Source organism: Streptomyces flaveolus, from assembly GCF_014648815.1.
In the GTDB taxonomy this organism is placed as follows: Bacteria; Actinomycetota; Actinomycetes; order Streptomycetales; family Streptomycetaceae; genus Streptomyces; species Streptomyces flaveolus.
In genome coordinates this window covers 57,056-114,726 of the sequence record NZ_BMRV01000009.1, presented here as the reverse complement: position 1 = coordinate 114,726, position 57,671 = coordinate 57,056, and the positions used below count along the sequence as shown (strand labels likewise).

Genomic DNA, 57,671 nt, shown 5'->3' with positions numbered 1-57,671 from the left:
GTCAGCATCGCCGTGAGGGAGGGACTGCCGACGGCCTGCGCGAGGGTCTCGTGGAACCAGCCGTCCAGCGCGCGCAGGTCCTCGCCGTGCCCCTGCCGGGAACGCTCCCGGCCCAGCCTGACCAGGCCGCGCAGCACCTTGAGGTGGGCCTCGGTGCGGCGCCGGGCCGCGCGGGAGGCGCCGAGGGGCTCCAGGAGCGTGCGGGTCTCGAGCAGGTCGGCAGCCTCCTGCTCGGTCGGTTCCGCGACGCACGCGCCCGCGTGCCGCCGGGTGACCACGAAGCCCTCGGCCTCCAGGGTGCGCAGCGCCTCGCGGACGGGGACGCGGGAGACGCCGTAGCGGCGGGCGAGCAGTTCCTCGGTGAGCCGGCTGCCGCGCCCGTGGACGCCGGCGACGATGTCGTCCCGGATCGCCGTGCACACCGAGTGCGCCGGAATGCGCATGTCCGACCTCCGCCTTGATCCCCGTGAAACGTCGACGATGGACGCGTGTTTCCGTGACTCTAGGCCAATGAGGCGCGCTTTCGGACGGGCACCGGGAATTCAGGGATATTTTTTGGACATTCACGGGCCGGAAAAGGGGCAGGAAACCGGACCCGGACCCGGGCCGGGAGAACCGGAAGGCCCCGGCTCGGGAGCCGGGGCCTTCGGGGTGCCGTACCGTCCGTCGTCAGACGTTCACGCCGTGGGAGCGGAGGTAGGCGACGGGGTCCATGTCCGAGCCGTACTCGGGGCTCGTGCGGGCCTCGAAGTGCAGGTGCGGGCCGGTGACGTTGCCGGTGGCGCCGGAGAGGCCGATCTGCTGGCCGGCGTCGACCGACTGGCCGACCGAGACGCCGATGGACGACAGGTGTCCGTACTGGGTGTACGTGCCGTCGTGCATCCTGATCACGACCTGGTTGCCGTACGCGCCGCCCCAGCCGGCCTCGACGACGGTGCCGACGCCGACCGCGTGCACCGAGGTGCCGGTGGAGGCGTGGAAGTCGATGCCGGTGTGGCTGCCGGACGACCACAGGGAGCTGCCGGCCTGGTAGGCCGTGGACACGTAGGAGCCGGTGATCGGCGTGACGAAGGTGTTGAGGCGCTTGCGCTCCGCCTCGCGCGCGGCGCGCTCCTTGGCCTCGCGGGCCTCCTGGGCAGCCTCGGCGGCCCGCTCGCGCGCGGCCTCCATCGCCGCCTCACGGGCGGCGGCGTCCAGGGCGGCCTGCTTCTGCGCGGCGGCCTGGGCATCGATCTCGTGGGCTATGGAGTCGCCGATGGTGACGACCGGGGTGAGTCCGCTCTGCTCGACCTCGGACTCGGCGGCGAGGGCCGGGGCCGCGAGGGTGCCGACGACGCCGGTGGTGGCGAGGGCCGCCACGCCCGCCGCGCGGGCGGTGGTGCGGTGCATGCGGCTGGGACGGCGATGCTTCCCGGTGGCGCGCGTGAACGCCATGTAGAGGCTGGTCCTTTCCTTCCCTCTCGCCTACCGGGTTAGCTGACGGGTTCGGAGCAGGAAGGTCTCCTACGGACCCCCTCGCCGGAGCGCGGGCGTCCGATTCACCCCAGGGACTGCGATGGGTCCCCGGCTCCCCTGGCTCGCGCCGTACGGGGACTCGGCGATGACTGTCCGGTGCCGCGGGTGCGGCGCACTGCCTGACGAACAGCCCGGATGACGCTAAACGCGGCTGTCTTCAATCCTCAAACGCAACGGGGTTTTTGTAGCGCACGCCACAGGGCAGACAGGCAGCCTCTCCCTCAATTCGGACATACGACGGCCCTGGTGACACTCCGGTCACCAGGGCCGTCACCCGCGCGTGCCGCTACTCGGCGGCCACGACGGTGACTTCGCCGATGCCGAGGGCCTCGACGGGCTCCTTGATCTGCGCCGCGTCGCCGACGAGGACCGTCACCAGACGGTCCACAGGGAAGGCGTTGACGACGGCCGCGGTGGCCTCCACGGTGCCGGTGGCGGCGAGTTGGCGGTACAGCGTGGCCTGGTAGTCGTCGGGCAGGTGCTGCTCGACCTGGTCGGCCAGCGTGCTCGCGACGGCCGCGGCCGTCTCGTACTTCAGCGGCGCCACGCCCACCAGGTTCTGCACGGCGACGTCGCGCTCGGCGTCCGTGAGTCCGCCCTCGGCGAGCGTGCGCAGCACCGTCCACAGGTCCTGCAGCGCCGGGCCGGTGTTGGGCGTGTCGACCGAGCCGCTGATGGCGAGCATCGCGGCGCCCGTGCCGTCGGGCGCGGAACGCAGGACCTGCCCGAACGCCCGGACGCCGTAGGTGTAGCCCTTCTCCTCGCGCAGGACGCGGTCCAGGCGCGAGGTGAGGGTGCCGCCGAGGCAGTACGTGCCGAGGACCTGCGCGGGCCACACGCGGTCGTGCCGGTCGGCTCCGGTGCGGCCGATCAGCAGCTGCGTCTGGACGGCGCCGGGGCGGTCCACGATGACGACCCGTCCGGTGTCGTCGGCGGTCACCGGCGGCACCGGGAGCGGCTCGGCGGCGGAGCCGGTCCACGCGCCGAGGGTGTCGCCGAGCAGCGCGTCGACGTCGACGTCGGTGAGGTCGCCGACGATCACGGCGGTGGCCGTGGCCGGGCGGACGTGCTTCTCGTAGAAAGTGCGGACGGCCGCCGCGTCGATGGCCGCGACCGTCTCCTCGGTGCCCTGGCGCGGGCGCGACATGCGCGAGTGGGCCGGGAACAGCTCCTTGGAGAGCTCCTTGGCCGCGCGGCGGGAGGGGTTGGCCAGCTCGTGCGGGATCTCGTCGAGCCGGTTGCGCACCAGCCGCTCGACCTCGCTGTCGGCGAACGCGGGCGCCCTGAGCGCGTCGGCGACCAGGCCGAGGGCCTTGGCGAGCCGCGAGACCGGCACCTCCAGGCTCAGCCGGACACCGGGGTGGTCCGCGTGCGCGTCGAGGGTGGCGCCGCAGCGCTCCAGCTCGGCGGCGAACTCCTCGGCGGAGTGCTTGTCGGTGCCCTCGGAGAACGCGCGCGCCATGATCGTGGCGACACCGTCCAGGCCGGCCGGCTCGGCGTCCAGCGGAGCGTTCAGCGAGACCTCGACGGCGACGACCTGCTGGCCGGGGCGGTGGCAGCGCAGCACGGTGAGGCCGTTGTCGAGGCTGCCGCGCTCGGGGGCCGGGAACGCCCACGGCTTGGGCTCGCCGGCCTGCGGCTGGGGGTGGAATTCCATGGTGGCGAGCTCGGTCACTTGGCCGCCTCCTCGTTCTCGTCGGTGGCGTCGTTCTCGTCGGCGGGGGCGGTGGGCTCGTAGACGAGCACCGCGCGGTTGTCGGGGCGCAGGCGGGCCTTGGCGACCTCCTGGACCTCCTCGGCCGTCACCTCGAGCACCCGCTGCACCGCGGTGAGGGCGAGCTGCGGGTCGCCGAACAGGACGGCGTACCGGCACAGTTCGTCGGCGCGGCCGGCGACCGTGCCGAGCCGGTCGAGCCACTCGCGCTCCAACTGGGCCTGGGCGCGCTCCATCTCCTCGGCCGTGGGGCCCTCCTCGGCGAACCGGGCGAGCTCCTCGTCGATGGCGGTCTCGATGACGGGCACCTCGACGTCGCCGGACGTCTTCACGTCCAGCCAGCCCAGGGAGGGCGCTCCGGCGAGCCGCAGCAGGCCGAAGCCGGCGGCCACGGCCGTGCGGTCGCGCCGTACGAGCCGGTTGTACAGGCGGGACGACTCGCCGCCGCCCAGGACGGTGAGGGCCAGGTCGGCCGCGTCGCACGCGCGCGTGCCGTCCTCCGGGAGGCGGTAGGCCGCCATGAGGGCGCGGGCCGGGACCTCCTCCTCGACGATCTCGCGCAGCTGCTCGCCCATGACGTCGGGCAGCGAGCCGTCCCGGGGTGCGGGCTTGCCGTCGTGCGAGGCGATGGAGCCGAAGTACTTCTCGATCCAGGCGAGCGTCTGCTCGGGGTCGATGTCGCCGACGACGGACAGCACCGCGTTGTTCGGCGCGTAGTAGGTGCGGAAGAACGCGCGCGCGTCCTCCAGCGTCGCCGCGTCCAGGTCCGCCATGGAGCCGATCGGTGTGTGGTGGTAGGGGTGGCCCTCCGGGTACGCGAGGGCGGTCAGCTTCTCGAACGCGGTGCCGTAGGGCACGTTGTCGTAGCGCTGGCGGCGCTCGTTCTTGACGACGTCCCGCTGGTTCTCCATGGACTCGTCGTCCAGGGCGGCGAGCAGGGAGCCCATGCGATCGGCCTCCAGCCAGAGGGCGAGCTCCAGCTGGTGGGCGGGCATCGTCTCGAAGTAGTTGGTGCGCTCGAAGCTGGTGGTGCCGTTGAGCGAGCCGCCGGCTCCCTGCACCAGCTCGAAGTGCCCGTTGCCCTTGACCTGGGCGGAGCCCTGGAACATCAGGTGCTCGAAAAGGTGAGCCAGGCCGGTACGCCCCTTGACTTCGTGGCGCGAGCCGACGTCGTACCAGAGGCACACCGCCGCGACCGGGGTCAGGTGGTCCTCGGAGAGCACCACGCGCAGGCCGTTGGCCAGGCGGTGCTCGGTCGCTGTCAGGCCGCCGGAGCCTGCCTGGGCTGTGGCCGTGTGACCCATGGGCATGTACGTCCCTTCGATCGCGAAATCTCGGTGGAGTCGTCGGACGGAACTGCGGAATTCCGCCGGTCCCGCCACTGTATGCAAGCGTGCGGGCCGCCGGTGGAGTTCCCGGGCCTCGTACGCCGAGAGCGAGAACGGCTCTGCGGGCCGCCGGGGACGAGGGCGCGGGGCGAGGGCGTACCCTGCGGGCAGCGCCGGGCCGGGCAGCCCGTGACGGGTCCTGGTCGGTCGCTGTCAGTGCCGCGGTCCACAATGGACCGCGTCAGATCACCGTTCACGCTTCAGCAAGGAGCCGGCAGCGATGGCCCGCCGTAGTACGAAGACCCCGCCGCCCGACGACTCGTACGAGGAGAAGATCCTCGACATCGACGTCGTCGACGAGATGCAGGGCTCCTTCCTCGAGTACGCGTACTCGGTCATCTACTCCCGTGCGCTGCCGGACGCCCGCGACGGCCTCAAGCCGGTGCACCGCCGCATCGTGTACCAGATGAACGAGATGGGCCTGCGGCCCGAGCGCGGCTATGTGAAGTGCGCCCGCGTCGTCGGCGAGGTTATGGGCAAGCTGCACCCGCACGGCGACGCGTCGATCTACGACGCCCTGGTGCGCATGGCCCAGCCCTTCTCCATGCGCGTGCCCCTGGTGGACGGCCACGGCAACTTCGGCTCGCTGGGCAACGACGACCCGCCGGCCGCCATGCGGTACACCGAGTGCCGGATGGCCGAGGCCACCAGCCTGATGACGGAGTCGATCGACGAGGACACCGTCGACTTCGGCCCCAACTACGACGGCCAGGAGCAGGAGCCGGTGGCCCTGCCCGCCGCCTTCCCGAACCTGCTGGTCAACGGCGCCTCCGGCATCGCGGTCGGCATGGCCACGAACATGCCGCCGCACAACCTGCGCGAGGTGATCGCGGCCGCCCGGCACCTGATCCGGCACCCGAACGCCGACCTCGAAGCCCTGATGAAGCACGTGCCGGGCCCCGACCTGCCCACCGGCGGCCGGATCGTCGGCCTGCCCGGCATCCGGGACGCCTACGAGACGGGCCGCGGCACGTTCAAGATCCGCGCGACGGTGTCCGTGGAGACCGTGACGGCCCGCCGCAAGGGCCTGGTCGTCACCGAGCTGCCCTTCGCGGTCGGCCCCGAGAAGGTCATCGCGAAGATCAAGGACCTGGTCGGCTCGAAGAAGCTCCAGGGCATCGCGGACGTCAAGGACCTCACCGACCGCGAGCACGGACTGCGCCTGGTCATCGAGATCAAGAACGGCTTCGTGCCCGAAGCCGTCCTGGAGCAGCTCTACAAGCTGACGCCGATGGAGGAGTCCTTCGGCATCAACAACGTCGCCCTGGTCGACGGCCAGCCCCTCACGCTGGGACTCAAGGAGCTGCTGGAGGTCTACCTCGACCACCGCTTCGACGTCGTACGGCGCCGCAGCGAGTTCCGGCGCACCAAGCGCCGCGACCGTCTCCACCTGGTCGAGGGCCTGCTCACCGCCCTGGTCGACATCGACGAGGTCATCCGCCTCATCCGCTCCAGCGACAACTCCGCGCAGGCCAAGCAGCGTCTGATGGACCGCTTCTCGCTGAGCGACGTCCAGACCCAGTACATCCTGGACACGCCGCTGCGCCGGCTGACCAAGTACGACCGCATCGAACTCGAGGCGGAGAAGGAGCGGCTCAACGCGGAGATCGAGGAGCTGACGCGGATCCTCGAGTCGGACGCGGAGCTGCGCAAGCTGGTCTCGGCCGAACTGGCGGCGGTGGCCAAGAAGTTCGGCACCGACCGGCGCACGCTTCTGCTGGAGTCGGCCGGGACCCCGGTGGCCGCCGTCCCGCTCCAGGTGGCGGACGACCCGTGCCGGGTGCTGCTGTCCTCGACGGGCCTGCTGGCCCGCACCGCGAACGACGAGCCCCTCGTCACGGAAGCCGGTGCCAAGCGCGTCAAGCACGACCTGATCGTGTCGTCGGTGCCGGCCACGGCCCGCGGCGAGATCGGCGTGGTGACGTCCGGCGGGCGACTGCTGCGGGTGAACGTGGTCGACCTGCCCCAGCTCCCGGAACCGCTGCCCACACCGAACCTGTCGGGCGGCGCACCGCTTGCCGAGTTCGTGTCCCTGGAGGACGACGAGACGGTCGTCTGCCTGACCACGCTGGACGAGTCCTCGCCGGGTCTGGCCCTCGGCACGGAGCAGGGCGTCGTCAAGCGGGTGGTGCCCGACTACCCGTCCAACAAGGGCGAGTTGGAGGTCATCACGCTCAAGGACGGTGACCGGATCGTCGGCGCTGCCGAACTGCGCACCGGCGACGAGGACCTGGTCTTCATCACGGACGACGCGCAGCTGCTGCGTTACCAGGCCTCGCAGGTGCGTCCCCAGGGGCGGCCGGCGGGAGGTGTGGCGGGCATCAAGCTCGCCGAGGGCGCGAAGGTCATCTCGTTCACGGCGGTGGACCCGGCGGCGGACGCGGTCGTCTTCACGGTCGCGGGTTCGCGCGGCACCCTGGACGACTCCGTCCAGACCACGGCCAAGCTGACCCCGTTCGACCAGTACCCGCGCAAGGGGCGCGCCACGGGTGGTGTGCGCTGCCAGCGGTTCCTGAAGGGCGAGGACTGCCTGGCCCTCGCCTGGGCGGGTCCGACCCCGGCGCGTGCCTCGCAGAAGAACGGCACCCCGGCCCAGCTCCCGGACATCGATCCGCGCCGCGACGGCTCGGGCGTGTCGCTGCCGAAGACGGTCGCGGTGGTGGCGGGCCCCGCCTAAGAGCCGGGCGGCGGTTCCTCACCGTCCGGCTCCGCCGGATCACCGTCCTCGGGGTCCGGCACGTAGCGCAGGACGCCCCACATGCCGTGTTCATCGGCGTGCGGGGCGTCGCTGCGGCACGCGTCGAGTTCCTTGCCGAGCGCGGCGGCGTCGATGCCCGCGCCGATCAGGACGAGCTGGGTGAGGCGCTTGCCGGCCGGTGGCCAGGGCTCCGGGTAGAAGCGCAGGAAACTGCCGACGGCGTGGACGGCGTACCGGTTGCGCCTGTCGTGCGGTCCGAAGTCGACGTAGCCCTTGATCCGGTACAGGCCCTCGGGCCGGCTGTCCAGGAAGCGCATCAGCCGGCGCGGGTCGAGGGGCACGTCGGAGACGAAGGACACGCTGTCGTAGGCGGTGTGCAGATGGCCGGGGTGCGCGTCGCCCGGGGAGTGGTCGTGCAGGTCGTCGAAGGACAGCTGCCCGATCCGCTCCTCGGTGGGCCGGCAGTCGAAGAGGAACTCGGGGTCGATGCGTCCGTAGGCCGCGGGGAGCACGGCCGCGCGGTCGGCGAGGGAGCGGACGAGGGCGAGGACCCGCTCGGCGTCCGGGGCCCGGTCGGTCTTGTTGACCACCACCAGGTCGGCCAGCGCCAGGTGCCGGTCGATCTCGGGGTGCTTGGCGCGCGTGTCGTCGAACTCGGCGGCGTCGACGACCTCGACGAGGCCGCCGTACACGATCTCCCGCTGTTCGCTGGCGAGCAGCATGCGCACCAGCTCCTGCGGCTCGGCGAGACCGCTGGCCTCGATGACGATGACGTCGATGCCGGCGTCGGGCCGGGCCAGCCGCTCCAGGTACCCGTCGAGTTCACTCGCGTCGACGGCACAGCACAGGCACCCGTTGCCGAGCGAGACGGTGGAGTCGCCGAGGGCACCGGCCACGGCCATGGCGTCGATCTCGATGGAGCCGAAGTCGTTGACGAGGGCACCGATCCGGCTGCCTCCGCTGCGGTGCAGGAGGTGGTTGAGCAGGGTGGTTTTTCCGGAGCCGAGGAATCCGGCGAGTACGACGACCGGGATCTGCCGGGAAGTCGAGCGCTGCCCCACCATGCGTCCTTTCTCTCACCTAGGCGTACGCCGGTCCGCGGCGGGGTTCACCCGCGGGAACGGAACTGCCTGCTCAGGATACGAGCAGGTGAGGTAGCCCCGGAGTGAACGATTGTTAGCAGCACTTGCGGGGCAGACGTTGGACATGGCGCCGGACTGTGCGACCTCGCTTCCCTCCGTGCGCCTCCTCTCCGCCTCCCCGCCGATCAGCGCCGCTCGGCACTCCGGAGGCGGCAAGCGCCGCCCATCGCTCGCCGGTCCCCGTCAGCCGACCCGCACTCGACGACCGGCGGGCGGTCGCCTGATTCGGGGGTTGACATGGCCACACAGAAGAAACGTCAGGGGGAGGTTCGGCTCCACAACAGCCGGTCTGCTGTTCGCCACGGCAGGGTTGACGCTGGCCGCGCGCCGGCGGTGGCTGGAGAAGACGCGTCTGCAGGAGCGACAGCTGGAACTGGAGGAACTGGCGATCCGGCGCCGGTCGCTGGCTCATCAGCAGCGCATGCACTGGGAACTGCTCACCAGGGCGATCGATGACCCGTCCCTGGCAGAGGTCATCGACACGTACGACAAGAGCATCCCGGCCGCGAGGCGACGCCAGTTCTTCTACGCCAACGCCTGGTACGTCAACCTGTTCCACATCCACCGGGCGGGACTGATCGGCCGCGAGGAGTTGCACGGGCACATCCGGGAGTTCCTCCAGAATCAGATCTTCCGCGAGTACTGGGAGGCTTCGAGGTACATGAGGGCGACCCTCGAGCAGTCGTCCGACGAGGCACGGATGAGCCACCTCGTCGACGGTCTCATCAGGGAACTCGATGATGCCGACACGGACGAGTGGTGGGTGGTCGGCACGCCTCCCACCGATTAGCGGGACGGCTTTCGGCGTGTATCAGCATGTGTCCCCGCGCCACCAGTAACGTACTGCCGACCTGTGTGCCCAGATTTTGTAAGGACCGGTACCCCTTGAAAATCGTGCGCCGTATCGGTGTGCCTCCCAGTGCCCGCGGCAGTGCGTCAGGCGCCAACTGCCCCGACGTGTTCGAACTGAGCGACGGCAACTTCGCCGTCATCGGCACCGAGGCCACCGAGGCGCTGGAGCGCGAGCTGCCCGCCGACGCCGCCCGCGCCGACTACGAACGCATCGTCGTCGTGAGCCGGGAAACGCTGATCCGCGCCAAGGCGGACATCCCCGACGCCTGACGTCGCCCCCATCTCTCCGGCCGCACCCACCGTCACCCGCGCCGGACACCCCACCCGGCGAGCAGCCCGGCACCCCGTCCTTGCTCGACGCCCCCCCGACCAGGCCTGGCGCCCGAACGGCACCAGGCCACTCGCGTCTCTCAGGCCACCGCGGGCACGTCGACCGGCGCCTGCGGCCCCACGTACCGGGCCGCCGGCCTGATGATCTTCGAGTCCCCCGCCTGTTCCAGGATGTTCGCGCTCCAGCCCACCACCCGTGCCGCCGCGAACGTCGGGGTGAACATCTCGCGCGGCAGACCGCACAGCTCCATGACCACGCCCGCGTAGAACTCGACGTTGGTGTGCAGTTCCCGCCCGGGCTTCAGTTCCGCGAGGATCGCCTCGACCTGCCGCTCCACCTCTACCGCGAACTCCACGCGCGGGCCGCCGAATCCCCGCGCCACCTCGCGGAGCAGCCGGGAGCGGGGGTCCTCCGTGCGGTAGACCGCGTGGCCGAAGCCCATGATGCGGTCGCCGGCGAGCACCCGTTCACGGATCCAGGGGTCGATGCGGTCGGGCGTGCCGATCGCGTCCAGGGTGTCCAGGGCCCGACTCGGCGCCCCGCCGTGCAGCGGCCCGGACAGCGCCGCCACCGCTCCGGCGAGGCAGGCCGCCACATCGGCGCCCGTCGAGGCGATGACCCGCGCGGTGAACGTGGACGCGTTGAAGCCGTGATCAATGGTGGAGATCAAGTACTGCTCGACCGCTCGCGTGCGCCGCTCGTCCGGTTCCGTGCCGGTCAACATGTACAGGTAGTTCGCCGCGTACGGGAGGTCCTCGCGCGGCTCCACGGGGTCGAGTCCCCGCCCGAGCCGGTGCAGCGCGGTGAGCAACGTCGGTACGGCCGCGGCGGCCACGAGGGTGTCCTGGCGGCGCCGGTCGGCGTCCAGGTCGTACACCGGCCGGAAGCCTTGGGCGGCGCCCAGCAGTGACAGTGCCGTGCGCATCCCGGCCAGCGGACCGGAGCGCCCGCCGGCCGCCGCGATGGCGGGCAGCGCGGTCCTCACCTCGTCGGGCAGCCGCCGCAGTGCCGCGGTCTCCGCGGCGAAGGCGGCAGCACGCCCCGCGTCCGGCAGTTCGCCGTTGACCAGGAGATACCAGACGTCCTCGAAGCCACGCGTCCGCGCCAGCTCGACGGCCGAGTACTGCCGGTAGTGGTAGAAGCCCTCGAGCCCCCTGACATCACCGACCTCGGTGTCGGTGACCACGACCCCCGCGAGTCCTCGCGGCACGTTGACAGACATGCTTACCTCCCTGCGCTCAACACAACTGTCTATACTTGACCATCTCCCTGTCAATATTGATTGAATCAATGTGTTCGCTGGATCCGGCCCCGAGGATCGATACGGTGACTCCCATGCGCGATCGAGAACCCGGCCACTCCTCCGCCGACACGGAGCGGCGCCTGACCACCCGGGAGGCAGCCGAGCTGCTGGGCGTGAAACCCGAGACCGTCTACGCGTACGTCAGCCGCGGCCAGCTCAGCAGCCGCCGCTCGCCCGGCGGCCGGGGCAGCACCTTCGACGCCGAGGAGGTGCGGTCGCTCGCCCGCCGCAACCGGCGCGCGAGCGGCACGACCCAGCCCTCCGGACAGGAACTGGCCGTACGCACCCGCATCACGCTCATCGACGAGGACCGGTACTACTACCGGGGCGTCGACGCGGTGGACCTCGCCACGCGCCACAGCTACGAGGAGGTCGCCGAGTGGCTGTGGACGGGGCGGCTGCGCCCCGGCATCTCGTTCACCGCGCCCGAGGCCTCGGTGGCGGTCGCCCGCCGGGCCGTCGACGCCCTGCCCGAACACGCCGGCCCCACCGACCGGCTGCGCGTCGCGGCCATCGCCGCCGCGGCCGCGGACCCGCTGCGCTTCGACCTGTCCGAGGACGCCGTGCTGGGCACCGCCCGGGTCCTCATCCCGACCCTGGTCGCCGCGCTGCCGCCCGTACTGCACGAGCACCACGACCGGGGCCCGCTGGCCCACCGTCTGTGGACACGGCTGAGCGGGCGGCCCGCCGACGAGGCGTCGCTGCACGTCCTCGACACCGCGCTCTCCCTGCTCGTCGACCACGACCTGGCCGCCTCCACGCTCGCCGTGCGGGTCGCCGCGTCGGCGCGGGCACACGCGTACGCGGCCGTGTCCGCCGGGCTCGGCGTGATCGAGGGCCCGTTGCACGGCGCGGCCGGCGGACTCGCCCACCGGATGCTGCTGGAGGTGCTCGACCAGGGCAGCGCGGTGCCGGTGATCGCGGAGGAGCTGCGGGCCGGCCGCCGGATCCCGGGGCTGGGCCACCGGCTCTACCCCGGCGAGGACCCACGCGCGCGTGCCCTGTTCTCCCTTCTGGAGGACATCCCCGGGGCCGCGCCCGCCCTCGCCGCGGCCCGCGACGTGGTGGCCACCACCGCCCGGCACACCCCCCTGCACGCCAACGTCGACCTGGCGCTCGCCGTGTTCACCGCCTCGTCCGGCATGGCCGTCACCGCCAGCGAGACCATCTTCGCGGTGGCCCGCACGGCGGGCTGGATCGCGCACGCGCTGGAGGAGTACGGGGAACGCCCGCTGCGCATGCGACCCAGCGGTCTGTACTCGGGTCCGAGGCCGCCGCAGCCCTTGCCGGAGTAGCTCCCGAGCGCGGCTGGAAGTCATTGCGAGCCAACTCAGGTTAGGCTCACCTCTGTGAGTACGTGCTCAACCGTCTCCCGAGACCTCGACGAGCCCGTTTCGGGGACGGCACCGGTCGCGAGGACCTGGCTGCTACTGGAGCAGCCGGGTCCCTGGGGCGCGAAGGCGCTCACCTCCAGCCACCTGGATCCCGCCCTGGGCCGCGCCCTGGAGGCGGCCGCGAAGGGGACCGGCGTGCGCATCGCGCTGATCCGCCGCCCCGGCCGCCACGCGGACCGCCACACCCCGGCGGACCGCCGGGTGTACGCGGCCCACACCACGCCGGGGAACGCGTGGGTGCACGGCGCCGTCCTCTCGGACCCCCGCCGGCTGCTCGACCTCGACTTCGCCGCGCTCGGCAGGGGCGACCGCGGCTCCTTCGACGCGGCGCTCACGGGCGGTCCCCACACCGGCGATCCGCTCGTCCTCGTCTGCACCAACGGAAAGCGCGACCGCTGCTGCGCCCTCCTCGGCCGTCCCCTGGCGGCCGAGCTCGCCGCCTCCGGGCTCGAGGGCGTCTGGGAGGTCACCCACCTCGGCGGACACCGCTTCTCACCGACCATGCTCGTCCTGCCGTACGGATACGCGTACGGCAGGGTCCGGGCCGACGACGTCCAGGACATCCTGTACGGCGTCCGGGACGGCCGGGTCGTGGTGGACAACTGCCGCGGGAACTCCGCGTGGGACCGTCCCGGCCAGGCGGCCGAACTGGCCGTGCGCTCGGCGCTGGGCGAGGACGCCGCGCAGGTGCTGAGCGTCGTCCGCACCGACGGCTGCGCCCCGCGCTGGGAGGTGACCGTGGCCCACGCCGACGGGCGGCACTGGCGGGTCACCGTCGCCCAGGGCACGTCGCTGCCGGCCCGCCCCGAGAGCTGTGCGACCTCGGTGCTCGGCTCGCCCGCCCGGATGGAGGTCACGGCGGTCCGTGAGCTGACGGTGACGGCGCTGGCGAGCTGAGGCCGCGGCCGGACGCCGAACCGTCCGGTCGTGCGCTCACCCGGGAAGCCTCGCCAGGCCCCGTGCGCGAGATCCGCACCACACCCGGCTTCGGCATGCCCCGGCCCCCACGTACCGTCATGGGTATGAGCTCCACTCCCCCCGTTCGCCGCCTGCGCCTCGGCCTGCCGCGGCGGGTGTTCTCCCAGGTGCTGCTGATGCAGCTGGCGATCGCCGCGGGAGTCGCGGTGCTCGCGACCGGGCTGTTCCTGGCACCGCTCGGTGACCAGCTGGACGACCAGGCGATGCGCCGGGCCCTCGCGATCGCGCAGACCACCGCGCAACAGCCGCAGATCGTCCGGGACCTGCGCGGCACCCCGCCGACGCCGGGCGGCCCGGTACAGCGGGAGACGGAGCGGATCCGCGAGGCGACCAAGGCGGAGTACGTCGTCGTGATGGACCGGCAGGGAGTGCGCTGGTCGCACACCGACCCGGCACGGATCGGCTCGGTCGTCTCCACCGACCCCGGGCAGGCCCTGGCCGGCCGTGAGGTCATGGAGATCGACGACGGCACCCTGGGCCGTTCCGCGCGCGGCAAGGTCCCCCTGCGCGACAGCGACGGCGAGATCGTCGGGGCGGTCTCGGTGGGCATCGCGTACGACAGCGTCCGGGCCCGGCTGATCCACGCCATTCCCGGGCTGCTCGCCTACGCCGGAGGCGCCCTGGCCGTCGGCGCGCTGGCCGCCTGGCTCATCGCGCGCCGGGTCCAGCGGCAGACCCGGGACCTGGCCTTCTCGGACATCGCGGGGCTGCTCGCCGAGCGCGAGGCCATGCTGCACGGCATCAGGGAGGGCGTCGTCGCCCTGGACCGGGGCGGCCGGGTCCGGCTCCTCAACGACGAGGCACAGCGTCTGCTGGGCATCGGCTCGGAGGCCGTCGGACGCTCCCCCGACGAGGCGCTCGGCGCCGGCCGGACCGCCGATGTCCTGGCCGGGCGGGTGACCGGCACCGACCTGCTGACCGTGCGAGGCCAGCGGGTCCTGGTCGCCAACCGGATGCCCACCGACGACGGTGGCGCCGTCGCCACCCTGCGCGACCGCACGGAGCTGGAGCAGCTCGGCCGGGAGCTGGACTCGACGCGCGGTCTGATCGACGCCCTGCGCGCCCAGGACCACGAGCACGCCAACCGCATGCACACGCTGCTGGGACTGCTCGAACTGGAGATGTACGACGACGCCGTGGACTTCGTCGGCGAGGTGGTCGGCGACCACCGGGCCACCGCGGAGCAGATCACCGAACGGATCGGGGACCCGCTGCTCGCCGCCCTGCTGGTCGGCAAGGCGACCGTCGCGGCCGAACGCCAGGTCGCCCTGTGGGTGTCGGACCGGACACGGCTGCCGGACCGCCTGGTCGACCCGAGGGGACTCGTCACGGTCGTCGGCAACCTGGTCGACAACGCGCTGGACGCCGTGGCGGGCGCACCGCACGCGCGCGTGGAGGTCGAACTGTGCGCGGAGGGCCGTGCCGTCACGCTCACCGTGCGCGACACGGGCCCGGGCGTCCCGCAGGAACACCGGGAGCTGGTGTTCACCGAGGGATGGTCCACCAAGGAACCGCCGGCGCACCGGCGGCGCGGCATCGGGCTGTCCCTGGTGCGCAGGCTCGCGGAGCGGCAGGGGGGCGGTGCCACCGTCCGCGCGGCGCACGGTGGGGGCGCGGAGTTCGTCGTCGTCCTGCCCGAGGCACTGACCGAGGCGGACCCGGAGCCCGCACTCACCGCCCCGGCGCGTCCGGGCCCCGACGGCACCGGTCCCGACAGCACCGCCGCCGTGAACACCACCCCCGTGAACACCGCTGCCGAGGAGGAGTCCCGATGATCGAGGTCCTGGTCGTGGACGACGACACGCGGGTCGCGCAGGTCAACGCCGCCTACGTCGAGAAGGTGCCGGGCTTCCACGTGGCCGGCGAGGCGCACACCGCGGCGGAGGCGCTGCACCGGGTGGAGTCCCTGTCCCGCCTGGACCTGATCCTGCTGGACCACTACCTGCCCGACCGGACCGGCCTGGAGGTCGTCCAGGAGATGCGGCGACGCGGTCACCAGACCGACGTCATCATGGTGACGGCGGCGCGGGACGTATCGACCGTCCAGGCGGCGATGCGCCAGGGCGCCCTGCAGTACCTCGTCAAGCCGTTCGCCTTCGCGGGCCTGCGCGCAAAGCTGGAGGCCTACGCGGAGCTGCGCCGCACCCTCGACGGCGGGGGTGAGGCCGAGCAGGCGGAGGTGGACCGCATCTTCGGCGCCCTGTCGGCGCCGTCGGAGCCGGGGCTGCCCAAGGGCCACTCCCCCACCACCGCAGAGCTGGTGCGCCAGTGCCTGATGAACGCCGGCGGGCCGCTGTCCGCCCAGGAGATCGCGGAGCGGACCGGGGTGAGCCGCCAGACCGCCCAGCGCTATCTGAAGCTCCTGGAGCGCACGGGACGGGCCCGGCTGACCCTCAAGTACGGCGACGCGGGCCGTCCGGAGCACCGTTACGAGTGGGCCACCCGCGCCTGAGGTGCCGGGCAGGCCGTGGGCGGACGTGGCCGTCTTCGGCCTACACGGCCCCCGCCCCGGTCAGCGACCGCACTTCGGTCTCGGCGTGCCGGGCCTCGTCGGGGATCTCCGTCGAGGTGACCGTGCCGAGCCAGCCCGCGACGAAGCCCAGCGGGATCGAGACGAGGCCGGGGTTCTGCAGCGGGAAGTACTGGAAGTCGGCGCCCGGGAACAGCGACTGTGGGCTGCCCGACACCACCGGCGACAGCAGCACCAGCACCACGGCTGGGATCAGCCCGCCGTAGACCGCCCACACGGCGCCGCGTGTGGTGAAGCGGCGCCAGAACAGTGCGTAGAGCAGCACCGGCAGATTGGCTGACGCGGCGACGGCGAAGGCGAGCCCCACCAGGAAGGCGACGTTGAGGTCGCGGGCGAGCAGGCCGAGAGCGATCGCGACCGCACCGATGCCGACGGCGGCGACGCGCGCCACGGCGACCTCACTGCGCGGCTCGGCACCACGGCGCCGCAGGGACGCGTACAGGTCGTGGGCCACGGAGGCCGAGGAGGCCAGGGTGATGCCGGCGACCACCGCGAGGATGGTGGCGAAGGCGACGGCAGCCACGATCGCGAACAGGACCGTGCCACCGGTGGAGTCCGCGCCGCCGCCGAGGTCGAGCGCCAGCAGCGGCACCGCGGTGTTCCCCGCCGCGTTCGACGCGCGTACGGCGTCCGGCCCGACGACGGCAGCGGCACCGAAGCCGAGCACGATCGTCATCAGGTAGAAGCCGCCGATGAGGCCGATCGACCAGACCACCGACCGCCGCGCCGCGCGGGCGGTGGGCACGGTGTAGAAGCGGGACAGGATGTGCGGCAGCCCGGCCGTGCCCAGTACCAGGGCGAGTCCGAGGCTGATGAAGTCGAGGCGGGAGGTCCAGTCACCGCCGTACGCCAGTCCGGGCGCCAGGAACGCGTCGCCGTGGCCGCTGCGCTCGGCCGCCGCGCGCAGCAGCCGGTCGACGTCGCCGTGGAAGCGCACCAGGACGAGCGCGGTCAGCGCCACGGTGCCGCCGAGCAGCAGCACCGCCTTCACGATCTGGATCCAGGTGGTGGCCCGCATCCCGCCCAACGACACGTAGATCACCATCAGGGCGCCGACGCCGATGACGGTCCAGGTCCGCGCCGCGTCGCCCGTGCCCCCGAGCAGCAGCGCGACCAGGCTGCCCGCGCCCACCATCTGCGCCACCAGGTACAGCACGGACACGGTGACCGAGGAGGTGCCCGCCGCGATCCGCACCGGCCGTTCCCTCATGCGCGCGGCCACGACGTCCGCGAGGGTGAACCTGCCGCAGTTGCGCACGAGTTCGGCGACCAGGAACAGCACGACGAGCCAGGCGACCAGAAAGCCCACGGAGTACAGCATGCCGTCGTACCCGTACAGCGCGATGAGGCCGGAGATGCCGAGGAACGAAGCGGCGGACATGTAGTCGCCCGCGATGGCAAAACCGTTCTCCATCGGGGAGAAGAGACGGCCCCCAGCGTAGAACTCCTCCGCCGATCCCTGCCGGTGACGGCTCACCCACGTCGTGATCCCCAGGGTGACGGCGACGAAGGTACTGAACAGCAGCAGGGCAAGCGTCTGGTGGTCGCCCGTCATGAGGTACCGCCTCGGACGCCTCGGGTCAGTTCCTGGGTGTCCCAGCGCAGTTCGAGCGCGGCGCGGTCCCTGCGCAGCCGAGCGTGCCGGGCGTACGCCCAGGTGAGCAGGAACGTCGTGAGGAACTGCCCGAGCCCCGCCAGCATCGCCACGTTCACGGCCCCGGCCACGGGACGGGCCATCAGCCCGGGCGCCGCCGTGGCGGTCACCACATAGGCGACGTACCACGCGAAGAAGGCGACGACCGCCGGCACCACGAACCGCCGGTACCGGCTGCGGACCTCCTGGAAGGCCGCGCTGCGCTGCACCTCCAGGTACACGTCGGCCGCGTCCCGGGGAGCCCGCCCCGCCGCTTCCGGGCGCATCGGGGGCACCGCAGCCACGGGAACTCCCGCGCCCTCCGACTCGCCCCACCCCGAGGCGAGGGCGTCGTACCAGGGGTCGTCGTACCTCGGGCTCGCGGACGCCTCGGGAAAGGCCCGGTCCCGGCCCTCGCGGTGGTCGACCGCGACCTCGGGACCGACCCCGGCACCGCGGGGGCGATCGTTGCTTGACTGCATGCCCAAGGATGGACAGAACGGGAAGATCCCCGACTCTTCTTCCCCACGCACTTCACCCCATCAGGTGACTCACCCCGCTGGTGGCCGCACGATCCCCTTCCCGTACGCGCAACGCACCGCCTGGGCGCGGTCCTTGATTCCCGTCTTGGCGAACAGGTTGTTGATGTGGCACCGGCCTCCACGCACGGGTAGAGGAACTCCAAGACCGCCTCTGCGGGCGGCGCCCCGCCCACCGCACAGCTCACGGCCCGGCCCCGGGCCCCGTCCAGGAGACGGGGCCCGGGGCCGGGCGGGTGGGGTTACCGCTAGGCGTCGATGCGCGACCGGTCCAGGGTCGCCGCCGAGTTGGAGATGAACTCCTTGCGGGGAGCGACGTCGTTGCCCATCAGCAGATCGAAGACCTGCTCGGCGGATTCCAGATCGGTGAGGTTGATCCGGCGCAGAGTACGGCGGCGCGGGTCCATGGTGGTCTCGGCCAGCTGGTCGGCGTCCATCTCGCCGAGGCCCTTGTACCGCTGGATGGAGTCCTTGTAGCGGATGCCCTTGGTCTGGAACTCCATGAGCTTGTCGCGCAGCTCGCGGTCCGAGTACGTGTAGACGTACTTGTCCTGGCCCTTCTTCGGCTGGGTGAGCTCGATGCGGTGCAGGGGCGGCACCGCGGCGAAGACCCGGCCGGCCTCGACCATGGGCCGCATGTAGCGGTGGAACAGGGTCAGGAGCAGCGTCCGGATGTGGGAGCCGTCCACATCGGCGTCGGTCATCATGATGATCTTGCCGTAACGGGCCGTGTCGATGTCGAAGGTACGGCCCGACCCGGCTCCTATGACCTGGATGATCGCGCCGCACTCGGCGTTCTTCAGCATGTCCGTCACGGACGACTTCTGGACGTTGAGGATCTTGCCGCGGATCGGCAGCAGCGCCTGGAACTCGGAGTTCCGGGCGAGCTTGGCCGTACCCAGCGCGGAGTCGCCCTCGACGATGAACAGCTCGCTGCGGTCGACGTCGTCGCTGCGGCAGTCGGCGAGCTTCGCGGGCAGCGAGGAGGACTCCAGGGCCGTCTTGCGGCGCTGGGCGTCCTTGTGCTGGCGGGCGGCGATGCGCGTGCGGGCCGCGGCGACGGCCTTCTCCATGACCACACGGGCCTGCTGGGCGGCGTCACGCTTGGTCGAGGTCAGGAACGCCTTGAGTTCCTTGCTGATCACGTTGTTCACGATGCGCCGGGCCGCCGAGGTGCCGAGGACCTCCTTGGTCTGGCCCTCGAACTGCGGCTCGGCGAGACGGACCGTGACGACCGCCGTCAGGCCTTCCAGGGCGTCGTCCTTGACGATGTCGTCCTCGGCGACGCGCAACATCTTCTTGGCGCGCAGCACCTCGTTCATCGTCTTGGCGACCGCCTGCTCGAAGCCGGCGACGTGGGTGCCGCCCTTGGGCGTGGCGATGATGTTGACGAACGACCTGAGCGTGGTGTCGTACCCGGTGCCCCAGCGCATCGCTACGTCGACGCCCAGCTCGCGGGTGACCTCGGTGGGCGTCATCTGCCCGTACTCGTCGAGGACCGGGACGGTCTCCTTGAAGCTGCCCTGCCCGCTGAAGCGGAGGACGTCACAGACGGGCCGGTCACTGGCCAGGAACTCGCAGAACTCGCTGATGCCGCCGTCGAAGCGGAAGGACTCCTCGCCCTTGCTGCCGCCGTCGCCGAGGCCGAACTCGTCACGGACGACGATGGTCAGTCCGGGCACCAGGAACGCGGTCTGGCGGGCGCGCTGGTGCAGCGTCTCCAGGGAGAGCTTGGCGTCCTTGAGGAAGATCTGCCGGTCGGCCCAGTACCGCACGCGCGTGCCGGTGCGGTTCTTGGGAATCTTCTTGGCCTTGCGCAGTCCGCTCTTGGCCTCGAACTTGGCGTCCGGGCCCGCGCCCGCGAAGGCACCCGGGACGCCGCGCCGGAAGCTGATGGCGTGGGTGTTCCCGCCGCGGTCCACCTCGATGTCGAGGCGGGCGGACAGGGCGTTCACCACGGACGCGCCGACGCCGTGCAGGCCGCCCGAGGCGGCGTACGAGCCGCCGCCGAACTTGCCGCCGGCGTGCAGCTTGGTCATGACGACCTCGACGCCGGACAGGCCGGTCTTGGGCTCGACGTCGACCGGGATGCCCCGGCCGTTGTCCCGGACCTCGACCGAGGCGTCGTCGTGGAGGATCACCTCGATGTGGTCGCAGTAACCTCCGAGGGCCTCGTCGACGGAGTTGTCGATGATCTCCCAGAGGCAGTGCATCAGGCCACGGCTGTCGGTCGATCCGATGTACATGCCCGGACGCTTGCGCACGGCCTCGAGCCCCTCGAGGACGAGCAGGTGCCGCGCGGTGTAGTTGGATCCGTCCCGGTCTGCTCCTGCCAGCAGCGCAGTGGACGGCACGGACGTATCGGCGGTCACGCGGTTCGCTCCTCGCTGAATTTCAGATGGGGCCTCGCTGGGTAAGGGCGCGGCTCGGTTCACCGGTCAGAGGGTACAGAGGCCTGGTAGAGCCGGTGTAACGCCACCCTCGCGGAAAACTCACCCTAGTCCACGGTCGTATACTTGTTCGATCCCTCGATGGGGTGAAGTACACATCACGTTCCCTTCGAGGCATGAACCATTTAGGCTCCGGGCACGTCCTCATGAACAAACCGGCAACCCAGCCGGCGGGACCGACCCACTGACCGACCGCGCGAACCCGTACGACACACAGACACGCAATACGGCACATTCGCCGCCAACCGGCAACAGCCGGCCACTCGGAAGAAATTTTTTCGAGGAAAAGCCACGAGCGGGAACGTTTTGGGGCTGGTTGGATGTTGACCCTGGTACGACAGCTCGTCGAGCTAGAGAAGAGGCGACGTGACTACTGTTCTGACTTCCGCGAGCCCGCTGACGGCCGCTGATCGCTGCGACCGCTGCGGCGCCCAGGCATACCTGCGCGTCGTCCTGCTGAGCGGCGGAGAACTGCTCTTCTGCGCCCACCACGGTCGCAAGTTCGAGCCGGAACTCAAGAAGATCGCCGCTGAGATACAGGACGAGACGGAGCGGCTGACGGCCGTTCCCGAGTCTTCCCCCGAGGAAGACCGCTGACGCTGCGCGCCCAACGACGAGCGAACCGGCACAAGCCGAGTGAACGGGCGGTCGCCTCCGACACGGAGGCGGCCGCCCGTACTCGTGTCCGGTGAGCCCTCAGAGCGCGTCAGGCGCCCTGTCGCTGGTGCGGGGCCCGGTCCCAGCCCAGTGCCCGCAGGGCGGCGGAGATGCGCGTGTACACCCCGGGATTGCCGGGGCGCCCGCAGCCGTTCCCCCAGGACACGAGCCCGATGAGTCTCCCCTGGGCGACGAGCGGTCCTCCGCTGTCCCCCTGGCAGGCGTCGCGCCCGCCGGCTTCCACCCCCGCGCACAGCATGGTGCTCCGCAGGTACCTTCCGTCACCACCCCCGGGATAGGCCCGTTCACACAGGGCGTCGGACAGGACGCGCACGCGTGAGGCCCGCAGACCGTTGGCGTAGGCTCCCGCGCCCGTGGTGTCCCCCCACCCGTAGACCAGCGCTTGGGTCCCGGGTCCGTAGGCGGGGTCTCCCTCGGCCGCCATTCCTATGACCGAGCCGGCGGGAAGGGCCTCGGAGAGGGTGAGGACGGCGAAGTCGCCGGCGTTGCTGACGTCGTCGTGCGCCGGGTTGACCCAGACGTCACGCACGGGGATCTCCTCTCCCTCGTCCGAGAGCAGGTCCGTGCGACCCGCGATGACCTTCAGGTCACGTACCTGTTCGGGCGGGGACCCCAGGACCTCCTCACCGAGGCAGTGGGCCGCCGTGAGCACGGTGCTCCGGCCGACGGCGACTCCGCCGCAGAACTGTCCCGCACGCGTACCTCCGAACCGGTCACGACTGGACAGGGCCACGGTCCACGGACTGTCGGACACGTCGACCGGAAACCCGCCGACGACGATGCTGTCGGTAGAAGCCGAGGCGGGGGCGGCGGACGCCAGCGGTATCGCGGTCGCCGCGGCCGCCAGGACGAGCGGCCGGGCCAGTGCCCGGGCAAAGAGGCGACGCATGCAGACTCCTCACGGAGGGGTGGACAGGGAACACCCAGAGTGATCCACCCCGTCGCACCTCGCACCCGCTGGTCAGCACGAAGGCCCGGTCCCCCACCAGGGGAACCGGGCCTTGCCGGTCCTACGCCCGCCTTCGCGGGACGTACGGCCGCTACTAGTCGAGGTAGTCGCGCAGCACCTGGGAGCGCGACGGGTGACGCAGCTTCGACATCGTCTTGGACTCGATCTGACGGATGCGCTCGCGCGTGACGCCGTACACCTTGCCGATCTCGTCGAGGGTCTTCGGCTGACCGTCGGTGAGACCGAACCGCATGGAGACGACACCCGCCTCGCGCTCGGACAGGGTGTCCAGGACGGAGTGCAGCTGCTCCTGGAGGAGCGTGAAGCTGACGGCGTCGGCCGGGACGACGGCCTCGGAGTCCTCGATGAGGTCACCGAACTCGCTGTCGCCGTCCTCGCCCAGCGGGGTGTGCAGGGAGATGGGCTCGCGGCCGTACTTCTGGACCTCGATGACCTTCTCCGGGGTCATGTCGAGTTCCTTGGCCAGCTCCTCCGGGGTGGGCTCGCGGCCCAGGTCCTGGAGCATCTGGCGCTGCACGCGCGCGAGCTTGTTGATGACCTCGACCATGTGCACCGGGATACGGATGGTGCGGGCCTGGTCGGCCATGGCGCGGGTGATCGCCTGACGGATCCACCAGGTGGCGTACGTGGAGAACTTGTAGCCCTTGGTGTAGTCGAACTTCTCGACCGCGCGGATCAGACCGAGGTTGCCCTCCTGGATCAGGTCCAGGAAGAGCATGCCGCGGCCGGTGTAGCGCTTGGCCAGGGAGACCACCAGACGGAGGTTGGCCTCCAGCAGGTGGTTCTTGGCGCGGCGGCCGTCCTCGGCGATGATCTCCAGCTCACGCTTGAGCTTGGGCGCGAGCTTGTCCGAGTTCGCCAGCTTGTCCTCGGCGAAGAGGCCCGCCTCGATGCGCTTGGCGAGCTCGACCTCCTGCTCGGCGTTGAGCAGGGGGACCTTGCCGATCTGCTTGAGGTAGTCCTTGACCGGGTCGGCGGTGGCGCCGGCCGCGGCGACCTGCTGGGCGGGAGCGTCGTCCTCGTCCTCGTCGGACAGCACGAAGCCCGCGTTCTCGGTGCCCTCGGGCTCCTCGGTCGCGGCCTTCGGCTCCTCGATCGCCTCGTCCTCGAGAAGCTCGCCGTCGTCCTTCTTGGCGGTGGTCTTCTTGGCCGCCGTCTTCTTGGCGGTCGTCTTCTTCGTCGCCGCCTTCTTGGCGGTGGTCTTCTTGGCCGCCGCCTTCTTGGCCGACGCCTCTTCCTCGGATGCGGGGTCGGTGGCGGGCGCCGCCGGGGTGGCGGGGGCGGTGGCCTTCCTGCTGGTCACCGTCTTCGCCGCGACCGTCTTGGTGGCGGTGCGCTTGGCGGGACTCTTCGCTGCGACGCTCTTTCGGGTGCGCTTGGGCTCTGCGGCACTGACCATCAGCGTCACACCCTCTTCCTCGAGGATCTGGTTGAGGCTGCGCAGTACGTTCTTCCACTGAGTGGCCGGAATCTGGTCAGCTTCGAAGGCCCGACGCACGTCATCGCCGGCGATCTGCCCCTCAGCCTTTCCCCGCTCGATGAGCGCCATGACAGAGACGGATTCGGCGATCTCCGGCGGGAGCGTACGGGATGTGCTGGCCGACACGAACAACCTCTCGGAACGTTGGAAAACGGCTTCCGGCCCCGTCCAGGACGGACAGGAGCCGACCGCCGGCTTGGGGGTGGGCCGACGGCGCGGGCGGGGGCCGGGGAGATGCACAGCGCCGTGAACGGCGTCCGTATTCCCTCCGCGGCTGTCACCTCTTAGGTCATCGCGTTGTTCCCGCGAGCGTTACGCCCAATCCGCGTGGCCCGAGTCACACCCCGTAAGCACTTAAAACCGGTCACACGCGAACAAAGAGGGACGTCAATCGTTCCGGTTCGACCATGCCTGGCGCCTCAGGCGGTTCATCACACCGTCGGAGCACCGCGGGGCGCCGGGAGGACGCCGTCGGTGCACCGCCAGGACACCGACGGGGACCGCCAGGACACGGGCGGACCCCGCGGGATCCCGAAGATCCCGCGAGGTCCGCGGTGACGGCGAACCGACCGGCCACTGCCAGAGGAGGGGGCTGGTGCGGCCGGCGCGCGCCGTGTCGGCGGAGCGCGGTCAGTGCTCGCGCGGGGCGGGCACCACGCGGTCCACCTCGGGGTGGACGGTCAGAAGCTGACGCATGGCCGTCTCGGCCGCCCCGCCGTCACCGGCCGCCAGGGCGTCGACGATCCGGCCGTGCTGCGCCAGCGAGGCGTCGTTCGGACGGTCACAGCCCGTGACCGGTCCGCCGGAGACGTGGAGGGCCGCGGACACGATCCCCGAGAGGTGCCCCAGCATGCGATTGCCGGCGACCTGGATGAGCAGCGTGTGGAACTCGGCGTCGGCACGGGAGGAGGTGAGCGCGTCGCCCTGCCCCATGGCGTGCCCCATGATCCCGACCATGTCGCACAGCCGCTGCTGGACGTCCTCGCGCCCGTGCCCGGCGGCGAGGCGCGCGGCGAGCGGCTCGATGGTCCAGCGCAGCTCACTGAGCTCGCGGCGCTGATCGTCGCGCTGCGGCCCGAAGGCACGCCATTCGATGATGTCGGGGTCGAGGAGATTCCAGTCACTGACGGGACGCACCCGCGTACCGACGTTCGGGCGGGCACTGACCAGGCCCTTGGCCTCCAGGACACGGAGCGATTCACGGACGACGGTACGGGAAACCTCGAAACGCTGGCCGATCTCCTCGGGCACCAGGGGACGGTCGGCCCCCAGATCGCCCGAAACGATCATCTGGCCGAGCTGCTGGACGAGTTGCCCGTGCAGCCCGCGCCCCCGGCTGCCCCCGGTACGCCGGCCCACCCGCCCCAGCTCGGGCTCCACGCCCTCCCAGGCGGGCACCCCGACGCGGTCGGCGGCGGGCGCCTCGGCGTACGGGTAGCGGTCGAGTTCGCCCGGGTTCGCGAGGCCGGAGTCGGCGGAGCGGGCGGCGGTCATCATGGTGTGCGCAAGGGTAGTCACGCATCCTTTGTCGGCCTGGTCCCCAACTCCCTTGAGGTCTTTGGTGAAAAGCACACGAAAGGGTGATCGCTCACCTCGTCGCAATTGACGCCTTATCGGAAAGAAATGGGCTTTCCCCGGGGAGTTGCGCACACGGTCGAACCGGAAGGGTACGGGCGGCTGTCATCGGGTCCTGCCGCGCAGGGTCATGAGCAGATATGCGCAGAGCAGAGCGGTCAGCGACAACGTCATTGCACTGCCCACGGGTTGGGCGAGCACCCGCAGGACCTCGCCCAGGTAACGCTGTCCGCCGAAGGGCCACTGCGTCAGGAGCACCTCCCGCAGCCTCATCGGAAGGCCGACTGCAGTCCGCACGGACGGGCCCTGCCAGACCCTTTGTACGAGAGGTACGACGACGACGGGAACGGCGACCACCGCGGCGAGCCCGGCCGTCGTGGAGCGGAAGATCCCCGCGGCCAGCACACCGGCCCAGGCGCATCCGACGCAGAGCCCGAGCCAACCTGCGCTCAGTGCGGGCCAGTCGGCGGGAACCCGCGACAGCTCCTGCCCGAAGAACAGGTGGAGCACCTCGGCGTCGCAGCCCACCGTGAGAGCGGCCAGCAGGATCGCGGTGACCGCGGAGACGACGAGTTTGGCGGTCAGCAGCCCCAGCCGGCGGGGCACGGTGCCGCGGTCCGCCGCCAGGGCGGGGTGGCGGAACTCGTCGCCGAAGGCCAGCGCGCCGAGCAGTCCCGCTCCGAGCGCGGCGGGCGGCAGCGGCAGCTCGCGCGGCCAGGCGGCCAGCAGGCGCGGCTGCGGGGTGTGTCCGATACGGGCCAGGATCACGGCGGTGACGGCGGACACGAGCAGGACGCTCGCCCCGGCGATGAACCCGGTGCCGATGCCGGTCGCGCGGCGCAGTTCGTACCTGAGCGGGCGGAGGGGGCTCGGGGCGGAGCGGATGGAGATGGGGGGCGGGAGGGGGGACAGGGCTCGGCCGGAAGCCGCTGCGGCGGGGTTGAGCCCGGCGCGCGGTGTCGCTCGGGGGGCGGAAGCGGTGCCTGCGGACGCGGGGTGGGAGTCGTCCGCCGCCGGGGTGGCCTCCTCGGCGTCCGGTTCCGCCTCACCTTCGGTGCGGGGTGCGCTGCCCGACACAGGCGCTTCGGGGGCTGCCTGGGCGGCTCGAACGCCCGGGGACGGGGCTTCGTCCGAGGCCGGCTGCCCGGGCTCGTCGGCAGTGACGGGGGCGGGTCTGGGTCCCGCAGTCCGCTGAGCGCCGGCCGGGCTGGGAATCCGGCAGGGGCCGACCGTCCCCGGCACCTCGGTCGGCACATGTCGCAGGTCGGCGGGCGAGGGACCGGCGTCCGGGGCCGAGGGCACAGCGCCGGTGGCTGACGGACCTGTGGCGGAGGCCGCGCCGGTGACCGACGGATCGGTGCCGGTGACCGAAGGGCCCGAGCCGGTGGTGGAAGGGCCCGCGTCGGCCGGCTGGCGGGGGGCCGAGGACGGATTGCCCTCGGTGGCCCGATGCCGGCGGACGGGACGTAGCCGCCCCGCGGCCGCCGTACCCGCTCCCGGCCCCATGTCCCCGATCTCGTCGGCGAGTTGGTGTACGAGGATGCCGTGCCGGAAGGCGGTCTCGCCGATGTCGGCACACGTACTGCCGTACACGGCGAGGCGATTGCCGCTCTCCTGCACGACCTCGACGGAACGGCGGCTCGTGCGCGCCTCCTTGACCAGGAGGGCGGCGAGACGGGCCGCGTGGGGGCTGCGCACCGCGACGCGGGGGCGCAGGCGGGTCCGGGAGAAGTCCGCGGCCTCCTGGTCGGCGACGACTCGGCCCTGCTCCAGCGTGACGACGTGGTCGGCGACGCGCGCCGCTTCCTTGGGGTCGGCCGTGCTGAACAGGACGGTGCCGCCCTGCGCCGCGTGAGCGCGCAGGGCGCCGTGCAGCCATCGGGCCTCGCGAACGGAGAGCGCGCCGGCCGGATCGTCGAGCACCAGGGTGTGCGGATCGGCCAGCAGCGCGCAGGCCAGGCCGAGGCGCCGGTCCATACCGCGCGCCAGGGTGCCGAGGCGCTCGTCGCGCAGGCTCACGAGGCCCACCGACTCCAGGACTTCGTCGCCACGCCGGGCGGGGACACCGACTGCCGCGCACAGCATCCGCAGATGGCCGCGGACGGTGCGGTCCGGGTGCCCGGGCACATCACCCAGCAGCACGCCGACTTCGCGCGAGGGGTGGGCGATGCGGTGCAGGGGCCGGCCTCTGAAGTGCGTGATGCCACGGCCGCGTTGGAGTTCGAGCATGAGTCTGAGCGCCGTCGTCTTGCCCGCGCCCGGGGCTCCGAGCAGTGCGGTGACGCGGCCCGCGCGTGCCTCGAAGGAGACGTCGTCGACGGCGGGTGGATGCTCCTTGCGGGGGTTGCTGGTCAATCCGAAGGCCTGGATCACTCGCAGCAAGATAGCGCGCAATACTCTTCTTTTCGGGCATCATGCGGCTTTTCGGGTGTAAACGGCTCGGTCATGCCGACTGTCGCTCGCCGTTCGCGCCGGGGCCCGTCCGAGCCCCGGCGTCACACCTCGGGGCGCAGCATCGGGGGGTTGAGGAGCGTCGCACCGCCGGCTCGGAAGAGCTGGGCCGGACGGCCGCCCTGGCGGGTGGTCGTACCGCCGGTGGGCACGAGGAAGCCCGGGGTGCCCGTCACCTTGCGGTGGAAGTTGCGCGGGTCGAGGGCCACGCTCCACACCGCCTCGTAGACGCGGCGCAACTCGCCGACGGTGAACTCGGGCGGGCAGAACGCGGTGGCCAGCGACGAGTACTCGATCTTGGAGCGGGCCCGTTCCACCCCGTCCGCCAGGATCTGGGCGTGGTCGAAGGCGAGCGGCGCCACCGGCTCGCCTTCATGGCCGAACCCTCCCTGCTCGAGCAGTTCCTCGACCGGGGCCCAGCGCGCGTTGCTGGCGTCGCCGCCCGCCCGGGGCGCGGGCAGATCGGGGGCGAGCGCGAGATGCGCGACGCTGACCACCCGCATCCGGGGGTCGCGCTTCGGGTCACCGTAGGTCGCGAGCTGCTCCAGGTGGGCGCCGTTGTCCTGGGCGGGCACGGCGGGGTCGTGGACGCGCAGCCCCGTCTCCTCGACCAGCTCCCGCGCCGCCGCCTGCGCCAGGTCCTCGTCGGCCCGTACGAAACCACCGGGCAGGGCCCAGCGCCCCTGGAACGGCGGCTCGCCCCGGCGCACCGCCAGCGCGCACAGGGAGTGGCGTCGCACGGTCAGCACGACCAGGTCCACGGTGACGGCAAAGGGCGGAAAGGCTGACGGGTCGTAGGGCATGCGGCGATCATAGTCGTCTGCCTGACGATAAACACTCCCTCCATCGGCCGCTTCGGTGGCTGATCCACTGCGGTGCGGCGTCCGCGGCCACCGTCCGGGGCCCGGCACCATGCGGGCCACGTCGTGCCAGGTCAAGCCGTCGGTCGCCGGCCATCGGCGACCCGACGGTGCCGCCCGCCCGTTCGGTCTCGCCGCCTACTCCCCTCCCGTTCCAGGCTCCCCCGGACCCGTGGCCCCCTGACCCGAGACCCGAGGGCGCGTACGGCTCGGCCGGGTCCCGCCGGGGCGTGCGCCGCCCGCCGGATTCCGGGGACGCACCACCTTCGCCCCCGGCTCGCCGCTCCGCGCCCTCACGCGGCGACGGGCGGTCCCGTCGACCACGGTGCCCGAACGTGTCCGGCGCCGATGGGCGGGATGCGTCGCCGACGCCGTCGGGTCTTCGGCCGTCGCGCGGCGTACCGGTCCGTCGGCACCCTCTGCCTCGTCCGGCGCGCTGTCGTCCGACTCGGCTCGCCTGCTCCCGGCGCGCTCGGCGCGCAGGCAGCGGCGGACCGACTCGGGGTCGAGGCCCTCGTTGCAGGCCTGGTGCAGGAGCCTCGCGAAGAGGTAGTCCGAGTCCGCGCCCAGTGCCATGGCCAGGGCTTCTCGAGCTTCCAGTTCGTCGCCGACGGACCAGGCGACCCATCCGGCGAGGGTGAGGGGCGCGGCGGCGTGCTCGCCGTACGGCCCGACGCAGCGGCGGGCCAGTGCTCGCCACAGGCGCAGCGCGGGGCCCGCCTCGTCACCCTCCATCCACGCCGCCGCCCGGTCGCGGGTCGTACGGTCCTGGAGGCCGAGGATCAGGGCCGCGGCCTCGTCGTGTCCGAGCAGCCGGTCGTCCCGCTGGTCCTCCGCGGGCATGCCGGACACCGGAGGGGCATCGGCCAGGCGGCCCATGACGCGTTCGGCCAGGGCGAGGGTCTCCTCGGCCACGTCCGCGCGCCTGGCGTCGTCGAGAAGCCGGGAGACGATCGTCATGCCGGCGGAGTCCAGGGCCGCCTCCTGCTCGAGCGCCGCGGAGTGCTCCCACGGGAGCAGCCTGGCCCGCAGCTCGCGCAGCGAGCCACGCACCTGGATGCCGGCGTAGGTGGCCGCCGCGGCCAGCACGGACGTGCCCGGCAGTCCCATGGGGACGCCCTCGGAGGGGCAGCAGGTCTGGTCGTCGCAGCAGTACGACCAGAAGCGCCCGTCCGAGATGCACAGCGCCTCGACCACCGGTACGTCGAGGGCGCCGCACTCGACGCGCAGCTTCTGGGCCAGTGGCCGCAGGCGCTCCATCACCTGCCGGCCGGATTCGCCCCGGGAGGGCTCCTGGCAGAGGTAGGCGACCATCTGCTCGGGCCGGGCCCCGCGGCGCTCGCTGCCGGTCACCAGGCCGTGGACCAGCTGCCCGGCCGCGCCCGGCCAGTCCTCCTCGTTCGCGGGGATGCCGAGGCGGGCCCGGCCGCCGAACCGGCCCCGCCCGTCCCTGTCGCGCAGGGCGACCAGGACGATGCTGTCCTCGGGGCGGTATCCCAGCAGGTAGGGCAGGGCGTCCGCCAGTTCCGCCGGGGTGCGCAGGGTGACCTGGGGCTCGTCACCGGGGCTGTCGCAGGACTGTGCCGCCCGGTCCAGGGCGGGTCCGGTGATGTCGCCGTTCTCCGCGGATCCAGTCGTTTCGCTGTGGTTCGTCATGGCCCGACGATCTCGCGGATCATGATGTTCCGCTTTGCCCTGTGGATAACTTCAATCAGGGACACATCACTCCAGGCGGCCGGCCCTCCCGGTTCAGGCTGCCGCCTCCCCGTGCCTCGCGCCCGTCGCGCCGGCTGTCAGTCCCGTCCTGTTGTATGGAACGCATGGAGCACACGAACAACGCGGACCTCCGGACAGCGGCCGACGCGGTCCTCGCCCGTCTCGTCGGGGATCCCTCCGGCGCCGCCCGACTGCGGGAAGACCAGTGGCGGGCGATCGAGGCGCTGGTCGCGGACCGGCGCCGGGCCCTGGTCGTCCAGCGCACCGGATGGGGCAAGTCCGCGGTCTACTTCGTGGCCACGGCGCTGCTGCGGGACCGGGGCAGCGGCCCCACCGTGATCGTCTCCCCGCTGCTCGCGCTGATGCGCAACCAGGTCGAGGCCGCGGCCCGGGCCGGGATCCGTGCCCGGACCATCAACTCCTCCAACACCGAGGAGTGGGGCGCTGTCCAGGACGAGATCGCCGCGGGCGAGGTGGACGTCCTGCTGGTGAGCCCCGAGCGGCTCAACAATCCGGACTTCCGTGACCAGGTGCTGCCCAAGCTCGCCGCCGCCACCGGGCTGCTCGTGGTGGACGAAGCGCACTGCATCTCCGACTGGGGCCACGACTTCCGCCCGGACTACCGGCGGCTGCGCACGATGCTCACCGATCTCGCGCCCGGCGTGCCGGTCCTGGCGACGACGGCCACCGCCAACGCGCGCGTGACCGCCGACGTCGCGGAGCAGCTGGGCACCGGGGGCACGTCGGACGCCCTGGTGCTGCGCGGACCGCTGGACCGGGAGAGCCTCAGCCTGAACGTGCTCCAGCTGTCCGACGCCGCGCACCGGATGGCCTGGCTCGCCGACCACCTCCACGAGCTGCCGGGCTCCGGGATCATCTACACACTCACGGTGGCCGCCGCCGAAGAGGTCACCGCCTTCCTCCGGCAGCGCGGCCACACCGTCGCCTCCTACACGGGCAAGACCGAGAACGCCGACCGGCAGCAGGCCGAGGACGACCTGCTCGCCAACCGGGTCAAGGCCCTGGTCGCCACCTCGGCGCTCGGCATGGGGTTCGACAAGCCGGACCTGGGTTTCGTGGTGCACCTCGGCTCGCCGTCCTCCCCCATCGCCTACTACCAGCAGGTCGGCCGCGCCGGACGCGGTGTCGATCACGCCGAGGTGCTGCTCCTGCCGGGCAAGGAGGACGAGGCGATCTGGCAGTACTTCGCCTCGCTGGCCTTCCCGGCCGAGGACCTGGTGCGCCGCACCCTCGACGTCCTCGCCCGCGCGGAGCGCCCCCTGTCGCTGCCCGCTCTGGAGCCGCTGGTGGAACTGCGCCGCTCTCGTCTGGAGACCATGCTCAAGGTCCTCGACGTGGACGGCGCCGTGAAGCGGGTCAAGGGCGGCTGGATCGCGACCGGCCGGCCGTGGACGTACGACGCCGAACGGTACGACTGGGTCGCGCGGCAGCGCCGGGCCGAGCAGCAGGCGATGCGCGACTACGCGTCGACGACGGAGTGCCGGATGGAGTTCCTGCAGCGCCAGTTGGACGACGAGGGCGCCAAGCCCTGCGGCCACTGCGACAACTGCGCCGGCCCGCGCTTCACGGCGGACACCTCCACCGCCGCCCTGGACGCCGCGCGGGTCGACCTGGGCCGGGCCGGCGTCGAGGTGGAGCCGCGCCGCATGTGGCCGACCGGCCTCCCGGCGATCGGCGTAGAGCTGAAGGGCCGTATCCCCGCCGGGGAACAGGCGGCGCCGGGGCGGGCCTTGGGGCGCTTGTCCGACATCGGCTGGGGCAACAGGCTGCGCCCGCTGCTGGCGGCGCACGCTCCCGACGGCCCGGTGCCGGACGATGTCGCGAAGGCCGTCGTGACGGTGCTGGCCGACTGGGCGAAGGGGCCGGGTGGCTGGGCGTCCGGCGCCGCCGACGCCCCGCCGCGCCCGGTCGGCGTGGTGACGGTCGCCTCGCGCTCGCGCCCGCAGCTGATCCATTCGCTCGGTGCGCGCATCGCGGAGGTGGGCCGGCTGCCGCTGCTCGGCTCGGTCGAGTACACGGGAGAAGCGCCGGCGGTGTCCCGCAGCAACAGCGCACAGCGGCTCAAGGCGCTCGACGGCATGCTCGCGGTGCCCCCCGCCCTGGCCGCCTCGCTCAGCGGGCAGGAGGGTCCGGTTCTCCTCGTGGACGACTACACGGAGACCGGCTGGACCCTCGCGGTCGCCGCCCGGCTGCTCCGTCGCGCGGGCGCCCAGGGGGTGTTGCCACTGGTCCTGGCCGTGCAGGGCTGACCGCCCGCCGCCGCGGGCACGGCCGGGCCGGGTCATTCGGCGTCGCTCGGGGCGCCGCGCCCCATGCGTCGCCCGACACCTCTCTGGGTAGGGATATAGAACGCGCATCATCCGATAACGGTCGACGGCCTCAATTGCTCGTTGCCGCATCCCAGTTCGACAGGAAGAATTGAAGTCCGCTCCCCGCACGGCTCGTCCGTGTCCCGGCAGGGCTTCACTGCGGTGCGCGCTCCCCCGAATCCGACCCCGCCCGCAGTGTGGGCGCGTAGCCGAAGGGAGGAACGTGACCTTCGGATTCGCCTCGTCCTCGGCGGCATCTTTGTCGCCGTCCACCGCCTCCGCCACCCGCCTGCTCGAACCCGCGGAGTGGGCGTCGGCCGGAATCCCGCTGCTGCGCAATCCGCGGGAGGTCGTCAGCGGACTGCACTCGCGGCACCGTCCCCAGCCGGCGACCGCGATCGTGGCCGTGCTCGATCCGGACGAACGGCTGCGCGCGAGCGCCTCGTTCACCAGCCGCCGCGCCCAGGCGGACGGATGGATGTTCCGCAACGCGCTGCTGGCCCAGCTCCGCCGGGTCATTCCGCACGATCTGCGGCGCCGCACTCCGGTGCGCACCGCTGTACTGCTCTACTGCCGTGAGGGCGACGCGCGCTGGACGGAGGAGGACGGCGCGTGGATGTGGGGGCTGCGTGACGCCTGCACGTTGCACGGGCTGCGCTGCGGGGCGTACATCACGCTGACCCGTGACGGGTGGCAGGTCCTCGGCGAGGGCCGCGGCGGCCGCCGGCCCAACGCGGAGTCGGCGCCGGAGCCGTTCGCCACGTCGGAGTCACCGCCTCCGCCGCCGCGTACCGGCGGTGTCGCCTCGGACGTACTGCGCCGGGCGGCGGCCCGCTGAACGACGGGACGGCCCGGTGCGCCGGTTCCGTGCATCCCCGGAGCCGTGCGGGACACTGGGCGCCGCCCGCTCCCTGCCTGACACGACCACTACGCCTGAGACCGCCACAGGGCCGGATCGCCGTACGGCGGCCACGACCCGTACATCGCGACGCCCGTCCGTACGCCCGGCACCGCCCGCCCACACCGTCCTGCGCGGCGCACCGACCGGCCGCACTGCGGCGGGACTTGGCCCGCGCACCGCGGGCGGGCAGCGGTGCGCCCGGCCGACGTCAGCCGCCGGGACACGCCGATGCCACCACCGTGCGGGTACCGCCACCGTGCATGTGCCGACGCGGCGGTCACCGGCGTCGTGCCCGGCCTCCATGGCCGAGGCCCGGCGCCCGTGACGCGAACGGCTCAGGCGCTCGCGCCCAGCACCGAGTTGATCCGCTGCGGGTCACCGCAGACGATCAGCAGGGCGCCCGCGCGCGAGTGGGCCGCCGACAGGGCGGTGACGGCTGCGGACTCGGGGCCGCCGTTGAGCGCGACGACGACCACGGGACGCGCCGAGGCGCGGTCGGCGACGGCGGCGTCCGCGTAGAAGACGTCGTCGCCCGCGTCGTGCTGCGCCCAGTAGGCGGCATCGCCGAAGGACAGTTCGTGGGCGGCCCACGGGTGCGGGTCGCCGGTGGTGACCACCAGCACGTCACCGGGGGTGCGGCCCGAGTCCAGCAGCAGGTCCACGGCTTCCTCGGCCGCGTCGAGCGCGCCCTCGGGAGAAGCCGGGATCAGCTGGATCTGCGGGCCCGCCGGGGTGGCGGCGGGAGCGGCCGGACCCGAGGGTCCGGGCTTGGCCGGAGCCGCGTCGCGCGGAGTGCGCTGCGCCGGAGGCGTCGGCCGCAGAGGGCCGGGACGACCGGGGCGCGGCGGAGCCGCGGGACGGGGGCCGGGTACGGGGCGGGGGGTCGGCGCGGTGCGGCCGCTGGCCGGAGTGGCGCGGGGACCCTGGGCCTTCTCGTGAATCTGAGGCTCCTCGGGAATGAGAGGCATGAGCTGATTTTTATCAAACATTGGTGCGGCTCGCGTCGGCGGGTGGCGCATGCCTGCGAGCGGAATCGTCAGAAGTCGAAGCCGAGCTGGCCCTCGATCTCCGGAACGCTTCCGTCCACCCAGTTGCGGACCTTCTTGAGGTGCCGCCACCGGGGCAGCGCATCAAGATACGCCCACGACAACCGGTGGTACGGGGTGGGACCCCGCTCCGCCAGTGCGGCCTTGTGCACGGGCGACGGATACCCGGCGTTGTCCGCAAAACCGAAGTCTGCATGGTCGATACCCAGTTCGGCCATCATTTTGTCGCGCTGGACCTTGGCGAGCACCGAAGCCGCCGCGACCGCCACGCACGACTGGTCACCCTTGATCACCGTACGGACCCGCCAGGGCGCCCCGAGATAGTCGTGCTTGCCGTCGAGGATGACGGCGTCGGGCCGGACCGGCAGGGCCTCCAGGGCACGCACCGCGGCCAGTCGCAGCGCCGCGGTCATCCCCAGTGCGTCGATCTCCTCCGGGGAGGCGTGCCCCAGGGCGTAGGAGGTCACCCAGCCCCGCAGCTCCGCGGCTAGCTCGGTCCGCCGCTTGACGGTGAGCAGCTTGGAGTCGGTGAGGCCCGCCGGGGGCCGACGCAGTCCGGTGATCGCCGCGCAGACGGTGACCGGACCGGCCCACGCACCGCGCCCCACCTCGTCGACACCGGCGATGATCTTGGCTCCGGTCGTGGCGCGGAGAGAGCGCTCGACGGTGTGAGTAGGTGGTTCGTACGGCATGGCGCCCTTAGCCTACGCCGCCCCGGACCCCCGGTGACACCCCGGTTCCCCGAACGGCGCCGGACCCCTCGGAGCCGGGGATCAGGCGCCCTCGGGCCGCAGCAGCGGGACCATCAGCCGGTCGATCATCTCCTCGACCTCCCGATCCGTCCATTCACTTCCGCAAACCTTCGCTCGATACATCATCATCGCCGGTACGGCGTCGAAGACGTAGCCGTTGGCCGCCTCCTCGCGCACCTCTCCGCGCTCGATTCCCCGAGTGATGACCTCTTGGAGCATCTTGATGGTCGGCTCGATGACCCCTTCGAAGATCACCGCGTGGAAGCGCTCCGCCTGCATCGTGTCGCATTCGTGAAGGACTGCTCGCAGGGCGAACCCGGGACGCGAGAACATCGCGTCGCGCGCTCGCCGGCACAGCGCGAGAAGATCGTCGCGCACGCTCCCGAGGTCGGGCACGTTGTCATAGCTCGGCAGCCCGGACCGCAGGGCGTCCGCAACGAGGTCCTCCTTGGACGGCCAGCGGCGGTAGACCGCAGCCTTGCCCGTCTGGGCACCGGCGGCCACACCCTCCATCGTCAGGCCGTTCCAGCCGACGGTGCCGAGCTGTTCCAGCGCGGCGTCCAGGATCGCGCGTTCGAGGACCGCGCCGCGCCGGCGGGAGGGCGTCTGGGCGGAGGCGGCCCAGTGCGAAGCAACCATTCGAGGGTCTCCAGGAAGCAAGAAGCGGTTTTCGGGGGACGGAGACGCGGCGCGCGCCCACAACGGGGGACAGGGACACGCGACAACGACATGAGTGAACGCTTGCGTTCACTGTCGGGGAGTCACTACCGTTGACGCAACAGTGAACGCGACCGTTCACTAAGTCATTCGTGGGGGACACATAGTGACGACCTCTTCCTTGATCAAAGACCAGAAGCCGGGAGCCGCCCGCCGGGAAGGTCATCCCGGCATCGCGCTGACGGTCATCGCGGCCTGCCAACTCATGGTGGTACTCGACGCGACGATTGTGAACATCGCGCTCCCGCACATTCAAGAGGCACTCGCATTCAGCACCACCGACCTCACGTGGGTCGTCAGTGCCTACACGCTCACCTTCGGCGGTCTGCTGCTGCTCGGCGGCCGGGCCGGGGACATCCTCGGCCGGCGCCGGGTCTTCATGACCGGCATCCTGCTGTTCACCTTCGCCTCCCTGCTCGGCGGCTTCGCCCAGGAGCCCTGGCAGTTGCTGGCGGCGCGCGTCCTGCAGGGTGTGGGGGGCGCGATCGCGTCGCCCACGTCGCTGGCGCTCATCACGACCACCTTTCCGGAAGGACCGGAGCGGAACCGGGCCTTCGGCGTCTTCGCGGCGGTCTCCGCGGGCGGCGGCGCCATCGGCCTGCTGGCGGGCGGCATGCTCACCGAGTGGCTCGACTGGCGCTGGGTGCTCTTCGTCAACGTGCCGATCGGCATCCTGATCGCCGTGCTGACCCCGCTCTACATCAGCGAGTCCGAGCGGCACTCCGGACGCTTCGACATCGCCGGGGCGGTGACCTCGACGGCAGGCATGGCGTCCCTCGTCTACGGCTTCATCCGCGCCGCGGACGAGGGCTGGCGGGACACCCTCACCATCGGGTCCTTCGCGGCGGCGGCGGTGCTGCTGCTGGCCTTCATACTCATCGAGTCGCGGGCCAAGGAACCGATCACCCCCCTGAAGATGTTCGCCGACCGCAACCGCTCCGGCACCTACGTGATCATGCTGTGCCTGGCCGCGGCGATGTTCGGCATGTTCTTCTACATCGTGCTGTTCGTCCAGAACGTCCTGGGCTACACCCCGATCCAGGCCGGTCTCGCCTTCCTGCCGGTCACGGTCGTGATCGCGATCGGTGCGGGTCTGTCGCAGCGCTTCCTGCCCGTGTTCGGCCCCAAGCCGTTCATGCTCGTGGGCTCGGCGCTCGCGGCGCTCGGACTGGGCTGGCAGGCCCTGATCAGCTCCGACAGCTCCTACGTGGGCGGCGTGCTCGGCCCGATGCTGATCTTCGGCTTCGGCATGGGCCTGAACTTCGTGACGCTGACGCTCACCGCGGTCTCCGGAGTCGCCCAGCACGAGGCCGGCGCGGCGTCCGGGCTGCTCAACGCGATGCAGCAGGTGGGCGGATCGATCGGTCTGGCCATCCTGACGACCGTGTTCGGCACGGCCAGCAGGGACGAGGCGGCCAAGGTGGTGCCGGACTTCCTCGCCAACAGCTCGCCGGAGCAGAAGGCGGAGTTCGCCAGGACCCACCAACTGCCCGCTCCCTGGGCGCACGAGGTGCTGGCCGAGGGCATCTCGGCGGCCTTCATCCCCGCCGCCGCGATGGCGGTACTCGCCCTGGGCACGGCGTGGCTGGTGATCCGGGTCCGCAAGAGCGACCTGGAGGCCCTGTCCGGCACGGCCGGGCCCGGGATGGGCTGACCGGCGCGGCTGGGCCGGCCGCGGCCCGCAAGCCCCTACGGACGGGCGTCAGGCATCACCTTCCGGCCACTGCATCGCCGATCGGCGGGGCAGTGGCCGACGAGTCATCCGGCCGACGTGTCCGCGCCGGCCGTCCAGCTCGGCAGCGCCTCGGTCCGGCTCACCCAGTCGGCCGGCGGCGCGCCCGCCCGGCCGGAGGCGGCGACCACCCCGCCCACGATCGCGCAGGTCGTGTCCATGTCCCCGCCGACCTGGGCGGTCGTCCAGAAGGCGTGCTCGTAGTCGCCGAGGGCCCGCGCGGCGGACCACAGCGCGAAGGGGACCGTGTCGTGGGCGGTCGTGCGCCTGCCGCAGCCCAGTACGGCCGCGACGGTGGCCGCGTCGCCGTAGTCGAGCATGTCCCGGGCGCGGCGCAGCCCGGCGCCGACGGCACTCTTCGGCACCAGGGCGATCACCCCGTCGAGGAGCGCGTGCGGCCCGGGCGGACCGCCGGCCGACGCGGCCAGCGCGGCGGCGGCGGCGACCGCCATGGCGCCGACCACCGCCTCGCGGTGCTGATGCGTGGGGTAGGCCGAGATCTCGGCCTGGTGCGTCGCCTGCTCCGGGTCGTCCGCGTACCAGGCGCCCAGGGGCGCGATGCGCATCGCGGCACCGTTGCCCCAGGAGCCCTGGCCGTTGAAGAGGGCGGCGGCGAGCTCGCGCCAGTCCCCGCCCTCCCGGACCAGCCGCAGCAGCCGGTTGACCGCCGGGCCGTAGCCGCGGTCGAAGTCGTGGTGCTCGGCGAAGGACTGTGCCAGGGCGTCCTGGTCGATGCGGCGGTGGGCGGCCAGGACGGTGACCACGGAGGCGGCCATCTCGGTGTCGTCGGTCCACTGCCAGATCCCCGGCGGCAGCTCCCGGCGCTTGAGCAGCGGGTAGTTCGCGGGCACGAAGAACTGTGAGCCCAGCGCGTCCCCCACCGACAGTCCGCGCAGGCTGGCCAGGGCCCTGTCCAGGCGCCCGTCAGGAGATGAATGAGCGGTCATCGCCCTGCCACCTTATCCCGTGATCCCGTACGGTTCCGGATCCCGCCAGCGTACGAAGGGCCGGTCCAGGGTGTACTTGCCGTCCTCGCCCAGAACGAGCATCCGGACCTCGCCGTTCCCGGGGTTCGACAGCGACTCGAACTCCGCGACGGTCCAGTGGAACCACCGCATGCAGAACAGGCGCATCGCCAGTCCGTGCGTGACCAGGAGGACGTTCGGCGGATGGTCGGGGTCCTCGAAACTGCGGAACAGGCTCTCCAGGAAGCCGCCGACCCGGTCGTAGACGTCGGCGCCGGACTCGCCCTGCGCGAAACGGTAGAAGAAGTGGCCGTAGGCGTCGCGGTAGGCCTTCTGCAGACGTACGTCGTCGCGGTCCTGCCAGTTCCCCCAGTCCTGCTCGCGCAGCCGGGGCTCCTCCCGTATGCGTATGAGCTCGGGGTCGAGGTGGAAGGCGCGCAGCGTCTCGTGCGTGCGGCGGTACGGGGAGACGTACACGCTGACGCGCTCGCGGCCGAACATCTCGCGCAGCCCCTTGCCCGTCTCCTCGGCCTCCGCCCAGCCCTGCTCGGTCAGGGCGAGCGCGTGGTCGGGTTCGCGCTCGTACACGGTGTCATCGACGTTGCCCGTCGACTCGCCGTGCCGGACAAGAACGATGCGCCGTGGTCGTGCCATGCCAGAACCCTAGATCGTGAAACGCGGAACCGAGGACTCCTACCTGCCCCGTACGGCGTAGGTCACACGGTCCAGGAAGGTTCGAGCTGCACGATGTCCCCCGTGAGGGCCGCGACGTCGGCCTCCGTCTGGGCGCGCAGGGCCAGCCGCTCCACCCTCTCGGCGCGGTACTTGCCGTGCTCGGCGGCCGACCGCCACATCGACAGCACCAGGTACTCGTTGCCGGGCGCCTCGCCGAACAGCCCGCGGATCATGCCGGGCGAGCCGGCCATCGCGGGGTTCCAGACCTTCTCCTGCATCAGCACGTAGTGCTCGGCCCGGTCCTCGTGGGCACGGCACAGTGCCACGCGCAGCAGGTCGGCGTCCGTGAAACGGGGTTCGAACCCGGTCTTCACGTCGAAGCGGTGGTCGAAGAGCCTGACCTGGGCGTCCTTGAAGGTGCCCACCTGGGCCGAGGCGAGCCGGTCGTGCGAGCGCGCCATGAAGGAGTCGTAGAAGGCCCTGCTCTCCCAGAAGGCGAACACGTGGGCCACGTCCGGCCGTCCCCGGCTCCAGCCACCCCCCTGCCCCCGAAAACCCGGCTCCCCCGGAAGCCCCGCCCACTTCCGCTGCCCGCGCTCGAAGCCGCGGCGGTCGACCACGGTGCAGCGAATCCACTTGACCAGCACCGCGCCATGGTAAGGCCAGGGAACGTGGCATCGGTCACTCTCCGGCGGACCGCTCTTCCGCTGTCGCCCTCGGGCACATGGCAGGATGGGCAACCGGCCGACACCGTTCGGCAGTTGGGGTGGCGGGGCAAGCAGGACCGGGGAAGGGGAAAGTCTGTGAACGGCCTCAGCAAGGGGATCCGCAAGGTCGAGGTCGCGCTGCGTTGGGACCCGAGTCCGGCGGGACAGCCACCCGCCGACCTGGACGTCGTCGCGGGAACGTACCCGGCGGGCGATCCGTACGGCGATCCCTCGTACGTGGTGCACTTCGACAGCCGCTCCCCCGACGGCACGATCTATCTGAACCGGGACAGCAAGGACGGCAAGGGCTTCGGCTACGACGAGGTCATGACGCTGGAGCTGGAGCGGCTCGACGCCCGGTACGCGCGCGTGGTCGTCGGAGTCGTGATCCAGCAGCGCGACGGGCGCCGGACCTTCGGCGGCGTGACCAATCCGGGACTGCGCATCCGGGAGGGCTACACCGTGCTGGCCGAGGACGGCTTCGGCGGTGTTCCGGCCGCGACGGCGGCGACGGTCGCGGAGTTCGTCCGGGACGAGACGGGGGCGTGGGAGTTCCGCGCCGGTGTCCACGGCTTCGAGGGCGACCCGGCGACGTTCACCGGCACCATGGGCGCGGCCCGCAGGCCCTGATCCCGGGGGCATGAGTGAGGGGCGCCGGCCATGGGCCGGCGCCCCTCACTCATGGGGTCCTACCGATCAGCTGCAGCCGCTGGTCGAGCCGCAGCCCTCGCAGATGTAGCAGGAACCGGCCCGCTGCATCTTCGTGCCGCAGGAGAAGCACAGCGGGGCGTCGGCCTGGATGCCCAGCTGCATCTCCACCAGCTCGGCGCTGGTGTGCGCCTGCTTGGGAGCGGGCTTGGCCACCTCGACCTCGGCCTTCGGCGTGGCGACGGCCTTCAGCTCCTGGGCGCGCGGCGCCGACTGGGCGAGGCCCTCGACGTCGACCTCGTCGTCGGACGGCTCGTACGAACCCGTCTCCAGGTGCCGCTGGCGCTCCTCGGCGGAGTGGATGCCGAGGGCGGAGCGGGTCTCGAAGGGCAGGAAGTCCAGCGCCAGGCGGCGGAAGATGTAGTCGACGATCGACTGCGCCATCCGCACGTCCGGGTCGTCCGTCATACCGGCCGGCTCGAAGCGCATGTTGGTGAACTTCGAGACGTACGTCTCCAGCGGCACGCCGTACTGGAGGCCGACGGACACCGCGATGGAGAAGGCGTCCATCATGCCCGCGAGAGTCGAGCCCTGCTTGGACATCTTCAGGAAGACCTCGCCGAGACCGTCGTCCGGGTAGGAGTTGGCGGTCATGTAGCCCTCGGCGCCACCGACCGTGAAGGACGTGGTGATGCCGGGACGGCCCTTCGGGAGGCGCTTGCGGACCGGGCGGTACTCGACCACCTTCTCGACCGCGGCGCGGATCGTCTCCTCGGCCTTCTCGGTGACCTCGGCCTTCTCCTTCTCCTTGGTCTTCGCGGAGAGCGGCTGGCCGACCTTGCAGTTGTCCCGGTAGATCGCGAGCGCCTTGACGCCGAGCTTCCAGGCCTCGTAGTAGATCTCCTCGACCTCCTCGACGGTCGCCGTCTCCGGCATGTTGACCGTCTTGGAGATGGCGCCGGAGATCCACGGCTGGATCGCGGCCATCATGCGGACGTGGCCCATCGGGGAGATGGCACGCTCGCCCATGGCGCAGTCGAACACCTCGTAGTGCTCGGGCTTGAGACCCGGGGCGTCGATCACGTTGCCGTTCTCGGCGATGTGGGCGACGATCGCCTCGATCTGCTCCTCCTGGTAACCCAGGCGGCGCAGGGCCTGCGGCACGGTGCCGTTGACGATCTGCATCGAGCCGCCGCCGACCAGCTTCTTGAACTTGACCAGGGCGAGGTCGGGCTCGACACCGGTGGTGTCACAGGACATGGCCAGACCGATGGTGCCGGTCGGGGCGAGCACGGACGCCTGCGAGTTACGGAAACCGTTCTTCTCGCCGAGGCGCAGCACGTCCTGCCAGGCCTCGGTGGCGGCGGCCCACACCGGGGTGTCCAGGTCGTCCATGCGCACGGCGGTGCCGTTGGCGTCGGAGTGCTGCTTCATGACGCGCTGGTGGGCGTCCGCGTTGCGGGCGTAACCGTCGTACGGGCCGACGACCGCGGCGAGCTCGGCGGAGCGGCGGTAGGCCGTGCCCGTCATCAGGGAGGTGATGGCGCCGGCGAGGGCGCGGCCGCCGTCGGAGTCGTAGGCGTGGCCGGTGGCCATCAGCAGGGCGCCGAGGTTGGCGTAGCCGATGCCGAGCTGGCGGAAGGCGCGGGTGTTCTCGCCGATCTTCTGGGTCGGGAAGTCCGCGAAGCAGATCGAGATGTCCATCGCGGTGATGACCAGCTCGACGACCTTCTGGAAGCGCTCGGTCTCGAAGGACTGGTTGCCCAGGCCGTCGTCCTTGAGGAACTTCATCAGGTTCAGCGAGGCCAGGTTGCAGGACGTGTTGTCCAGGTGCATGTACTCGCTGCAGGGGTTCGAGCCGTTGATCCGGCCGGACTCCGGGCAGGTGTGCCAGTGGTTGATCGTGTCGTCGTACTGGATGCCCGGGTCGGCGCAGGCCCAGGCCGCCTCGGCCATCTTGCGGAAGAGGGACTTGGCCTCGATCTCCTCGATGACCTCGCCGGTCATCCGGGCCCGCAGGCCGAACTTGCCGCCCTGCTCGACCGCCTTCATGAACTCGTCGTTCACGCGGACCGAGTTGTTGGCGTTCTGGTACTGGACGGACGTGATGTCGTCGCCGCCCAGGTCCATGTCGAAGCCCGCGTCGCGCAGGGCGCGGATCTTCTCCTCTTCCTTGACCTTGGTCTCGATGAAGTTCTCCACGTCGGGGTGGTCGACGTCGAGGATGACCATCTTGGCGGCGCGGCGGGTGGCACCACCGGACTTGATGGTGCCGGCGGAGGCGTCGGCGCCGCGCATGAAGGAGACCGGGCCGGAGGCGTTGCCGCCGGAGGAGAGCAGCTCCTTGGAGGAGCGGATCCGGGAGAGGTTCAGGCCGGCACCGGAGCCGCCCTTGAAGATCATGCCCTCTTCCTTGTACCAGTCGAGGATCGACTCCATGGAGTCGTCGACGGACAGGATGAAGCAGGCGGAGACCTGCTGCGGCTGGGGCGTGCCGACGTTGAACCAGACCGGGCTGTTGAAGCTGAAGATCTGGTGCAGGAGGGCGTAGGCCAGCTCGTGCTCGAAGATCTCGGCGTCGGCGGGCGAGGCGAAGTACTTGTGGTCCTCACCGGCCTTCCGGTACGTCTTCACGATGCGGTCGATCAGCTGCTTGAGGCCGGTCTCGCGCTGCGGGGTGCCGACGGCACCGCGGAAGTACTTGCTGGTGACGATGTTGACCGCGTTCACCGACCAGAAGTCGGGGAACTCGACGCCGCGCTGCTCGAAGTTGACCGAGCCGTCGCGCCAGTTGGTCATGACGACGTCACGACGCTCCCAGGTCACCTCGTCGTAGGGGTGGACCCCGGGAGTGGTGTGGACGCGCTCGACACGGAGTCCCTTGCCCGCCTTGGTGCCCTTGGCGCGGGAGCTCCGTGCCGGACCGCTCGCCGTCTCTGTCATGCCGCCTCCCTGTACGGGCGAAAACGCCCTGAAGTGCCGCGATTGTTCCCGTGGCACGGTGTTCTGTCTGGTGTTGCGGGCACCTCTGGCTCCGCCCGCAACAGGTCTTTTCTCACTCGCCGCCGACCGGCCGGGCCCGGACCGTGGGTCCGGATCCGGCCCGCCGGTCAGTCGGCGGCGCCTGCGGGCTCGGGGACGTGTGCCGTCCCCGTGGACCCGCGGTCGTCTTCCTGGCTCCCCGCGCCGGCCTCGTCGCCGTCATCGCCGGGATGCCCCGTCGCCTCCCTCAGCTCCGCGATCGCGGCCTCGAAGTCCTCGAGCGAGTCGAACGCCCGGTAGACCGAGGCGAACCGCAGATAGGCGACGAGGTCGAGCTCCTGCAACGGGCCGAGTATGGCCAGCCCCACGTCGTGGGTGGTCAGCTCGGCGCTTCCGGTGGCCCGCACCGCCTCCTCGACCCGCTGGCCGAGCTGGGCGAGCGCGTCCTCGGTGACGGGCCGGCCCTGGCAGGCCTTGCGCACACCGTTGATGATCTTGATGCGGCTGAACGGCTCGGTGACCCCGGACCGCTTCACCACCATGAGCGAGCACGTCTCCACGGTCGTGAAACGACGGGAGCAGTCGGGGCACTGGCGGCGCCTGCGGATCGACGTGCCGTCGTCGGTCGTACGACTGTCGACGACGCGGCTGTCGGGGTGCCTGCAGAAGGGGCAGTGCATGAACTCCCAACCCTCCTCACAGCAGACTCGAATAGCCTCACGAGGCCCTTCAGGCCCCTCGAAGCAGCCCCCAGCATAGGCGATCCCGGAGGGCTCGAAGACCCGGGGGAACACAACTTGTGGGCCGCTTGCGCAATCCAACCACTAGATGTGGGACTTGGCCCCAGAATTCACGCACTGCACGCGTGTCGCGCCCGTGCGTACAAGGAGCCGCATGCCCCCGAGGTGCGGGGATACGCCCGGGCGCGCCCGTACCGCCCCGGCGCATGCGGAGATACGGTGGGCGCCGCGAGGAGGGGCCGTGGGACTACCGCACAGATGGGGCACCGGTCCCCGTCGGGCGGGATGCCTGATGGCAGACTGGGGCGACAACCTGCGAGGTCGCCACCCGGCGGTGAAGAGTACAGCAATGAGCGCTTTTGTCCGTCGGGCACCGCGATAGCCATACACCCAGATTTCTTCTCCGGGCGGTCGATTCGCGTTTTTTCACTCGAACGTGTGTTTGGCGCAACCTTTCGAAAGCTACTACCGTTGTGCTGCAGGGAGACCATCGAGAGGGGCCGACGTGACCACCACCGCCGACAGTGCCGCGATCACTGCCCAGGACCGCCCCCAGGGCCGACCTGAGCCGGTGCATGCGATGAGCGACGCCACGCTTGGCGAGGGGCCGAAGCGCTCTTTGCCGGGCCGACCTCCCGGCATCCGGGCGGACAGCTCCGGACTGACCGATCGGCAGCGCAGGGTGATCGAAGTCATCAGGGACTCCGTGCAGCGGCGTGGCTACCCGCCGTCGATGCGGGAGATCGGCCAGGCCGTCGGTCTTTCCAGCACCTCCTCCGTCGCGCACCAGCTGATGGCACTGGAGCGCAAGGGCTTCCTGCGCCGCGACCCGCACCGCCCGCGGGCCTACGAGGTGCGCGGCTCCGACCAGGCCGCCTCCGTGCAGCCCACGGACACCGCCGGCAAGCCCGCCGCGTCGTACGTCCCGCTCGTCGGACGCATCGCGGCCGGTGGCCCGATCCTCGCCGAGGAGTCCGTGGAGGACGTCTTCCCCCTGCCCCGGCAGCTGGTCGGTGACGGCGAGCTCTTCGTGCTGAAGGTCGTCGGCGACTCGATGATCGAGGCCGCCATCTGCGACGGCGACTGGGTCACGGTCCGCCGCCAGCCGGTCGCCGAGAACGGCGACATCGTGGCCGCGATGCTCGACGGCGAGGCCACCGTCAAGCGCTTCAAGCGCGAGGACGGGCACGTCTGGCTCCTCCCGCACAACTCGGCCTACGAGCCCATCCCCGGTGACGACGCGACCATCCTCGGCAAGGTGGTGGCCGTACTGCGTCGCGTCTGAGCGCCACGCCGGGCGGATCCTGCACGACAGCGACCCGCCGCCCCGACCGGGCCCCGGAACCTCTGCGCCGGTTCCGGGGCCCCGCGCTGTCCGGGCTCCCTCAGCCGCCTTCCGTCTGCCGCGCCGCCGCGTCGATGGCGGCCAGCGACTTGCGCACCTGGTTGCGGTCCGTGGTGAACCAGAAGTCGGGCAGCGACGCCTTCAGATAGCTCCCGTACCGGGCCGTGGCCAGCCGCTGGTCCAGTACGGCGACCACACCGCGGTCGCCCGACGCCCGGACGAGACGGCCGGCGCCCTGTGCCATGAGCAGCGCGGCATGCGTGGCGGCGACCGCCATGAAGCCATTGCCGCCGGCCTCCTCGACCGCCTTCTGGCGGGCGCTCATCAGCGGATCGTCGGGGCGCGGGAACGGGATCTTGTCCATGACGACCAGCTGGCAGCTGGGGCCGGGGACATCCACGCCCTGCCACAGGGACAGCGTGCCGAACAGACAGGTCTTGGGATCGGCGGCGAAATTCTTGATCAGCTCGCCGAGCGTCTCCTCGCCCTGGAGGAGGATCGGGTACTCGGGGATGCGGGAGCGCAGCTCCTCGGCGGCCAGCTGGGCCGCCCGCATCGAGGAGAACAGGCCCAGCGTGCGACCGCCGGCCGCCTGGATCAGCTCCGTCAGCTCGTCGAGCATGTCGCCGCGGTCGCCGTCCCGCGCGGGCCGCGCCAGGTGCTTGGCGACGTACAGGATGCCCTGCCTGCGGTAGTCGAAGGGCGAGCCGACGTCGACGCCCTTCCACTGGGGCACGTCGTCGCCCTCCGTGCCCTCGGGCGAGAGGCCGAGGGAGGCGCCGACGCCGTTGAAGTCGCCGCCGAGCTTCAGCGTCGCCGAGGTCAGCACGACGGAGCGGTCGGTGAACAGCTTCTCGCGCAGCAGGCCGGACACGGACATCGGGGCGACGCGCAGGGAGGCGCCGAAGCGGTCGTGCCGCTCGTACCAGACGACGTCCCACTCCGAGCCGTTCGTGATCCGCTCCGCCACGTCGTGGACGGACTCCACCGAGGCCAGCGCCTGCTTGCGGACCGCGTCCTCGTCCTGCACGGACTTGTCCCGGGTGGTGCCGATCGCGGAGATGACCGTACGGCAGGCGTCGCGCAGCGCCATCAGGGCGTAGCCGAGGTCCTCCGGGATCTCCTCCAGCCGGCCCGGCAGGGCCAGCTCCATCAGCCGCTCGAAGCCCTCCGCGGCCGTCTGGAGCTGGTCGGCGGCCTTCTCGTTGACGAGCTTCGCGGCCCGCCGCACCGCCCGGTTGACCTGGCCGGGGGTGAGCTCGCCGGTGGCCACCCCGGTGACCCGGGAGACCAGCTCGTGCGCCTCGTCGACGATGAGCACCTCGTGCTGCGGCAGCACCGGCGCGCCCTCGATGGCGTCGATCGCGAGCAGCGCGTGGTTGGTGACGACGACCTCGGAGAGCTTGGCGCGCTCCCGGGCCATCTCCGCGAAGCACTCCGCACCGTAGGCGCACTTCGAGGCGCCCAGGCATTCCCGTGAGGACACCGACACCTGCGACCAGGCCCGGTCGGAGACGCCGGGCGTGAGGTCGTCGCGGTCGCCCGTCTCCGTCTCGTCCGCCCAGTCCCGCATCCGCAGCAGGTCCTGGCCCAGCTTGCTGGTGGGGGCGGCGGCCTCGAACTGGTCGAACAGGCCCTCCTCCTCGTCCTGCGGGACGCCCTCGTGGAGTCGGTGCAGACACAGGTAGTTCGACCGGCCCTTGAGCATCGCGAACTCCGGGCGGCGGCGCAGCTGGGGGTGCAGGGCGTCGACCGTGCGCGGCAGGTCCCGCTCCACCAGCTGGCGCTGCAGGGCCAGCGTGGCGGTGGCCACGACGACGCGCTCCCCGTGCGCCAGCGCGGGCACCAGGTAGCCGAGCGACTTGCCGGTGCCGGTGCCGGCCTGGACCAGCAGATGGGAGCCGCCGTCGATCGCTTCCGCGACGGCTTCGGCCATGGCCACCTGGCCGGGACGCTCCGTGCCGCCGACGGCGGCGACGGCGGCGTGCAGGAGTTCGGGGAGTGAGGGCTTCGTCATAGCCCGACCACCCTACGGCCCGGCACTGACAAACGGGTGACGGCGGCGGGGAGCGGGGACGGAAGAGGAAGCAGGGACGGCGGGGGCAAGGGTGGGCTCCTCGGCGGGCGGGGACGGGTGGTGCGGGCCTAGGGCAGCTCTCGCGCGCACCGGTCCCGGACCATGAGGGCGGCGCGCTTGGTGGGCAGGTCGACCTCGGCGGCGAGCTGGAATCCGGCGCCCCGGAACGCCGCGACGGACGCCGTGTTGCGCACGTCGGGTTCGGCGAGGACGCGCGTGCAGCCTGGCCGCCTGTCGAGGACGAGGTCGGCCACGGCCCTGATCAGGGTGGTGCCGAGGCCCCGCCCGCGGTCGGCGCCGTCGCCGATGAGGAGGTGGACGCCCGTGTCGTGCGGCCGGACGGGACAGTACCGGGCCAGCGGGTCGAGGTCGGCCCGGTAGATCTCCCAGTAGCTCATCGGCGTCCCCTCCAGCAGGCCGAGGCACGGAACGCTGCGTCCGTCGCCGGTGAGCTGGGCCCGCACGTGGTCCTCGGTGACGCTCTGCGGGCCGGTCAGCTCCCAGAAGGCGGCGACGGCGGGGTCGTTCATCCAGCGGCTGATGAGCGCGGCGTCCTGTTCGACATGGACGGGCACCAGCTGGAACAGGCCCTCGGGGGTGGCGGTCGGGCCCCAGGCGGCGACGCGGTCGAGCAGGTCGTCGCCGGTGGGCGAGTCCGGGCAGAGGCCGGCCGGCGGTCCCTGGAAGAGGGTGACGAACTCCTCGGGCAGGTGCAGGTCCAGGGTGTCGTCCCCGTCCGTGTCCGTGTCCGTGCCGGGCTCCGGGTCGGTGCCGGGTGCGGCGGGGGCGGTGCCGGCGTCGGCGCGTGCGTCGGTGGAAGCCACGGTGTCGCTCCTTTCGGGAGGCGGGGTCGGGCGTGGTCGTCGGGTGCTCAGGGGTGCAGGGGGTTGGTGATCGTGACGTAGACGGACTGGGTGTCGACCGGGCCGACGAGTTCGTCGAGGCCGTGCAGGCGGGTCAGCAGGTTGGCCTTGCAGCGCAGTACGGGCGAGTCGAGCAGCCGGGCGGGCAGAGCACTGCGCAGCGGGGCGGGGCCCGAGGCGAGCCGGCCGAGGAAGCCGCGGAAGGCGGCGAGCAGCAGCCGTTCGTCGGCGAGGCCCTGGGAGCCGAAAGCTCCGACGAGACCGAACACGTTGTTGATGGCGAGGTAGTAGGCGAAGCGCTCGTCGGTGACCTCGTCGGAGACGAACGTGTCGCTGCGGGTGCCGATGCCGGCCAGCCGGCCGTCCAGTTCCGCGCGGCGGGACTCGCGGAAGTAGTAGCCCTGGTTGTCGCGGTAGCGGCCGCCGGCGGGCCAGCCGTCGGCGTCCAGCAGGAGGAGCGTGTTCTGCTGGTGGGCCTCCAGGGCGATGCCGGCCTCCGCGTCCAGCCACAGCACGGGGCGGACGACGTGTTCGAGGTACCGCAGGAACCACTCGGCGGCGACCGCGCCGCGCGGTCGGCCGGTCCGCCTGGCGAGACGGGTGACGATCCCGCCGAGCCGGGAGCTCGCGGCGGGGCCGATCCCGCCCGCGCCGTCGGCCGGGCGGGGCAGGCCGGGCGCGACGAGTGCGGCGACGCAGGAGACGTCGTCCGAGGGGCGGAACGGGTTGTGCCGGATGACCACGTCGAGCCCCTGCACGGGCGTGCCGTCCGGTGCGTCGACGGCGATCCAGGCCGGGTCGCGGACGATGTCGAAGTCCGGGTGCGCGGCCCGCCACCGCCGGGACAGGCCGGCGCGCAGCAGACGGTGGACCTCGACGCCGCGGTGGAGCTCCTTGCGGAGGTTCTCCCGGCGGGAGTTGGTGATGTGCAGCGCCAGGGACAGCTTGAGCATGGCGGGCGCACCGCTGCGGTGGACGGTACGCAGGGAGGATGTCGGGTGCCAGGGGTCGCCGTGGGGGCCGAGGTCACGCAGCAGTCCGGCGTCCAGCAGGGCCCGGGTCCCGGGCCGGTGCCGTACCTCGCGGAACTGCCAGGGGTGCAGGGGCAGGGCCGCGTGGCCGTCCGGCAGTGCCAGGTCCGTTCCGGCGAGGCGTGCGGTGAGCGTGGGCGCGTCGACCGGGCGCCCGCCCTCGGTCCAGGCCGAGTCGGTGGCGAGTACGGAGGGCGCGACGGCCAGCCAGTGCAGCGGGAAGGAACCCCGCACTTCGGGTGAGTACAGCAGGGCCTCGGCGTCGGTGAGCCCCTCGCGGCTCTTCGGGGTGGGGTGGAGGGGGTGCCCGAGGAGGAGGGCCTGTTCGGCGGCGAGGAAGAGGTCGGGTCCGTCGCCGGGGCGTTCCCGGCGGTCGCGGAGGAAGACGGCGGTACGGCGGGCGGAATCGGCCACGCGCGCGACGAGATCGGTGCCGTGGGTGCCCGCTCCCCCGGCCGTGTGGGTGCCCGCCGCCCCGGCCGTCTCCCGCGCGAGGAGCGCGGCGACCGTCACCGCGTCCACCGGCGGCGCGGACGCGGGGGCGCCGGCCAGGCGCGGGGGGCCGAAGCGGTGCCGGCCGGTCGGGGACCAGTAGGGGACGGGGACGACCAGGGCGGTGCCGCTGGCGGGCAGCGGAATGCGCAGGAGGCCGTCGTCGGGCGCCGGCAGGCCGGTCTCGCGGGTCCAGCAGCGCAGCAGGTTCTCCACGGCGGCGGTCTGGGCGGTGCTGTGCGGATCAGCGTCACCCGGGCCCGGGCGATCCGGCGCCGGACGCGCGGGAGCAGAGTGGTCAGGGCTCCCCAGGTCCGTGTGGCCCGGCGGCGCGGGGAGGGAGGCGGTGGGTTCGGGTGCGGGGGTGGTGTGCAACGCGGGTCCTCGGTGACGTGCTGTGTCGGGCGGCGTCGTGGGCGGCGGGGTTCAGCGTGGAGCGCCCGGTCGGGGGGACGGGGCATGACCGGTGCGGGGTGGCGGGGTCGCGGCCACCGCCTGGACCGCGTCGGCCAGCCGGTCCAGTACCGCCGTCGCCTGTTCCTCGGTGATGGTCAGCGGCGGCAGCAGCCGTACGACGCTCGCGGACGGGCCCGCGCGGTCCACGATGAGCCCGCGGCGCAGGCACTCCCGCTGGACGGCGGCGGCGGTCTCGGGGGCGGCGGGGCGGGGTGCGGTGGCGTCGTGCTCGCCGTCCGCCGCCACCAGCTCGATCCCGATCATCAGTCCCCGCCCGCGCACGTCGCCGACGCAGGGGAACTCCTCGGCCAGGCCCCGCAGGCGGGCCAGCACGCGTGCACCCAGGGCGCCGGCGTGCTCGGCGAGCCGGTGCCTGCGGACGTGGGCGAGGGTCGCCGCGCCCGCGGCCAGGGCGAGTTGGTTGCCGCGGAAGGTACCGGCACCGAAGTCCCCCATGTGCAGGTCCTCGTGGTGGACTACCGCGGCCAGCGGCAGGCTGCCGCCGATCGCCTTGGAGAGGACGAGGACGTCGGGGGTGATCCCGCTGTGCTCCACGGCCCAGAAGGCTCCGGTCCGTCCGACTCCCGTCTCGGTCTCGTCGGCGATCAGGGGCACGGACCGCTCGGCCGTGATCCGCCGCATGCGCCGCATCCAGGCGTCGGGGGCGGGCACCACCCCGTCCCCGCCGTGCACCGGTTCGAGGATCAGCCCGGCGGGCGGCGCCTGCCCCGCCCGCCGGTCGTCCAGCACGGACTCGGTCCGGCGGGCGGCGAGTTCGGCGCCGCGCTCACCACCGACGCCGAGGGGGCAGCGGTGGTCCTGCGGGTACGGCAGCCGTACGAGCCGTGCGCCGCCGACGTCACCCGGTACGGCGAACTGGTCGGTTGCCGGGGCGTGGTCGGCATCGGTGAAGGTGAGGACCCGGTTCCGTCCGGTGGCGTCGCGGACGAGTCCGACGGCGGCGGCGACCGCGTCCGTGCCGGCCGGTCCGCAGAACCGCACGCGCGCGTGGGCGGCCAGGCCGGGGGGCAGGGTGTGCAGCAACTCGGTGACGAAGGCGTCCTCCACCGGGGTGGTGAGGTTCATGACCTGCAGCGGGGCGCCGGACTCGAGCACCTTGCGGATGGCCTCCAGCACAACCGGGTGGTTGTGCCCCAGGGCCAGCGTCCCGGCGCCCGAGACGCAGTCCAGGTAACGCCGGCCGTCCGCCCCCTCGATGGTGAGACCCCGCGCCCGGACCGGCACGACCGGCAGGGCGCGCGCGTACGTACGGGCCGCGGACTCGCGCGCCGTCTGTCGCTTCGGTGGGCCCTCGGCGGCGCTCACCCGCGCGGTCGCCCCGCCCTGGGGGCGCTCCCCGCCGGCGCTCCCGCACTCGGACGCCAACTCCCCGTACGCGGTCTCCGCCACGGCTCCCTGTCCTCCCGCTGTCCAGAGGCGAGTCGCGCATCCTGTCGCCCTCGTCGCCGCCCTCGGCACGGGGACCGCGTCCGGACAGCAGGCCCCCCACCGCTACCAACCCCCGGCCGTTCACGGGGTTACGGGTTGCCTCAAGATCCTTGCCGTGACGTAACCGTTGCCGTTCCGTCGGAACTCCCCCACAGCGACCGCATAGTGTGTGGTGCCGTTCCAGGACGCCGTGCCGGCCTCACGGACCCGACTCGGGTTCGGCGAGAAGCGCGGCCGCAGCACCACTCGTTCACAGCAGGGGGAGTCAACACCATGCGATCCATACGGCCGTCGTTCACCACCCGCGGGCACAGGGGCGGGCGGCGCAGAACCTCCCCCTTGCCGGCCGCCGTGGCACTCGTCTCCGCACTCGTGCTCACCGCCACCGCCTGTGAGTCGGGCGACGCCGAGGCGGGCGGCGACGCCTCGGCCTCCGCGTCCACGGCGGACGGCGGCAACGGTGAGATCAGGATCCCGGATCACATCAAGGACAAGCTCAAGGAACACGGGATCGACGTCGACGAGTGGAAGAACGGCGCCTGGAAGAACTGGAACAAGGACGACTGGCTGCGCGAGGCGCAGGACTACGTCAACCCGATCATCGAGGACCTCTGGGACCCGGACCGCATGCGGGACGCCGAGGAGCCGGACAAGGGTGTCGACGACAGCGACATCTCCGGTGACCAGGGAGTCACCGACCCGGAGCCGCAGCCGGTGCAGGCCGAGGCCGTGCCGCCGTCGTACCACGAGAACGCCGCCACGGCGGGCAAGGTGTTCTTCGACTCCCCCGAGGGCACCATGGTCTGCTCGGCGACGGTCGTGCAGGACCCGGCGCATCCCGGCAAGTCGAACATGGTGTGGACGGCGGGCCACTGCGTGCACGCGGGCAAGAAGGGCGGCTGGTACCGCAACATCGCCTTCGTGCCGTCGTACAACGACTCCGGCAAGTCGACCGCGGAGCTGGAGAACGCGACGAAGGAGGAGGTCGCTCCCTTCGGCGTGTGGTGGGGTGACTGGGCGCAGACCTCGGACCAGTGGATCGAGCAGGGCGGCGCGACGGGCGGCGACGGCGCCTCCTACGACTTCGCTGTCATCCATGTGACGCCGGAGAAGGGCAGCAACGGCAAGTCGCTGGAGGAGACGGTCGGATCCGCGCTGCCGGTGGACTTCAAGGCGCCCGCCGTGCCGCAGGTCGAGAGCATCACCGCGACCGGTTACCCGGCCGCGCCGCCGTACGACGGACAGAAGCTCTTCCAGTGCGCGGACAAGCCGGGCCGGCTGTCGCTGAACACCGCGGAGCCGACGATGTACCGGATCGGCTGCACCATGACCGGCGGTTCGTCCGGCGGCGGCTGGGTCGCGGCGGGCTCCGACGGCAAGCCGGCGCTCGTGTCCAACACCTCGATCGGCCCGGTGACGGCCGGCTGGCTGGCCGGCCCGCGGCTGGGCGAGGAGGCCAAGGGCGTGTACGACGCGGTCAGCGGCAAGTTCGCCGGTCAGTGACCGGACACTGAGCACACAGGGCGGTGGGGTGCGCCGGGCGGACGCCGGCACCCACCGCCCATTCCATGCGGTTCGTACATCCAACGGGGGTCGACTCACCATGCGTTCCACACTTGTGTCCGCCGCGCCACGGCGCGGGCGGCGGCGCACCGCACTCGTCGCCGCCGGGCTGGTCGCCGCTCTGGCGCTCACCGCGACCGCCTGCGGCGGTTCCGGCGAGGACGAGGCCGATGCCAGGCCGAGCGGCGGCACCTCCCGGGCGGCCGACTCCGCCGGCGACGGCCGGGTCGAGGTCCCGGCCGGCCTCGCCGACCGGCTCAAGGAGCACGGCATCGACGTCGACGACTGGAGGGACGGGGGCTGGAAGGACTGGGACAAGGACACGTGGCTCAGTGAGGCCAAGGACTTCGTCAACCCGGTGATCGAGGGCCTGTGGAAGCCGGAGCGGATGAGGTCCGCGAAGGAGGCCGACAAGACGGTCACGACGCAGGACGCCGCCTCGGACCAGGGCGTCAGCGATCCGGAGCCGGCGCCGGTCGAGGCCGAGGCCGAGAAGCGGCCGTACCACGAGAACGCCGCCCCGGTCGGCAAGGTCTTCTTCGACTCGCCCGAGGGCCCGATGGTCTGCTCCGGCACGGTCGTCACGGACGTGAACCACCCGGGCAGGTCCAACCTCGTGTGGACGGCCGGTCACTGCGTGCACGCGGGCGGCAGCGGCGGCTGGTACCGCAACATCGCTTTCGTGCCGTCGTACAACGACCTCGGCAAGTCGGAGACCGAGCTGGCCGACGCGACGTCCGTCGAGATGGCCCCGTACGGCACCTGGTGGGCCGACTGGGCGTCGACCTCCGAACAGTGGATCCAGGGTGGCTCGGAGACGGGCGGCGACGGGGCCGCGTACGACTACTCGGTGCTGCACGTGAAGCCGGAGCAGGGCGGCAAGTCGCTGGAGGAGACGGTGGGCGCCGCGCTGGACGTGGACTTCTCCGCCCCGTCCGCGGCCGAGGCCGGCAGCATGGGCGCCTGGGGCTACCCGGCCGCCCCGCCGTACAACGGCCTGGAGATGTTCAAGTGCGTCGACCGGCCGGGCCGGCTGTCGCTGAGCCCGTCGCTGCCGACGATGTACCGCATCGGCTGCTCCATGACCGGCGGTTCGTCCGGCGGCGGCTGGTTCCGGGTGGTGGGCGGCGAGACCAAGCTGGTCTCGAACACCTCGATCGGTCCGCTGGAGAACACCTGGCTGGCGGGCCCGCGGCTGGGCCCGGAGGCCGAGGCGATGTACCAGAACATGAGCAGGACCTACGGCGGTCAGTGATCCGCACAGGCCGAGGGCCCGCCTCCTGCGTCGGCAGGGGGCGGGCCCTCGGTCGTCACGGCCTTCAGGCGAGCGGCGCCGGAGCGTACGGCGTGAGCTCCGCCGCCAGCTCCTCGTGCACCCGGACCTTGATCAGGGTGCCCTCCGGGGTGTGCTCCTCGGAGATCACCTCGCCCTCGTCGTGGGCCCGGGCGACCAGCTTGCCGTGGGTGTACGGCACGAGCGCCTCGATCTCGACCGACGGGTGCGGCAGCTCGCTGTCGATGAGTGCGAGCAGCTGGTCGATGTTCAGGCCGGTGCGTGCCGAGACCGCGATGGACCGCTTCTCGATGCGCATCAGCCGCTGGAGTGTCAGCGGGTCGGCCATGTCGGCCTTGTTGATCACGACGATCTCCGGCACGTCGGTGGCGCCGACGTCCCTGATCACCTCGCGCACGGCGGCCAGCTGCTCCTCCGGGGTCGGGTGCGAACCGTCGACCACGTGCAGGATCAGGTCGGAGTCGCCGACCTCCTCCATCGTGGAGCGGAACGCCTCGACCAGGTGGTGCGGCAGGTGCCGGACGAAGCCGACGGTGTCCGCCAGGGTGTACAGCCGTCCGCTCGGGGTCTCGGCACGGCGCACGGTCGGGTCGAGGGTGGCGAACAGCGCGTTCTCCACCAGCACGCCCGCGCCGGTGAGGCGGTTGAGCAGCGAGGACTTGCCGGCGTTGGTGTAGCCCGCGATGGCCACGGACGGCACTTTGTTGCGCCGGCGTTCCTGGCGCTTGATCTCGCGGCCGGTCTTCATCTCCGCGATCTCCCGGCGCATCTTCGCCATCTTCTCGCGGATCCGGCGCCGGTCCGTCTCGATCTTGGTCTCACCGGGACCGCGGGTGGCGAGGCCGCCGCCCTTGCCGCCGCCCATCTGCCGGGACAGCGACTGACCCCAGCCTCGCAGCCGCGGCAGCATGTACTGCATCTGCGCGAGCGCCACCTGCGCCTTGCCCTCTCGGGACTTGGCGTGCTGGGCGAAGATGTCCAGGATCAGGGCCGTACGGTCGATGACCTTGACCTTGACGACGTCCTCGAGATGGATCAGCTGACCGGGGCTGAGCTCACCGTCGCAGATGACGGTGTCGGCGCCGGTCTCGACGACGACGTCACGCAGCTCCAGGGCCTTGCCGGAGCCGATGTAGGTGGCCGCGTCGGGCTTGTCGCGGCGCTGGATCACGCCGTCGAGCACGAGCGCGCCCGCGGTCTCCGCGAGGGCGGCGAGCTCCGCGAGGGAGTTCTCAGCGTCCTGCACGGTGCCCGTGGTCCAGACGCCGACGAGGACGACCCGCTCCAGGCGGAGCTGGCGGTACTCGACCTCGGTGACGTCCTCGAGCTCGGTGGACAGGCCCGCCACCCGGCGCAGAGCCGCGCGGTCGGAGCGGTCGAACTGCTCGCCGTCCCATTCCGAGTCGTTCTCGTGGCTCCAGGCGACGTCCTCTTCCATCAGGGCATCGGCCCGAAGGCCCTCGAGGTAGGTCTGCGCGAGACGCTTGGTGTCCTGGGAGGGGGAAGAAGAGGAGGTCATTGGATCCTTACGTAGCTGGGAAACGTGTCGCGCGGCACTGGTACCGCGACACTGTGCACAACGCGCGAGCCGCCGGGGAGATTCCCGCGGCCCGTGCCGCGCCGTCCCGAAGATGGTCGCACGGCACGGGCCGTCTCGTCACCGGCTTATTCCCCGCGGGCCTTGCCGGTGGGGGCCGGCGGTGCCTTGTCGGCCGCCGTCGGCTTCCAGTCCGGGTGGCCGGGCATCGGCGGGGTCTTCTTGCCGTACAGCCAGCCCTGGAGAAAACGGCCCAGGTCACGGCCGGCGATCTCGGAGGCGAGGCGGACGAAGTCCGCGGTCGTCGCGGTGCGGTCCCGGTACCGGACGGCCCATTCCCGTTCGAGGCGCTCGAAGGCCGGGGCGCCGATCTCCTGGCGCAGGGCGTAGAGGACGAGCGCGGCGCCGTCGTAGACGTTGGCCCGGAAGATGCCGGTCTTGCTGCCCTTCTTCGGCGGCTCGGGCGCGGCCGGGGGTCCGCCCGCCGCGCGCCAGCGGTCGGACGCGCCGTAGGCGGCCTTCATCCTCGCCTCCAGGGGCCGGTCCGCCTTCTCCTCGGCGTACAGGGCCTCGTACCAGGTGGCGTGTCCTTCGTTGAGCCAGAGGTCGGACCAGGAGTGCGGGCCGACGCTGTTGCCGAACCACTGGTGGGACAGCTCGTGCACCATGATCGACTCTACGTACCACCGGGGGTAGGCGGGTTCGCTGAACAGCTCCCGCTCGAAGAGGGACAGCGTCTGGGTCTCGAGTTCGAAGCCGGTGGTGGCGTCGGCCATGAGCACGCCGTAGGTCTCGAAGGGGTAGCGCCCGACCTTGCTCTCCATCCAGGCGATCTGGGCGGGGGTCTTCTTCAGCCACGGTTCGAGCGCCGCGCGGTGCTTGGTCGGCACGACGTCGCGCACGGGCAGGCCGTGGGGGCCGGTGCGGTGGAGCACGGTGGAGCGGCCGATGGAGACCTGGGCCAGTTCGGTCGCCATGGGATGTGCGGTCCGGTACGTCCAGGTGGTCGACCCGCCGGACCGGTCCACGGCCGTCGGCAGCCCGTTCGCGACCGCGGTGAGCCCGTCGGGTGCGGTGACGCGGATGGTGAAGCGCGCCTTGTCGGAGGGGTGGTCGTTGCAGGGGAAGACCAGGTGGGCGACGTCGGCCTGGTTGGCCATGGCGAGCCCGTC

General features: G+C 71.8%; 44 protein-coding genes, 1 pseudogene and 1 riboswitch (2 of these 46 running past the window's edge). Of the genes and pseudogenes, 15 read left to right on the top strand and 30 right to left on the bottom strand.

Features of this window, described 5'->3' with window-relative positions; translation table 11 throughout:
• From IEZ05_RS21600 to IEZ05_RS21585, 4 genes are all read right to left on the bottom strand, one after another.
• Nucleotides 1–443 carry the 5' portion of a GntR family transcriptional regulator gene (locus IEZ05_RS21600; protein WP_189231840.1) on the bottom strand. It extends 250 nt beyond the left edge of the window, so only the first 443 of its 693 coding nucleotides appear in the window; its start codon is at nt 441–443; its stop codon lies off the left edge, out of view.
• A 226-nt stretch (nt 444–669) separates the two neighbouring features.
• Entirely contained in the window at nt 670–1,434 is a 765-nt protein-coding gene (locus IEZ05_RS21595; protein WP_189231839.1) for a M23 family metallopeptidase, read from the bottom strand.
• Between the two features lie 12 nt (nt 1,435–1,446).
• Nucleotides 1,447–1,610: riboswitch (cyclic di-AMP (ydaO/yuaA leader) on the bottom strand.
• Nucleotides 1,611–1,801: 191 nt separating this feature from the next.
• Entirely contained in the window at nt 1,802–3,190 is a 1,389-nt protein-coding gene (locus IEZ05_RS21590; protein WP_189231838.1) for a M16 family metallopeptidase, read from the bottom strand.
• Nucleotides 3,187–4,539, bottom strand: a complete 1,353-nt coding sequence (locus IEZ05_RS21585; protein WP_189231837.1) for a M16 family metallopeptidase — start codon at nt 4,537–4,539, stop codon at nt 3,187–3,189. Before IEZ05_RS21585 ends, IEZ05_RS21590 begins: the two co-directional genes overlap by 4 nt.
• 298 nt (nt 4,540–4,837) lie before the next feature.
• Here IEZ05_RS21585 and IEZ05_RS21580 point away from each other — a divergent pair, with 298 nt between their 5' ends.
• Entirely contained in the window at nt 4,838–7,294 is a 2,457-nt protein-coding gene (locus IEZ05_RS21580) for a DNA gyrase/topoisomerase IV subunit A (protein WP_189231836.1), read from the top strand.
• Here the strand turns inward: IEZ05_RS21580 and IEZ05_RS21575 are convergent.
• Complete coding sequence (locus tag IEZ05_RS21575; RefSeq protein WP_189231835.1) at nt 7,291–8,379, bottom strand: CobW family GTP-binding protein; 1,089 nt, start codon at nt 8,377–8,379, stop codon at nt 7,291–7,293. The genes IEZ05_RS21580 and IEZ05_RS21575 overlap by 4 nt on opposite strands.
• Nucleotides 8,380–8,767: 388 nt before the next feature.
• Between IEZ05_RS21575 and IEZ05_RS21570 the strand changes: the two genes are divergently transcribed.
• Nucleotides 8,768–9,247, top strand: a complete 480-nt coding sequence (locus IEZ05_RS21570) for a DUF6082 family protein (protein ID WP_229869795.1) — start codon at nt 8,768–8,770, stop codon at nt 9,245–9,247.
• A gap of 95 nt (nt 9,248–9,342) precedes the next feature.
• The gene (locus tag IEZ05_RS21565; RefSeq protein WP_029393384.1) at nt 9,343–9,579 is read left to right on the top strand and encodes a hypothetical protein; all 237 of its coding nucleotides are present in this window, start codon (nt 9,343–9,345) and stop codon (nt 9,577–9,579) included.
• Nucleotides 9,580–9,719: 140 nt separating this feature from the next.
• On the opposite strand, the gene IEZ05_RS21560 is transcribed toward IEZ05_RS21565, so the two are convergent.
• Complete coding sequence (locus IEZ05_RS21560; protein ID WP_189231833.1) at nt 9,720–10,862, bottom strand: citrate synthase/methylcitrate synthase; 1,143 nt, start codon at nt 10,860–10,862, stop codon at nt 9,720–9,722.
• 113 nt (nt 10,863–10,975) lie between these two features.
• Between IEZ05_RS21560 and IEZ05_RS21555 the strand changes: the two genes are divergently transcribed.
• From IEZ05_RS21555 to IEZ05_RS21540, 4 genes are all read left to right on the top strand, one after another.
• Complete coding sequence (locus IEZ05_RS21555; protein ID WP_189231832.1) at nt 10,976–12,238, top strand: citrate synthase; 1,263 nt, start codon at nt 10,976–10,978, stop codon at nt 12,236–12,238.
• Nucleotides 12,239–12,292: 54 nt separating this feature from the next.
• Nucleotides 12,293–13,234 carry a sucrase ferredoxin gene (locus IEZ05_RS21550; protein ID WP_189231831.1) on the top strand — a complete coding sequence of 314 codons (942 nt, stop codon included), beginning with the start codon at nt 12,293–12,295 and terminating at the stop codon, nt 13,232–13,234.
• A 125-nt stretch (nt 13,235–13,359) separates the two neighbouring features.
• Nucleotides 13,360–15,090, top strand: a complete 1,731-nt coding sequence (locus IEZ05_RS21545; protein ID WP_229869794.1) for a sensor histidine kinase — start codon at nt 13,360–13,362, stop codon at nt 15,088–15,090.
• A complete protein-coding gene (locus tag IEZ05_RS21540; RefSeq protein WP_189231830.1) occupies nt 15,087–15,767 on the top strand; it encodes a response regulator in 681 nt (226 codons plus the stop codon). The genes IEZ05_RS21545 and IEZ05_RS21540 overlap by 4 nt, the downstream gene beginning before the upstream one ends.
• A 40-nt stretch (nt 15,768–15,807) precedes the next feature.
• Here IEZ05_RS21540 and IEZ05_RS21535 read toward each other — a convergent pair whose 3' ends face one another.
• From IEZ05_RS21535 to IEZ05_RS21525, 4 genes and pseudogenes are all read right to left on the bottom strand, one after another.
• Nucleotides 15,808–17,400, bottom strand: coding sequence for a solute symporter family protein (locus IEZ05_RS21535; RefSeq protein ID WP_189231829.1), 1,593 nt, complete (start codon nt 17,398–17,400; stop codon nt 15,808–15,810).
• A complete protein-coding gene (locus tag IEZ05_RS21530; RefSeq protein ID WP_189231828.1) occupies nt 17,397–17,960 on the bottom strand; it encodes a DUF485 domain-containing protein in 564 nt (187 codons plus the stop codon). Before IEZ05_RS21530 ends, IEZ05_RS21535 begins: the two co-directional genes overlap by 4 nt.
• A 69-nt stretch (nt 17,961–18,029) precedes the next feature.
• A pseudogene (locus IEZ05_RS36415) lies at nt 18,030–18,134 on the bottom strand (DNA-binding response regulator); the annotation flags it as partial.
• A 131-nt stretch (nt 18,135–18,265) separates the two neighbouring features.
• A complete protein-coding gene (locus IEZ05_RS21525) occupies nt 18,266–20,389 on the bottom strand; it encodes a DNA gyrase/topoisomerase IV subunit B (RefSeq protein ID WP_189231827.1) in 2,124 nt (707 codons plus the stop codon).
• Between the two features lie 444 nt (nt 20,390–20,833).
• Here IEZ05_RS21525 and IEZ05_RS21520 point away from each other — a divergent pair, with 444 nt between their 5' ends.
• Entirely contained in the window at nt 20,834–21,064 is a 231-nt protein-coding gene (locus tag IEZ05_RS21520; protein WP_189231826.1) for a DUF7455 domain-containing protein, read from the top strand.
• Nucleotides 21,065–21,173: 109 nt separating this feature from the next.
• Here IEZ05_RS21520 and IEZ05_RS21515 read toward each other — a convergent pair whose 3' ends face one another.
• The 6 genes from IEZ05_RS21515 to IEZ05_RS21490 all read right to left on the bottom strand — a co-directional run bounded on the left by IEZ05_RS21515 (nt 21,174) and on the right by IEZ05_RS21490 (nt 30,137).
• Nucleotides 21,174–22,034 (bottom strand): serine protease, encoded by an 861-nt coding sequence (locus IEZ05_RS21515; RefSeq protein WP_189231825.1) that lies wholly within the window; start codon nt 22,032–22,034, stop codon nt 21,174–21,176.
• 154 nt (nt 22,035–22,188) lie between these two features.
• Entirely contained in the window at nt 22,189–23,721 is a 1,533-nt protein-coding gene (locus IEZ05_RS21510) for an RNA polymerase sigma factor (RefSeq protein ID WP_189231824.1), read from the bottom strand.
• Between the two features lie 504 nt (nt 23,722–24,225).
• On the bottom strand, nt 24,226–25,113 hold the full coding sequence (locus tag IEZ05_RS21505; RefSeq protein ID WP_189231823.1) for a FadR/GntR family transcriptional regulator: 888 nt from the start codon (nt 25,111–25,113) through the stop codon (nt 24,226–24,228).
• Between the two features lie 162 nt (nt 25,114–25,275).
• Nucleotides 25,276–27,543, bottom strand: a complete 2,268-nt coding sequence (locus IEZ05_RS21500) for an ATP-binding cassette domain-containing protein (RefSeq protein WP_189231822.1) — start codon at nt 27,541–27,543, stop codon at nt 25,276–25,278.
• Nucleotides 27,544–27,665: 122 nt separating this feature from the next.
• A complete protein-coding gene (locus tag IEZ05_RS21495) occupies nt 27,666–28,424 on the bottom strand; it encodes an NUDIX hydrolase (RefSeq protein WP_189231821.1) in 759 nt (252 codons plus the stop codon).
• A 195-nt stretch (nt 28,425–28,619) separates the two neighbouring features.
• Nucleotides 28,620–30,137: a DUF4192 domain-containing protein gene (locus IEZ05_RS21490; protein WP_189231820.1), complete on the bottom strand. Its 1,518-nt coding sequence runs from the start codon at nt 30,135–30,137 to the stop codon at nt 28,620–28,622.
• A 164-nt stretch (nt 30,138–30,301) separates the two neighbouring features.
• Here IEZ05_RS21490 and IEZ05_RS21485 point away from each other — a divergent pair, with 164 nt between their 5' ends.
• Complete coding sequence (locus tag IEZ05_RS21485) at nt 30,302–32,467, top strand: RecQ family ATP-dependent DNA helicase (protein WP_189231819.1); 2,166 nt, start codon at nt 30,302–30,304, stop codon at nt 32,465–32,467.
• 283 nt (nt 32,468–32,750) lie between these two features.
• Nucleotides 32,751–33,365, top strand: coding sequence for a hypothetical protein (locus tag IEZ05_RS21480; protein WP_189231818.1), 615 nt, complete (start codon nt 32,751–32,753; stop codon nt 33,363–33,365).
• Between the two features lie 398 nt (nt 33,366–33,763).
• Here the strand turns inward: IEZ05_RS21480 and IEZ05_RS21475 are convergent, their stop codons facing one another.
• The 3 genes from IEZ05_RS21475 to IEZ05_RS21465 form a co-directional block, all read right to left on the bottom strand.
• Complete coding sequence (locus IEZ05_RS21475) at nt 33,764–34,396, bottom strand: hypothetical protein (protein WP_189231817.1); 633 nt, start codon at nt 34,394–34,396, stop codon at nt 33,764–33,766.
• 68 nt (nt 34,397–34,464) lie between these two features.
• The gene (locus IEZ05_RS21470) at nt 34,465–35,166 is read right to left on the bottom strand and encodes a ribonuclease HII (RefSeq protein WP_189231816.1); all 702 of its coding nucleotides are present in this window, start codon (nt 35,164–35,166) and stop codon (nt 34,465–34,467) included.
• A gap of 81 nt (nt 35,167–35,247) precedes the next feature.
• Entirely contained in the window at nt 35,248–35,865 is a 618-nt protein-coding gene (locus IEZ05_RS21465; protein WP_189231815.1) for a TetR/AcrR family transcriptional regulator, read from the bottom strand.
• Nucleotides 35,866–36,049: 184 nt separating this feature from the next.
• Here IEZ05_RS21465 and IEZ05_RS21460 point away from each other — a divergent pair, with 184 nt between their 5' ends.
• On the top strand, nt 36,050–37,597 hold the full coding sequence (locus tag IEZ05_RS21460) for an MFS transporter (RefSeq protein ID WP_189231814.1): 1,548 nt from the start codon (nt 36,050–36,052) through the stop codon (nt 37,595–37,597).
• A 104-nt stretch (nt 37,598–37,701) separates the two neighbouring features.
• Here the strand turns inward: IEZ05_RS21460 and IEZ05_RS21455 are convergent, their stop codons facing one another.
• From IEZ05_RS21455 to IEZ05_RS21445, 3 genes are all read right to left on the bottom strand, one after another.
• Complete coding sequence (locus IEZ05_RS21455) at nt 37,702–38,622, bottom strand: ADP-ribosylglycohydrolase family protein (RefSeq protein ID WP_189231813.1); 921 nt, start codon at nt 38,620–38,622, stop codon at nt 37,702–37,704.
• 12 nt (nt 38,623–38,634) lie between these two features.
• Entirely contained in the window at nt 38,635–39,294 is a 660-nt protein-coding gene (locus IEZ05_RS21450; RefSeq protein ID WP_189231812.1) for a histidine phosphatase family protein, read from the bottom strand.
• A gap of 62 nt (nt 39,295–39,356) precedes the next feature.
• Complete coding sequence (locus tag IEZ05_RS21445) at nt 39,357–39,962, bottom strand: YdbC family protein (RefSeq protein WP_189231811.1); 606 nt, start codon at nt 39,960–39,962, stop codon at nt 39,357–39,359.
• A gap of 156 nt (nt 39,963–40,118) precedes the next feature.
• Here IEZ05_RS21445 and IEZ05_RS21440 point away from each other — a divergent pair, with 156 nt between their 5' ends.
• Nucleotides 40,119–40,652 carry a TerD family protein gene (locus IEZ05_RS21440; RefSeq protein WP_189231810.1) on the top strand — a complete coding sequence of 178 codons (534 nt, stop codon included), beginning with the start codon at nt 40,119–40,121 and terminating at the stop codon, nt 40,650–40,652.
• 66 nt (nt 40,653–40,718) lie between these two features.
• Here IEZ05_RS21440 and IEZ05_RS21435 read toward each other — a convergent pair whose 3' ends face one another.
• Nucleotides 40,719–43,613 (bottom strand): vitamin B12-dependent ribonucleotide reductase, encoded by a 2,895-nt coding sequence (locus IEZ05_RS21435; protein ID WP_189231809.1) that lies wholly within the window; start codon nt 43,611–43,613, stop codon nt 40,719–40,721.
• Between the two features lie 167 nt (nt 43,614–43,780).
• A complete protein-coding gene (gene nrdR / locus IEZ05_RS21430) occupies nt 43,781–44,332 on the bottom strand; it encodes a transcriptional regulator NrdR (protein ID WP_189231808.1) in 552 nt (183 codons plus the stop codon).
• A gap of 565 nt (nt 44,333–44,897) precedes the next feature.
• Here nrdR and lexA point away from each other — a divergent pair.
• Nucleotides 44,898–45,677, top strand: a complete 780-nt coding sequence (lexA, locus tag IEZ05_RS21425; protein ID WP_189231807.1) for a transcriptional repressor LexA — start codon at nt 44,898–44,900, stop codon at nt 45,675–45,677.
• Between the two features lie 100 nt (nt 45,678–45,777).
• On the opposite strand, the gene IEZ05_RS21420 is transcribed toward lexA, so the two are convergent.
• The 4 genes from IEZ05_RS21420 to IEZ05_RS21405 all read right to left on the bottom strand — a co-directional run bounded on the left by IEZ05_RS21420 (nt 45,778) and on the right by IEZ05_RS21405 (nt 52,066).
• Complete coding sequence (locus tag IEZ05_RS21420) at nt 45,778–47,754, bottom strand: ATP-dependent DNA helicase (RefSeq protein WP_189231806.1); 1,977 nt, start codon at nt 47,752–47,754, stop codon at nt 45,778–45,780.
• Nucleotides 47,755–47,882: 128 nt separating this feature from the next.
• Nucleotides 47,883–48,638 (bottom strand): GNAT family N-acetyltransferase, encoded by a 756-nt coding sequence (locus tag IEZ05_RS21415; RefSeq protein WP_189231805.1) that lies wholly within the window; start codon nt 48,636–48,638, stop codon nt 47,883–47,885.
• Between the two features lie 47 nt (nt 48,639–48,685).
• Nucleotides 48,686–50,575 (bottom strand): IucA/IucC family protein, encoded by a 1,890-nt coding sequence (locus IEZ05_RS21410; RefSeq protein WP_189231804.1) that lies wholly within the window; start codon nt 50,573–50,575, stop codon nt 48,686–48,688.
• 51 nt (nt 50,576–50,626) lie between these two features.
• On the bottom strand, nt 50,627–52,066 hold the full coding sequence (locus IEZ05_RS21405) for an aminotransferase class III-fold pyridoxal phosphate-dependent enzyme (RefSeq protein WP_373298820.1): 1,440 nt from the start codon (nt 52,064–52,066) through the stop codon (nt 50,627–50,629).
• A 312-nt stretch (nt 52,067–52,378) separates the two neighbouring features.
• Here IEZ05_RS21405 and IEZ05_RS21400 point away from each other — a divergent pair, with 312 nt between their 5' ends.
• Both IEZ05_RS21400 and IEZ05_RS21395 read left to right on the top strand, forming a co-directional pair.
• Nucleotides 52,379–53,608, top strand: a complete 1,230-nt coding sequence (locus IEZ05_RS21400) for a trypsin-like serine peptidase (RefSeq protein ID WP_189231803.1) — start codon at nt 52,379–52,381, stop codon at nt 53,606–53,608.
• Between the two features lie 100 nt (nt 53,609–53,708).
• A complete protein-coding gene (locus IEZ05_RS21395) occupies nt 53,709–54,923 on the top strand; it encodes a trypsin-like serine peptidase (protein WP_189231802.1) in 1,215 nt (404 codons plus the stop codon).
• Nucleotides 54,924–54,987: 64 nt separating this feature from the next.
• On the opposite strand, the gene hflX is transcribed toward IEZ05_RS21395, so the two are convergent.
• Both hflX and IEZ05_RS21385 read right to left on the bottom strand, forming a co-directional pair.
• Nucleotides 54,988–56,481, bottom strand: a complete 1,494-nt coding sequence (gene hflX / locus IEZ05_RS21390; RefSeq protein ID WP_189231801.1) for a GTPase HflX — start codon at nt 56,479–56,481, stop codon at nt 54,988–54,990.
• A gap of 146 nt (nt 56,482–56,627) precedes the next feature.
• A protein-coding gene (locus IEZ05_RS21385; protein ID WP_189231800.1) for a M1 family metallopeptidase crosses the window boundary here: on the bottom strand, nt 56,628–57,671 show its 3' portion. It continues 483 nt past the right edge of the window; 1,044 of the gene's 1,527 nt are visible here — the last part of the coding sequence; its start codon lies off the right edge, out of view — the gene reads right to left on this strand; the stop codon is at nt 56,628–56,630.

Bases quoted from the DNA above. Each gene is read 5' to 3' on its own strand.
- IEZ05_RS21485 (WP_189231819.1), top strand. From the start codon at position 30,302: ATGGAGCACACGAACAACGCGGACCTCCGGACAGCGGCCGACGCGGTC.
- IEZ05_RS21475 (WP_189231817.1), bottom strand. From the start codon at position 34,396: ATGCCTCTCATTCCCGAGGAGCCTCAGATTCACGAGAAGGCCCAGGGT.
- IEZ05_RS21560 (WP_189231833.1), bottom strand. From the start codon at position 10,862: ATGTCTGTCAACGTGCCGCGAGGACTCGCGGGGGTCGTGGTCACCGAC.
- IEZ05_RS21435 (WP_189231809.1), bottom strand. From the start codon at position 43,613: ATGACAGAGACGGCGAGCGGTCCGGCACGGAGCTCCCGCGCCAAGGGC.
- IEZ05_RS21535 (WP_189231829.1), bottom strand. From the start codon at position 17,400: ATGACGGGCGACCACCAGACGCTTGCCCTGCTGCTGTTCAGTACCTTC.
- IEZ05_RS21495 (WP_189231821.1), bottom strand. From the start codon at position 28,424: ATGCCCTACGACCCGTCAGCCTTTCCGCCCTTTGCCGTCACCGTGGAC.
- IEZ05_RS21555 (WP_189231832.1), top strand. From the start codon at position 10,976: ATGCGCGATCGAGAACCCGGCCACTCCTCCGCCGACACGGAGCGGCGC.
- IEZ05_RS21530 (WP_189231828.1), bottom strand. From the start codon at position 17,960: ATGCAGTCAAGCAACGATCGCCCCCGCGGTGCCGGGGTCGGTCCCGAG.
- IEZ05_RS21470 (WP_189231816.1), bottom strand. From the start codon at position 35,166: ATGCCGTACGAACCACCTACTCACACCGTCGAGCGCTCTCTCCGCGCC.
- IEZ05_RS21595 (WP_189231839.1), bottom strand. From the start codon at position 1,434: ATGGCGTTCACGCGCGCCACCGGGAAGCATCGCCGTCCCAGCCGCATG.
- IEZ05_RS21400 (WP_189231803.1), top strand. From the start codon at position 52,379: ATGCGATCCATACGGCCGTCGTTCACCACCCGCGGGCACAGGGGCGGG.
- IEZ05_RS21420 (WP_189231806.1), bottom strand. From the start codon at position 47,754: ATGACGAAGCCCTCACTCCCCGAACTCCTGCACGCCGCCGTCGCCGCC.
- IEZ05_RS21455 (WP_189231813.1), bottom strand. From the start codon at position 38,622: ATGACCGCTCATTCATCTCCTGACGGGCGCCTGGACAGGGCCCTGGCC.
- IEZ05_RS21450 (WP_189231812.1), bottom strand. From the start codon at position 39,294: ATGGCACGACCACGGCGCATCGTTCTTGTCCGGCACGGCGAGTCGACG.
- IEZ05_RS21490 (WP_189231820.1), bottom strand. From the start codon at position 30,137: ATGACGAACCACAGCGAAACGACTGGATCCGCGGAGAACGGCGACATC.
- IEZ05_RS21540 (WP_189231830.1), top strand. From the start codon at position 15,087: ATGATCGAGGTCCTGGTCGTGGACGACGACACGCGGGTCGCGCAGGTC.
- IEZ05_RS21580 (WP_189231836.1), top strand. From the start codon at position 4,838: ATGGCCCGCCGTAGTACGAAGACCCCGCCGCCCGACGACTCGTACGAG.
- IEZ05_RS21515 (WP_189231825.1), bottom strand. From the start codon at position 22,034: ATGCGTCGCCTCTTTGCCCGGGCACTGGCCCGGCCGCTCGTCCTGGCG.
- IEZ05_RS21545 (WP_229869794.1), top strand. From the start codon at position 13,360: ATGAGCTCCACTCCCCCCGTTCGCCGCCTGCGCCTCGGCCTGCCGCGG.
- IEZ05_RS21465 (WP_189231815.1), bottom strand. From the start codon at position 35,865: ATGGTTGCTTCGCACTGGGCCGCCTCCGCCCAGACGCCCTCCCGCCGG.
- nrdR (WP_189231808.1), bottom strand. From the start codon at position 44,332: ATGCACTGCCCCTTCTGCAGGCACCCCGACAGCCGCGTCGTCGACAGT.
- hflX (WP_189231801.1), bottom strand. From the start codon at position 56,481: ATGACCTCCTCTTCTTCCCCCTCCCAGGACACCAAGCGTCTCGCGCAG.
- IEZ05_RS21575 (WP_189231835.1), bottom strand. From the start codon at position 8,379: ATGGTGGGGCAGCGCTCGACTTCCCGGCAGATCCCGGTCGTCGTACTC.
- IEZ05_RS21585 (WP_189231837.1), bottom strand. From the start codon at position 4,539: ATGCCCATGGGTCACACGGCCACAGCCCAGGCAGGCTCCGGCGGCCTG.
- IEZ05_RS21395 (WP_189231802.1), top strand. From the start codon at position 53,709: ATGCGTTCCACACTTGTGTCCGCCGCGCCACGGCGCGGGCGGCGGCGC.